Annotated in this window: 49 protein-coding genes; 31 read left to right on the top strand and 18 right to left on the bottom strand. The window is 40.2% G+C overall.

What is annotated here, in order from left to right:
- Positions 1-417 precede the first annotated feature (417 nt).
- Positions 418-1416 (bottom strand): YecA family protein, encoded by a 999-nt coding sequence (locus tag H5203_RS14655; protein ID WP_182819908.1) that lies wholly within the window; start codon positions 1414-1416, stop codon positions 418-420.
- Positions 1417-1732: 316 nt separating this feature from the next.
- Here H5203_RS14655 and H5203_RS14650 point away from each other — a divergent pair, with 316 nt between their 5' ends.
- Positions 1733-2443, top strand: a complete 711-nt coding sequence (locus H5203_RS14650) for a hypothetical protein (RefSeq protein WP_182819907.1) — start codon at positions 1733-1735, stop codon at positions 2441-2443.
- A 240-nt stretch (positions 2444-2683) separates the two neighbouring features.
- On the opposite strand, the gene H5203_RS14645 is transcribed toward H5203_RS14650, so the two are convergent.
- Together H5203_RS14645 and H5203_RS14640 are read right to left on the bottom strand one after the other, a co-directional pair.
- Entirely contained in the window at positions 2684-3517 is an 834-nt protein-coding gene (locus H5203_RS14645; RefSeq protein WP_182819906.1) for an ABC transporter substrate-binding protein, read from the bottom strand.
- 202 nt (positions 3518-3719) lie between these two features.
- On the bottom strand, positions 3720-4586 hold the full coding sequence (locus H5203_RS14640; RefSeq protein ID WP_182819905.1) for a LysR family transcriptional regulator: 867 nt from the start codon (positions 4584-4586) through the stop codon (positions 3720-3722).
- A gap of 240 nt (positions 4587-4826) precedes the next feature.
- On the opposite strand from H5203_RS14640, the gene H5203_RS14635 reads away from it, so the two are divergent.
- On the top strand, positions 4827-5108 hold the full coding sequence (locus H5203_RS14635) for a putative quinol monooxygenase (protein WP_145239884.1): 282 nt from the start codon (positions 4827-4829) through the stop codon (positions 5106-5108).
- A 50-nt stretch (positions 5109-5158) separates the two neighbouring features.
- Here the strand turns inward: H5203_RS14635 and H5203_RS14630 are convergent, their stop codons facing one another.
- Positions 5159-5464 (bottom strand): hypothetical protein, encoded by a 306-nt coding sequence (locus H5203_RS14630; protein ID WP_182758583.1) that lies wholly within the window; start codon positions 5462-5464, stop codon positions 5159-5161.
- A 113-nt stretch (positions 5465-5577) separates the two neighbouring features.
- On the opposite strand from H5203_RS14630, the gene H5203_RS14625 reads away from it, so the two are divergent.
- The gene (locus tag H5203_RS14625) at positions 5578-6489 is read left to right on the top strand and encodes a LysR substrate-binding domain-containing protein (RefSeq protein WP_149981972.1); all 912 of its coding nucleotides are present in this window, start codon (positions 5578-5580) and stop codon (positions 6487-6489) included.
- A 17-nt stretch (positions 6490-6506) separates the two neighbouring features.
- On the opposite strand, the gene H5203_RS14620 is transcribed toward H5203_RS14625, so the two are convergent.
- Genes H5203_RS14620 through H5203_RS14610 form a run of 3 tightly spaced genes read right to left on the bottom strand, consistent with a single transcriptional unit; the run spans position 6507 to position 7920 of the window.
- Entirely contained in the window at positions 6507-6878 is a 372-nt protein-coding gene (locus H5203_RS14620) for a response regulator (protein ID WP_145239878.1), read from the bottom strand.
- A gap of 53 nt (positions 6879-6931) precedes the next feature.
- Positions 6932-7474, bottom strand: a complete 543-nt coding sequence (locus H5203_RS14615) for a DUF6942 family protein (RefSeq protein WP_182819904.1) — start codon at positions 7472-7474, stop codon at positions 6932-6934.
- The gene (locus tag H5203_RS14610) at positions 7471-7920 is read right to left on the bottom strand and encodes a YaiI/YqxD family protein (protein ID WP_145239874.1); all 450 of its coding nucleotides are present in this window, start codon (positions 7918-7920) and stop codon (positions 7471-7473) included. The genes H5203_RS14615 and H5203_RS14610 overlap by 4 nt, the downstream gene beginning before the upstream one ends.
- 123 nt (positions 7921-8043) lie before the next feature.
- Here H5203_RS14610 and H5203_RS14605 point away from each other — a divergent pair, with 123 nt between their 5' ends.
- The 3 genes from H5203_RS14605 (at position 8044) to H5203_RS14595 (ending at position 12485) form a co-directional block, all read left to right on the top strand.
- On the top strand, positions 8044-8580 hold the full coding sequence (locus H5203_RS14605) for a lipocalin family protein (RefSeq protein ID WP_149981969.1): 537 nt from the start codon (positions 8044-8046) through the stop codon (positions 8578-8580).
- Positions 8581-8827: 247 nt separating this feature from the next.
- Entirely contained in the window at positions 8828-10729 is a 1902-nt protein-coding gene (locus tag H5203_RS14600) for an alkaline phosphatase PhoX (protein WP_145239870.1), read from the top strand.
- A gap of 79 nt (positions 10730-10808) precedes the next feature.
- The gene (locus H5203_RS14595) at positions 10809-12485 is read left to right on the top strand and encodes a hypothetical protein (RefSeq protein ID WP_182732134.1); all 1677 of its coding nucleotides are present in this window, start codon (positions 10809-10811) and stop codon (positions 12483-12485) included.
- Between the two features lie 219 nt (positions 12486-12704).
- Here H5203_RS14595 and H5203_RS14590 read toward each other — a convergent pair whose 3' ends face one another.
- The 3 genes from H5203_RS14590 to H5203_RS14580 are packed head-to-tail and all read right to left on the bottom strand — an operon-like array spanning position 12705 to position 14988.
- Entirely contained in the window at positions 12705-13040 is a 336-nt protein-coding gene (locus H5203_RS14590; protein ID WP_145239865.1) for a DUF3325 domain-containing protein, read from the bottom strand.
- Positions 13040-14647: a PepSY domain-containing protein gene (locus H5203_RS14585; protein WP_145239863.1), complete on the bottom strand. Its 1608-nt coding sequence runs from the start codon at positions 14645-14647 to the stop codon at positions 13040-13042. Before H5203_RS14585 ends, H5203_RS14590 begins: the two co-directional genes overlap by 1 nt.
- Entirely contained in the window at positions 14644-14988 is a 345-nt protein-coding gene (locus H5203_RS14580) for a hypothetical protein (protein ID WP_145239861.1), read from the bottom strand. Before H5203_RS14580 ends, H5203_RS14585 begins: the two co-directional genes overlap by 4 nt.
- Positions 14989-15247: 259 nt before the next feature.
- Between H5203_RS14580 and H5203_RS14575 the strand changes: the two genes are divergently transcribed.
- The 4 genes from H5203_RS14575 to H5203_RS14560 are packed head-to-tail and all read left to right on the top strand — an operon-like array spanning position 15248 to position 17371.
- Positions 15248-15610: a VOC family protein gene (locus H5203_RS14575; protein ID WP_182819903.1), complete on the top strand. Its 363-nt coding sequence runs from the start codon at positions 15248-15250 to the stop codon at positions 15608-15610.
- Positions 15611-15656: 46 nt separating this feature from the next.
- The gene (locus H5203_RS14570) at positions 15657-16031 is read left to right on the top strand and encodes a VOC family protein (RefSeq protein ID WP_182735315.1); all 375 of its coding nucleotides are present in this window, start codon (positions 15657-15659) and stop codon (positions 16029-16031) included.
- Complete coding sequence (locus tag H5203_RS14565; protein WP_182735314.1) at positions 16021-16611, top strand: uracil-DNA glycosylase family protein; 591 nt, start codon at positions 16021-16023, stop codon at positions 16609-16611. The genes H5203_RS14570 and H5203_RS14565 overlap by 11 nt, the downstream gene beginning before the upstream one ends.
- 4 nt (positions 16612-16615) lie before the next feature.
- Positions 16616-17371, top strand: coding sequence for a phytanoyl-CoA dioxygenase family protein (locus tag H5203_RS14560; RefSeq protein ID WP_182777287.1), 756 nt, complete (start codon positions 16616-16618; stop codon positions 17369-17371).
- A gap of 71 nt (positions 17372-17442) precedes the next feature.
- On the opposite strand, the gene H5203_RS14555 is transcribed toward H5203_RS14560, so the two are convergent.
- Both H5203_RS14555 and H5203_RS14550 read right to left on the bottom strand, forming a co-directional pair.
- Positions 17443-21504, bottom strand: coding sequence for a DEAD/DEAH box helicase (locus H5203_RS14555; protein WP_182819902.1), 4062 nt, complete (start codon positions 21502-21504; stop codon positions 17443-17445).
- 105 nt (positions 21505-21609) lie between these two features.
- Complete coding sequence (locus H5203_RS14550; RefSeq protein ID WP_182735312.1) at positions 21610-22170, bottom strand: short-chain dehydrogenase; 561 nt, start codon at positions 22168-22170, stop codon at positions 21610-21612.
- Positions 22171-22301: 131 nt separating this feature from the next.
- Here H5203_RS14550 and arfB point away from each other — a divergent pair, with 131 nt between their 5' ends.
- Positions 22302-22715 (top strand): alternative ribosome rescue aminoacyl-tRNA hydrolase ArfB, encoded by a 414-nt coding sequence (gene arfB / locus H5203_RS14545; RefSeq protein WP_145239847.1) that lies wholly within the window; start codon positions 22302-22304, stop codon positions 22713-22715.
- A 1-nt stretch (position 22716) separates the two neighbouring features.
- Here arfB and hemH read toward each other — a convergent pair whose 3' ends face one another.
- Both hemH and H5203_RS14535 read right to left on the bottom strand, forming a co-directional pair.
- A complete protein-coding gene (gene hemH, locus H5203_RS14540) occupies positions 22717-23736 on the bottom strand; it encodes a ferrochelatase (RefSeq protein ID WP_182819901.1) in 1020 nt (339 codons plus the stop codon).
- Between the two features lie 96 nt (positions 23737-23832).
- Positions 23833-25161, bottom strand: a complete 1329-nt coding sequence (locus H5203_RS14535) for an HD domain-containing phosphohydrolase (RefSeq protein ID WP_145239843.1) — start codon at positions 25159-25161, stop codon at positions 23833-23835.
- Between the two features lie 248 nt (positions 25162-25409).
- Between H5203_RS14535 and H5203_RS14530 the strand changes: the two genes are divergently transcribed.
- From H5203_RS14530 to H5203_RS14510, 5 genes are all read left to right on the top strand, one after another.
- Positions 25410-25775 (top strand): response regulator, encoded by a 366-nt coding sequence (locus H5203_RS14530; protein ID WP_145239841.1) that lies wholly within the window; start codon positions 25410-25412, stop codon positions 25773-25775.
- A complete protein-coding gene (locus H5203_RS14525; RefSeq protein ID WP_145239839.1) occupies positions 25772-26347 on the top strand; it encodes a chemotaxis protein CheC in 576 nt (191 codons plus the stop codon). The genes H5203_RS14530 and H5203_RS14525 overlap by 4 nt, the downstream gene beginning before the upstream one ends.
- Complete coding sequence (locus H5203_RS14520) at positions 26347-27621, top strand: sensor histidine kinase (RefSeq protein ID WP_145239837.1); 1275 nt, start codon at positions 26347-26349, stop codon at positions 27619-27621. Before H5203_RS14525 ends, H5203_RS14520 begins: the two co-directional genes overlap by 1 nt.
- 85 nt (positions 27622-27706) lie before the next feature.
- Positions 27707-28252, top strand: a complete 546-nt coding sequence (locus H5203_RS14515; protein ID WP_145239835.1) for a heme NO-binding domain-containing protein — start codon at positions 27707-27709, stop codon at positions 28250-28252.
- Positions 28245-29150, top strand: a complete 906-nt coding sequence (locus tag H5203_RS14510) for a sensor histidine kinase (protein ID WP_182732127.1) — start codon at positions 28245-28247, stop codon at positions 29148-29150. Before H5203_RS14515 ends, H5203_RS14510 begins: the two co-directional genes overlap by 8 nt.
- A gap of 79 nt (positions 29151-29229) precedes the next feature.
- Here the strand turns inward: H5203_RS14510 and H5203_RS14505 are convergent, their stop codons facing one another.
- Both H5203_RS14505 and H5203_RS14500 read right to left on the bottom strand, forming a co-directional pair.
- A complete protein-coding gene (locus H5203_RS14505) occupies positions 29230-30621 on the bottom strand; it encodes an ATP-binding protein (RefSeq protein ID WP_182819900.1) in 1392 nt (463 codons plus the stop codon).
- Between the two features lie 23 nt (positions 30622-30644).
- On the bottom strand, positions 30645-30908 hold the full coding sequence (locus H5203_RS14500) for a hypothetical protein (RefSeq protein ID WP_182819899.1): 264 nt from the start codon (positions 30906-30908) through the stop codon (positions 30645-30647).
- Positions 30909-31201: 293 nt separating this feature from the next.
- Between H5203_RS14500 and H5203_RS14495 the strand changes: the two genes are divergently transcribed.
- The 10 genes from H5203_RS14495 (at position 31202) to H5203_RS14450 (ending at position 48510) form a co-directional block, all read left to right on the top strand.
- Positions 31202-31759 carry a response regulator gene (locus H5203_RS14495; protein WP_182758594.1) on the top strand — a complete coding sequence of 186 codons (558 nt, stop codon included), beginning with the start codon at positions 31202-31204 and terminating at the stop codon, positions 31757-31759.
- A 24-nt stretch (positions 31760-31783) separates the two neighbouring features.
- Positions 31784-33787 carry an EAL domain-containing protein gene (locus H5203_RS14490; protein ID WP_182732538.1) on the top strand — a complete coding sequence of 668 codons (2004 nt, stop codon included), beginning with the start codon at positions 31784-31786 and terminating at the stop codon, positions 33785-33787.
- Positions 33784-34947, top strand: coding sequence for an HDOD domain-containing protein (locus tag H5203_RS14485; protein ID WP_182758595.1), 1164 nt, complete (start codon positions 33784-33786; stop codon positions 34945-34947). Before H5203_RS14490 ends, H5203_RS14485 begins: the two co-directional genes overlap by 4 nt.
- Positions 34948-35870: 923 nt before the next feature.
- Positions 35871-36521: a UPF0149 family protein gene (locus H5203_RS14480; RefSeq protein ID WP_182732540.1), complete on the top strand. Its 651-nt coding sequence runs from the start codon at positions 35871-35873 to the stop codon at positions 36519-36521.
- A gap of 286 nt (positions 36522-36807) precedes the next feature.
- Positions 36808-39345 (top strand): TonB-dependent siderophore receptor, encoded by a 2538-nt coding sequence (locus H5203_RS14475; RefSeq protein ID WP_182735306.1) that lies wholly within the window; start codon positions 36808-36810, stop codon positions 39343-39345.
- A gap of 108 nt (positions 39346-39453) precedes the next feature.
- A complete protein-coding gene (gene arfA / locus H5203_RS14470; RefSeq protein WP_182819898.1) occupies positions 39454-39654 on the top strand; it encodes an alternative ribosome rescue factor ArfA in 201 nt (66 codons plus the stop codon).
- A 458-nt stretch (positions 39655-40112) separates the two neighbouring features.
- Positions 40113-43283, top strand: a complete 3171-nt coding sequence (locus H5203_RS14465) for a glycosyl hydrolase family 18 protein (protein WP_182819897.1) — start codon at positions 40113-40115, stop codon at positions 43281-43283.
- Between the two features lie 58 nt (positions 43284-43341).
- Positions 43342-44931 (top strand): lytic polysaccharide monooxygenase, encoded by a 1590-nt coding sequence (locus tag H5203_RS14460; protein ID WP_182819896.1) that lies wholly within the window; start codon positions 43342-43344, stop codon positions 44929-44931.
- Positions 44932-44998: 67 nt separating this feature from the next.
- Positions 44999-47626 carry a glycosyl hydrolase family 18 protein gene (locus H5203_RS14455; protein WP_182819895.1) on the top strand — a complete coding sequence of 876 codons (2628 nt, stop codon included), beginning with the start codon at positions 44999-45001 and terminating at the stop codon, positions 47624-47626.
- Positions 47627-47799: 173 nt separating this feature from the next.
- A complete protein-coding gene (locus H5203_RS14450) occupies positions 47800-48510 on the top strand; it encodes an ABC transporter substrate-binding protein (protein WP_182732545.1) in 711 nt (236 codons plus the stop codon).
- A gap of 23 nt (positions 48511-48533) precedes the next feature.
- On the opposite strand, the gene H5203_RS14445 is transcribed toward H5203_RS14450, so the two are convergent.
- A complete protein-coding gene (locus H5203_RS14445; protein WP_145239807.1) occupies positions 48534-49484 on the bottom strand; it encodes a helix-turn-helix domain-containing protein in 951 nt (316 codons plus the stop codon).
- Positions 49485-49729: 245 nt separating this feature from the next.
- Between H5203_RS14445 and H5203_RS14440 the strand changes: the two genes are divergently transcribed.
- From H5203_RS14440 to eat, 3 genes are read left to right on the top strand one after another with little or no spacing between them, the layout of a single operon-like run.
- Entirely contained in the window at positions 49730-51136 is a 1407-nt protein-coding gene (locus H5203_RS14440; RefSeq protein WP_145239805.1) for an ethanolamine ammonia-lyase subunit EutB, read from the top strand.
- The gene (eutC, locus tag H5203_RS14435) at positions 51133-52002 is read left to right on the top strand and encodes an ethanolamine ammonia-lyase subunit EutC (protein ID WP_182819894.1); all 870 of its coding nucleotides are present in this window, start codon (positions 51133-51135) and stop codon (positions 52000-52002) included. Before H5203_RS14440 ends, eutC begins: the two co-directional genes overlap by 4 nt.
- Positions 52003-52053: 51 nt before the next feature.
- Positions 52054-53451, top strand: coding sequence for an ethanolamine permease (gene eat, locus H5203_RS14430; protein WP_220493127.1), 1398 nt, complete (start codon positions 52054-52056; stop codon positions 53449-53451).
- A gap of 52 nt (positions 53452-53503) precedes the next feature.
- On the opposite strand, the gene H5203_RS14425 is transcribed toward eat, so the two are convergent.
- Entirely contained in the window at positions 53504-55009 is a 1506-nt protein-coding gene (locus H5203_RS14425) for a DUF2235 domain-containing protein (protein WP_182819893.1), read from the bottom strand.
- Positions 55010-55256: 247 nt separating this feature from the next.
- On the opposite strand from H5203_RS14425, the gene H5203_RS14420 reads away from it, so the two are divergent.
- Together H5203_RS14420 and H5203_RS14415 are read left to right on the top strand one after the other, a co-directional pair.
- Positions 55257-56057, top strand: a complete 801-nt coding sequence (locus H5203_RS14420; protein ID WP_145239797.1) for an ABC transporter substrate-binding protein — start codon at positions 55257-55259, stop codon at positions 56055-56057.
- Between the two features lie 165 nt (positions 56058-56222).
- Complete coding sequence (locus H5203_RS14415) at positions 56223-57197, top strand: transposase (RefSeq protein WP_145239794.1); 975 nt, start codon at positions 56223-56225, stop codon at positions 57195-57197.
- Positions 57198-57671 lie beyond the last annotated feature (474 nt).

Below are 57671 nucleotides of genomic sequence, written 5' to 3'. Positions count from 1 at the left end.
GATTAAGAGGCGCTGCGCTTTAGAGAAAAAATATAAAGACCGCGTCAGCAAGCTTAACGCCTACGGTAGTAAAAGGCGCTAGGTACTAGGATTTGCTCGTAGCTCGTTGCCCGCATTATTTTTACCTTCTCTGTGTAGCGCAGCGTCTCGGTGGTAAAATTGGTTTTAAAATAATCACGGCTAAAGCGCGTTCCTACGACAGTAAAAGGAGCTAGGTGCTAGGATTTGCTCGTAGCTCGAAGCACTTTTTATCTTCTCTGTGCAGCGCCGCGCATCGGTGAGCTCGGTGGTAAAATTGTTTTTAAGATAATCACGGCTAAAGCCAGTTCCTACGATTTCAATTCGCAAATTCACACAGTGAGGCAATTAAGTTTGTTATTTGCCTCACTGTGTGAGGCGAATAAAGTGTGCACTTTTTTATATATCAAACGCAAAGGTTTGTTTTAATAAAGGTTGTATATTTGTTTTTATCGCAATGGGTTTGCCATCTGCAAAGCGCTTAGGGTTTACCGTAATAAATCCCCAAAACTCTAAAAACCGCTCTATAAAACGGGATCTGATTAAAACACCTAACAGATCTTGTGGCTCTTTGTATTGCGTAGCTGGCACTTCATTTAGTAGGGCAGGAAATGCGGTAATGACTTCTTCAGTCAATTGCTCAACTGAACCGTGTATTTGGATCCGCCATAGCATAAATACCCAAAAAGTACGTAGATCGCAATCACTGACAAAGCTATCAAAATAGGCCCAATTATAGCGTGTGGTGGCAGCTTCAAGCATGGGTAAGAAGAAAGCTTTAATACCCTGTGTTTGATACTGTTTTTGGGCGGTTTTTTTAACATGGAAACGGCCGCTCTTAAGGTAAATAATACCTGCAATATCAGCCAAAATTCGGGTGTAATGTAAGGCGTTAATTTTGTCTTCGTTACTACCTGCAAACTCACTGATACTGACAGGCTTTTCATACTCAGATACGGCAAACTCTGGGAGTAATTCACTTGCTTGCTTGGCTATTTTGGCTGGTAAATTACCTTTGGTTGTTGCTTTAAATGATCCTCCTTGTTGCATCGCTTCATCTAGTATTATCGCTAAGTAGCACATCACAGGACTTGTTGTTAGCTCATTCGGTATACTTATTGTTACCCCTGCCAACTCATTAAATGGTGCTCTTAGCCAATTATCCATTTGATTGGCTGACAGGCCGCAAAAATCATCTAATGAACTATTGTTGATGCCTGAAATTTTATGTTGAGCTATCAGATTCATTTCATCTAGGCTTAAATCAGGGTTAGCCGCAATAGTGTGTGCTATTTCGTCAAATACTTCGCTGTGCTGCTTTGATGCGCTATCCATACAACAACGCTTATATTTTTTACCGCTATTACACGAACATGGATCGTTTCTGCCTAACTTCATATGAAATAACTCTTAGTTTCGAAACTTTGCGTAATTCTAATCAATTTACTGATGTTGGGTCAAAGTAAGGTTTGCAATGATTTGATATTAGCAAGCTTAAATAGCCGTTTCTACAATTGTAAAAGCGCTAGGATGTTTGCATAAACTCGCTAACTCACACAATGAGGCAATTAAGCAAGCTATTTGCCTCTGCTAAATATTAGAAGCATCCTGACACAGGGGGAGGAGAATAGTTGTCGGAAACTTCTAATTGAAAGTCTTGCTGCTAGCGTAAAAAATGCTACGCTATCCCTAATTTAACGACAGTGATGTATATATGATTAAAAGGATTTTATTGGCTATCTGCGTGATTTCATGCAATAGCACATTGGCCGCAGAGCAGTATTCGCAATCACGGTGTGATGCTATTAAAGCCGAGCGAGAAAAAGTTCAGGATAGAATGAGGGCAGGATATAAGGCAGCTGAAGGTGAGCGTTTACGCAGGCGCTCAACTGAGTTGTTTGAAATATTGGGTCGTCACTGTATAAGCCCAACTAATGGGAGGAGCTACAGTTCAGGTTCACGAACTTATAATCGCTCATCTGCGAATGATTTATTAAATAAAAAAGTTCATGATTCAACGGTCTATAGTAAAACATACGACAGTGATAGCAAACGACTGGCGTGGAGTAGCTTTTACCAATATCCTGAGCGCTGCCGTGCTAAAGAAATGCAACAAACTGACTTTGTTTGGTGCAGTGAAAATCGAGCTGAGCAGCGTGCAAAATTTGAAGCCCAGTGGCAAGCACTAAGCAAAGCAAGCGCGAATGTTAAACAGCCAACGGTTGTTTTATCTCAACAAAGCACTACTGCAATACCCACAATTACACATTCGATGACGCTAACCCCAGTGTCAAAAGCTGATACCCGTTTGAATACAGTTGCTTTGGAAAAAGAAGGCTATAACTACAAAGTTTGGCAATTAGTGGCTGTTGGTTGTCTTGCCTTTATGGGAATTTTTGGTGCTTACCGCTGGTTTAAAGATTAAGTGCAAACAAGTCGCGATATAAAATCGCTGCTACGAAGGTCGATTATTTAAATTTCAGCGGTAGTGTATTTTACAGCTTCTCTGTGTTAGCCCGCCAACTTAATTCTTTCTAACTCTTCTAATGAGGCGAATAATAGTTGCAACGCCAGCATCTAATTAAAGTGCAACAGGTCGCTCTAAGTAAACGCCGAGTTAGGTTAGGCTTATTGTCACGTAAAGCATGATCTAAGGGTTAACTCGTTACTGTAACTTGACTTGGGGAAGATAATCGCCTTGCTCTAAACCTTTAAAGTAAGCTTGGTAACGGCCATTTTGCTTAAACTGTAATAAGTACTGATTAAAGGTGTTGAGTAGTTTTTCACTTTCGCTGCTATTTTTTGGAAATAGTAAGAAGCTTTTATTAATTAACAGGGGTTTGGGGTGGTGGCTAATAACATTAACAAGATCGGGTAGTTGGTGTTTGAGGGTAAAGTAGCCAACACTTTGCTCTTCAGCAAAGGCGTCGATACGCCCTAGTGCTAAACGGCGGAAGTTTTGCTCGGTATTACCTACCCGCGACATTTCAAAAGAGCCTTCGGCAAGGGCTTTATCAAACTCTGGACCATAACTATAGCCAAGCCCACCACCGAGTAATAGGCCTTTTAAATCTGCAATATTTTGCCAATCAAAATGGCGCTGCTTTTGATAAAAAAACACAAATCGTTCACTGAGCACTGGTTCGCTATATAAGTAAGCCGTTGCTCTTTCGTCACTGAACATCCATACCGCAGTAGCGGCATATTTGTTATTTTCGGTATCGTGATATGCACGTGACCAAGGTAAAAATGTAAAGTTAACGGTAATGCCTGCTTCAGCAAATATATCGCGAATTAAATGCGCTACTACGCCTTGGTATGGCAGCGATTCACTGAGAAAAGGCGGCCATTCACCTGCGCTAAGTTGAATTGTCGTTGAGTCAATACTTTGCGCTGTCGGTACTGCTTTAGTGGCTTTACTTACACACAACAGTAGTAACAGACTAGCGTTGCATATATTACGTAATCGTTTAGCTGTTCGCATTGTGTAATTTAGCATTTATGATCATGGTAAAAATATCTGCATTGGTTATAAATTCCTCATTTATGATACTACAGTAGCGATCACGCAAAAGCGAATTAGTTAATAAACTTGTGTGCGGCTTATATGAGTTGTCTGATGAGTGAAACCTGGTTGTGGTGTGAAGCAAAGTAAACAACGCTGACAACGGCGCTTTAATCGCAGAGTTTGGCTGCGCAAATTAATTACCGAGCGGTACAATTTCACCTTGTAAGCAGGGCTGCTCTGCGATTGCTTGCTGAATATTGGTGATCAGCTTATTGGCGGTGGCTGATGGCGTGCGAGTATGCGCCCACATGGCGTAAATTGGGCGAGCGGGTAGCGGTATGTTTTGCGCTACATAAGCAAACTGTTGCTTGGCGTTTAAGCTGGCAATTTCGCTCATCGGCAATAAGCCAGCTCCCACACCCGATTGCACTAGCTGGCGTGCAATGGTTATGTCGTAGCAATAGGTGATATGGTCAAAACAGCTCTTTAATTCGCTGAGCAGCGCTGCTGAAAGTTGTTTATCGGTGTAGGGCAAAATTAGGCGATTTTGCGGTGCCGTTTGTTTTTTAGTAATTACCGCTGTGGCAATTGAGCCGAGCCGCTTTTGATAAAAGCTTGAATCTTGTTGTTCGCCAATTCGTATCGCTAAATTAAAGCGCTGTTGGCTAAGCTGACTGTTTAAGTTATTTGGATAAATATGCAAATTGAGCTGAGCGTGTGATGTTTGAAACGCACTAATTGCGCTCATTAGTGGCCCGGCAATCAGGTTTTGTGGGCACAGAAGATAAAATTCTTCGTTGATATTTTGTTTACTTATTACCTGCTCAACCTGACTCGAAAGTGTTAAAACAGTGTTCGCGAGCGAGTCATAAATATGCTGCCCCGCGCTGGTGAGTAAAATTCCTCTTGCACTGCGCTGTAATAGTGGCGTGCCTAACTTTTGTTCAAATGCTTGGATGCGTCGCGATAAGGTCGATAAATTTAAATTAAGCTCTGTTGCTGTTTGGCTCATGCTTTTGCGCCGCGCAACTTCGGTAAATAAATACAGGTCGTCTAGCATGTTATTTTCTCAATCTTAGTTTGCATTTTGGTCACTATTTTAACGGCTGCTATCAAAATATAGTAGTAGGGCATAGACGCAACTATGAAAATTCATTTTACATTTATCAAGTTGATATGGCTTTTTATGTTGTTTTTGTTCGGAGTATGGGCAACTTATTTAAATTTAGCTTTAACCCTAACGTTTTATGATTGCCGGTTCAATGCATTGAATGCATTTCTTTGAAAGTAGTGAGATTTTATGATTAATATAGTAGCTAAAATTACCCCAAAGACAGCGTTGTTCGCTGAGTGTAAACGTAAATTACAAGCGATTGTGGCACCCACTTTAGCTGAAGCGGGCTGTATTCGCTTTGAGTTATACACGGGTGATAATCAAACATGCTTATTTTTGGTTGAGCGGTTTGTATCGCAACAAGCACTTGATGAGCATTATCAACAAGCTTATACAAAACAAGTTTTTACATTTTATGAGAGTGCATTAGCGAAAGCCGTGGAAATAAATAACTTAGCTGAAATCTGAAAAATAGGCGCTTTATGTTGCTGGGAATAACGGCATAAAGCTCCCATAGCTTATAACATATTTAGTATCTGCTTAGCTTTTATACGAGTTAAGCATGCCGCCATTGGTTGCTTTTTAAATTGCTTAGCTGAAACGGTTTGCTCTTTCCCCATATATTGATTATGCAGGGTTTGCACACTGACTTTACAGGTCACTTTATGATCATTTTCAACATAACGTAATTCGACTCTTTGCGCTTTGTTGATTAAGTTTTTGTATGGGTAGCCTTCATCGGTATCAAGTTTTATTGTGGTGTTAGCTTGCGCTTGGTTGCTAAAGCTAATTAATGTAATAACTAATATAATTAAATATTTCATTGTGTTAACTCTTCATTTTGCTTGGTTGGTAATATAAGTATTGCCTGATGTAGAAAAGCTGACAAACGATTAAAAATTGCTTATGCTTTAGTTTTTCTTAATTGTGAATGGCTATGACTCTACCCCCATTAAAAAGTCTCTGGTATTTCAAGCATGCGGCTGAATTGGGTAGCTTTAAGTTGGCTGCGGAACAATTATTTGTTAGCCAAGCCGCGGTGAGCCAACAGATCAGGTTGTTAGAAGCTCATTTAGGATGTCGGTTATTTAAGCGGCAAACTCGATTTGTAGAACTAACACGCCAAGGCGAACAATTGCTCCCGGCTATCTTGCAAGGGTTTAGTCATTTTCAATCTGGGATTAATTCGTTAAGCCAAGATACAAATCCACATAGTTTAAATTTATCGGTTTTACCTTCGTTTGCCAGTGGTTGGTTATTGCAACATATTAATGATTTTCAACGTCACCATCCTGGCATTCATTTACGTATTGATCCTAGCGATCAACATGCAAATTTTGCCTCTGGTCAGGTTGATTTAGGCATTCGTTTTGGGTTAGGGCAATATCCCGAGTTACACAGTGAGTTGGTCGCTGATGACAGTTTGTTACTGGCTTATAAACCAGGGTTGCTTACCCCACAATTACCTTTAAGAGCGCAATTATTACAACAGCAGTTAATTATGGATGTTTGCCCTGATGCAGAGCGTGGTTGGCAAACATTAGCGGCTGAATTAAACATTAGTACTACAGCAATGCCGGTATTTTTAGAAATCGATAACGCAGCCTTGGTGATCCAAGCGACGTTGGCGGGTCAAGGAATTGCGTTAGTGAGGCGACGTTTAATTGAGTCCCATATCAAATTCGGGCAGTTAGAAGTTTACCCAAATTTTGAATATAACTGCCACTATAAATATTATTTAGTGGGCCCTAAGGAGCATTTTAATTGGCCAAAGGTAATCGCTTTTCAAGCTTGGTTATTATCTAGATTTCAGCAAGATGATGACGCACTTAAACAATGTTTAAAGTAACATAGCGTTGAGATTGACTAACTTTCTAACTTCATAACTTTCTTTAACTGGCTATCTAACACATTTAAATTAAAAGGTTTTACAATAAAGCCTGACACTTTCGCGGCGATAATTTCTTTGATTGCTGTGGAGCTGTCTTCGCAGGTGATCATTAACACCGGGATTTCGGCTAACTCTTGGTCATCACGAATACGATTGAGTAAAGTTTTGCCATCCATTTTTGGCATATGCAAGTCGGTGATAACTAAATCATAGCCTTGGTTTTGTAATAAACTTAATGCTTGTATTCCATCAGTCGCTTCAACAATATCGTGATAATTTAGTTTTCTTAACATATTTATTAATACATGGCGCATCAAAGGCATATCGTCAACGACGAGGATTTTCATAAAGTTAAATTGTCCATAATATTCAAATTACCTTAAGGTTAGTTAACAAAGTCTTACTCTGCCACAAAACACTGGGCAACTAGCTGACTAAGTCGCGCTATTTTTATATTGCTAAGTTGGCGGTAATCAAAGTATGGACACACAATCAACTTGTTTACTTTATCGATAGCAAATTCTTCATCTAACCACTGTAATTGGCACTGTAGGTGTCCTTGCTGCAGCAGCGCTTTAGCATAGGTGCGTCCGGCAATAATATGCAAGGTATTATTGTTATTTAAAACCGGAGGGCTAAAAAGTAAGGCAGTTTGACTATTAAGCTGCAGCAGTTGTTCATCACGATAGTGTTGCCAAGTCGGGGCGAGTTTGGCGAAGTGGTAATACTCGCTAGGCAGTGCAAATAACACTTTAGCATATACATTAAATACTTTACGCCAGCCATTACCACAGGCTTGGTTGATGCTGGCAATTTGTCCATCCACACATGAAGTCACTGTACTTAGGTTGGTGTACTGTGGCATCGGTGGTACATTCGCTACATACACAGCGACTGTAAAAGCTGGGTCACCAAAGCCTATATTACTTGCAGCCTTACTCATTTATTTTTAGCTAGAATGCGGTCTAGATTATTAGCAAAGTTTTGACGATCACTTTGGCTAAGCGGTGGCGGTCCACCGTTCATTTCAACGCCACTTGAACGCATAGTATCCATAAAATCGCGCACATTTAGTAACGAGCGAATATTTTCACTGGTATACAGTTCGCCGCGAGGATTTAGCGCTTGGCCGCCATTATCGATTACTTCTGATGCTAGCGGAATATCACCGGTGATCACTAAATCATTGGCTGCAATACGTTTGACTATTTCGTCATCAGCCACATCAAATCCTGATGAGACCTGCAACCGGCTAATGTATTTTGAAGGCGGAATACGCATTGCATGATTAGCGACTAAAATTGTTTCAGTTTGCGTACGCTCTGCGGCACGAAACAAAATTTCTTTGATCACCACTGGACAGGCGTCAGCATCAACCCATATCTTCATTGTTAACTTCTAATAGTTAGTAAAAAAATGATCCTAACCTAAGGCTTTTAGAACAACTAGTATTAAGTGAACTTTTTATGCTTTACTGCGTTGGTGGCCTAATTAACTATCAAGGAATCAACGATGAAAAATCAATTATTTATCACTCTTACTCTGTTCGTCAGTAGTTTACTGCTTGGCTGTACTGGCATGCCCGATAAGGTTGCACCAGTGAGTCCTTTTTCCATCGAACAGTACCAAGGTAAGTGGTATGAAATAGCCCGATTAGATCACTCTTTTGAGCGGGGTTTAGATAATATAACAGCGGATTATACAATTAACGATGATGGCTCTGTAACTGTGCTAAACCGTGGTTTTAATAGCGAGGAAAACAAATGGAGTGAGGCTCAAGGTACTGCGAAATTTGTTGATAGCAATGATGTTGGTCATTTAAAAGTATCGTTTTTTGGTCCTTTTTACAGCTCTTATATTGTATTTAAGTTAGACCAACAAAATTACCAATATGCGTACGTATCTGGCTACAATAACGATTATTTGTGGCTATTATCGCGTACCCCCACAGTGAGTGAGCAACGCTTAGCTGACTTTAAAGTGCTTGCGCAGCAAAAAGGCTTTGATACTGACAACCTGATTATGGTTAAACAGAACAGTACCCCATGACTGTAAATCCCCTTTACAGTGTATCGATGGCACTAAAGAGTGCCATTTTTTAGCTTTTAACAATTCATACGCTTTTTAGTCAATACAACTAGGAATATGTAATTCATTAGTCAAAGTTACGTCCCTAAAACATCATTTATATGTAAGAGAACTGAAACAACTTCTGGTCACACTTATTCTTGAAATTTTTCTAACAATAATCAGGCTCGGTTGAAACTTTTAACAGGCCAATTTCAAGGAGTAAGTAATGAAGCGTGTAGCATTATCTTTAATTGCTGGAGCCGTCACTTTAGCATTAACAGCGTGTAACGGAGACGACGGAAAACAGGGCGAGACCGGTTCACAAGGTCCTGTCGGTGAAGCTGGTGTAGATGGCAGCAACGGTGTGAATGGTTCGGATGGAGCTAACGGCACGAATGGCAGCGATGGCACAAATGGTGTTGATGGTGCTAATGGTGTTGATGGAAAAAATGGTGGCAGTGGCTTAACACGGTTAGCGACTGTGCCAGCGGGGGCTGAAGTCACAGGCATTTTTTTAAGTGATGGCGGTGACTTGTTTTTCAACGTTCAGCATCCGTCAGACACGAATACGGCAAAAGATTCAGTTAATGGTAAAGTTATTGATCGAGGCACTGTTGGCGTATTACGTGGGGTAAACTTTAATAATTTACCGCGTAATATTATCAATTCGCCAGTACCAGAAAGTGAGTTTGAACGCCAAACTGTGATTGCAGCGCTTGGTGAATATCAAATTCTTGGTCAAACCGGTGATACTTATGCTGAGTTAGGTGACAGTGGTCTGGCTGGTGGTTTAGGTGTGCACTACGGTATTAATAATAATCAAAAAATCATCGAAAATAATAATCCAGATTTTAATGGTTTTATTGCTGCAGGCGAAAACGAAGGCTACCTCTTTACTAACTGGGAATCTTACCCTGGTGGCGTAAGCCGATTAAAAATGTCAAAAAGTGCAGAAGGTGCTTGGTCTGTGACCGATGCTATGATGATCAACTTTGACGCAGTGAAGGGGACGGCTGCTAACTGTTTTGGGTCAGTTTCTCCGTGGGGCACCCCGCTAACTTCAGAAGAGTGGATCGTTAATTCAACGGTTAACTCAACCACAGATGCATCATGGAATGATCCGAGTGATACAGGTACAGATGGTATCGAAGCACTTGTTGCTCCTGATTTCCCAAATCCTTACCGTTATGGTTATATCGCGGAAATTCAAAAACCAATGACCGATGCGCCAGAAGTGGTAAAGCATTACACCATTGGTCGTTATGAGCATGAAAACTCGGTAGTTATGCCAGATCGTCGTACCGTATATTCATCACAAGATGATACCGGTGGGGTATTATTTAAATTTATTGCCGACCAACCAGAAGATTTATCCGCAGGTACTTTATATGGTGCAAAACTAACCCAAGATGCCGGCTTAAACGAGCCAACTGTCACTGGTTTTGATGTGCAGTGGGTTGAGCTTGCCAGTGGCAGCAATGTTGATATTGAAACCTGGATTGCACAATACGATGGTATTAATACCAGCGATTATGTTGCCGGTAAAACAAGTTATATGTCACTAGCTGATGTACAAGCATGGGCAGATGGTAAAGCGACATACCCTAGCGAGGCCGAAGGTGGTAGCCCTGTTACAGCAGGCAAACCGATGGATAACCGTGCCGCATTTTTAGAGTCTCGCCAAGCGGCTAAAATGAAAGGTGCTACCGCCGAATGGCGTAAGCTTGAAGGTATTAGCATCAATCATGATCGTGTACTCGAAGCGATCACTGGGCAAGATGTTATTGCAAATGAAGTTGTTACAAAAGCGTACATGTATATCGGTATTTCAGATCTCGATAACACCATGGTTGATGACGAAGGCGATATTCAACTATCAAGACGAGTAAAAGACTGCGGTGGTGTATACCGTGCGCACATTGATACAAGTTACAGCTTAACTCGCATTGAACCGGTGATTATGGGCGGTACATATCGTTCAAGCCTGACTGGCGCTGAGCGTTGTGATGTTGAACAACTTTCACAACCAGACAATGTGATTGTTATGCGTGATGGTCGTATCATTATTGGTGAAGATGGCTTCCAAGAAAACAATACGTTGTGGATGTACGATCCACAGTCTAAGTAATTTAAGCGTTAGATAAAGCGTTTTTAGGTGGGTAAACCCTGTGTTTACCCATTTTTTAGAAAAAAATAGAGTCATAAAAATGAAGTATTTAACCCCCTTTATATTACTGAACGTTGTTTTACTCACTGGGTGTTTTGATAATGAGATGCCAATGAGCGACGTTACGTATGTTCAACAAACCTCATCATCTACCTCACTATATTCAGCGCCTTATAAAGAGGGCGATGATATTCCCGCGCTTGCGTATATGCAATATGATGAAGAATATAATCCGGAATCGGTTATTCCACCGCAGTGTTATACCAAAACCCAGGGCAAAAATAATCCTTGTTATGCCTGCCATCAAACAGACAAGCAAGATAAAAATCGCCCAAATACAATGAATGATGGGCATTTACAAGGTGTGTACGAGTTTTCAGATCTTGGACTTAAAAACCACTGGAAGAATCTTTTCATTGATAGAACCCATTTAATTGCGGGTATTTCAGACGATCAAATCAATAGTTGGGTAAACCAAGATAATTACGGCAGCTTTATTAAAAAACTCAAAGCTAATCCTGATTGGCAAGGAGAAATAGCTGAAGTTAAAAATTTAGCTTATCCAGCTCAGGCATTTGATGAAAAAGGTTTTGCTAAAGATGGCAGCCATTGGGTTGCCTTTAACTATAAACCTTTTCCAAGTACTTTTTGGCCAACCAACGGTTCAACCGGTGATGTAATGATCCGCCTTGGAAAAGAATTTCGTGAGCGTGACGGCATCTACAATCAGGATGTTTATATCGCTAACTTAAGTCTGGTTGAAATGGCGATAAAAGATTTAGCGCAGATAAGTACACCAGATATTTCAGAGCGGCGTATTGGTCAGGATCTAAATAACGATGGCAGGTTATCGGCATTGGTAAGTAATATAACTAAGCAGCCCAATTATGTAGGGGATGCAAAAGACATAGAGTTAAGTTATCAGTTATACCCACAAGATACTGAGTTTTTACATACGGTACGTTACATTGGTGTCGATGAGGATGGTCAAGTCTACAATGCACCACGCATGAAAGAAGTCCGCTACATGAAAAAGCATCGCTTTAAATCTAAGCAATTACTGGCCTCCTCGTATTATAAAGAAGCGAAAGAAAAGCACTTTGAAAATCTGCCACAAACTCGTTATCTAGGCGATAAAGGCATAAACAATATGTTTGGTTGGACTATAAACGGTTATATCGAAGATGCTCAAGGTGATCTGAGGCCTCAACATAAACAAGAGCTGGCATTTTGTAATGGCTGTCATAAAACGGTGGGATCAACTTATGATCAAAGCTTTTCATTTCCGCGAAAAGTACAAGGGCGTGATGGCTGGGGTTATATTGATTTAAAAGCCATGACCGATGTACCAAATAAAGGTGAGCAGCAAGGGGAGTTTTTAACTTATTTTGAACGTGTTGGTGGCGGGGATGAATTTCGTCAAAATCAAGAAATGCTCATGCGTTGGTTTAATCAAGATGGCACTGTGAATAAGCAAAGAGTGAAGCAGGCAAAAAATTTATATGAGTTAATTACGCCCTCTAAAGAACGCGCAACTAAGCTTAATAAAGCCTACTTTACGATCATGAAAGAGCAGAGCTACTTATTTGGCCGCGATGCAACACTATTAAAAGCTAAAAATGTACTGCAAACAGTTGACGACTCACAAGCACCACTTGAAGAACAAAACCGTTATGTGTGGGACATGCAATTAGATTGGTCTACTGCTACACAGTAATAGGTTTGATATGTTTTATATTAAAAAGTAATTACTAGGTAATAAATATGACATATTAGAGGGATATCATATTCCACATAGATTGATTGGCAATAGCTTCAATCAAGCTATTTGTGACATGAGTATCCCCCTACTATTTATAACCAAATCATTTGGATATAGGCAAACTAAGTTAGTTTGCCTTTTTTTTTGCTCAGATCATATTTTTACTAACTAAGCTTAAAAAACAGTTAAAAACAGCCCACTGAGCATTACAACGGTGATATTTAAAGCAGTCATTATTTTTACCCAAGATGCTTTGAAGCTATAAAAAATCATTAATATTAAGACACTTAGCGCCATGTAACCACAAAATAGTAAAGCGCCGTAGCCGTTATGTTGTACAACACTCAGTACTAAGCTTAGTAAAATACTGATCCAAGCAGCGATCAAAAACTGTTTACTGAGTTTGTCGCTAGGGCGGGTTTTAAATACATCACGGTAATGATTAAATTTAGCCAAAGCAAAACAATTAAATGCCAGTAAACATAGGCTCAATTGCAGTAATTCATGCATTATGGTTGCTCCTGTAACTTAGTTTTTGCTGAACGGCGCGCCCGTTGTTGCGGTGTTTTAGCCGGAGTGTGAGTTGGTATTTTTTTGGCCTGAATTACAAATAAGGCTGCAAATATTAAGCACATTAAATCAAAACTAAACAACGCCCATTGGCCGTTTAGCAAGTAGCTTATTAGATTGCCATTGGTGGTAAGGGCATTAATAACAGGCACGCTGAGACAGGCGATACCGTTTATCCACGCGAGTAAAATCCACTGCGGCCTTGCGCGTTTAAATAGCGCAAACAAAGCAACGGCTAGCCAAGTCACAAAGAATGCAAGTATTTCTTTATCAGCGCGCTCAGGGGTTGTCATAGGCAGTAACCGGTTGGCAATAAAAAATGCGCAGGTTGCAAGTGGTAAGCCCATTAATGTGGCAAGGTTTAACCCTTCTACCAACTTTAAGCCAATTGTAGCAGGTTGGTCTTTTTTCATGCGTTCGCGAATACGCTTAGCCCACATAATACAGCCAGTTGCTATCATTACACAGCCAGCTACGCCGCATAAAAAGTATAACCAGCGTAATAATGGGTTAGCTAAACGGCCTGTGTGTAGGGCTGTTAGCGAGTCATAGAACACTTCAGTATTGGTTAATTGGGCAGCAGTTTTAGCTATTAAGCTGCCATCTACACCGTTAAATAATAAGGTGGGTGTTTGGTCGCGAACTAGGCTTGCGGTATCTGCACGGACTGTAATTGTGGCTGAGGCTTTATTTGGATCACGAATTGATATTTGTGTTAAGTCAGCATCAGGCCAGTTAGTATAAACTTGATCTAAAATAGTATCGATGGCTATTAATGGGGCGCTATCTGGGCTAGTTTTGGTGCGCACATTAGTGGGTGACACATCGTTAAATAAACCACGAATACCATCTTCGTATGCGGTCATTGCTGGATAGGGGAATAACATAAATATTAGCGTGATTAGGCCTGTATAGGTGATCATAATATGAAAAGGTAACGCCAATACTGACGATACATTATGACCATCTAACCAACTGCGGCTGCCTTTATTGGCACGAAAGCTAAACATATCTTTAAAAATACGTTTGTGGATCACCACCCCAGATATCAGCGCTACCAACATAAATAAGCTCGCAAAGCAGACAATCCAACGGGCTGTGCGTACATCAATGTAATGTAGGTCAAAATGCAGTCGATAAAAAAAGTTACCACCTCTGGTGTCTCTTGTTTGTGCTATTTCGTCGCCTGTTTGTGGGTTGATATTGTGCTCTTGCCAACCACCAAAACGCTTCCCTTCAGGACGAGGCTTTTCATAAGCATAGTTAAGCTGCGGTTTTCGCTCTGTGGGCAAGTAAATTCCCCAACGCGTAGACTCCGGGCCTGCATTTTGTAGGTAATTAATACCACTGATAATTTGGCTACGCTGTTGCGCTACACGCTGTTCAGGCGCTTGTACATTGTGCAGTGCTGGTTGATTCCATAGCGTTATTTCGTCCCGAAAAAAACTCACCGTGCCGGCAAAAAATATTAAATAGAGTAGCCAGCATACTAATAATCCAACCCAAGTATGCATCCAGGTCATGGAGCGGAAAAAACTCTCTTTCATAGCCAACCCTTTAGTAATGATAAGATCAGAGCACACCCTGAAGTAGTTAGTAAAATAGTGATCCATATTTTAGGTAATGACTTAACTGCAAACACCCAAATAAACACGCAGCTGTACACTAAAATAGTCAGGCTGATACTAAGCAGTACAGCATCTGATTTTTTCAGCGGTAAAATAATACTCAGTAACGCGGTAAACACGGCAGTAAAGGTATAACCACCAACAATGGCGGCAAAAAAGCGTGAGATAACAGCAAAACGGTAAGCATGGGCTTGATAAGCTTGGCTTAATTTAGATCTTATAGAGAGTGTTTGGCTGTTTTTGATAGATTGAGCGTGCATGATGATCCCTCAAAGTCCCAAATGGGGGCGAATAAAGGGGGTATTATATATTCTAGATACAGAAAAGATAGTGATTCGTATTTTCTTTGTTGTTTGTCGCGACGACAGCGCAATAATACTCAGTATATTTACTTAGTAAAATGATGATCTGCTTTTATCATTTGCTGTTTTAATTGAAAAGTTCGCAAATTTTTCAACTGCTTGTATGCTTAGTGATTGGAAGGCTATAAGCCGTTACATTAATTTTTTAGGGAGTACTATGTCAGCACACAAAAAACTTAATTATGTTGAATTTGCCGCAGCAGATTTAATCGTCACTAAGGCATTTTTTAGTGCGGTTTTTGATTGGCAGTTTATTGATTATGGCCCCGAATATACGTCATTTAGTGCTGATACAGCTGGGCTTGATGGCGGTTTTTATCAAGCTCCACTTAGCTCATTAACGCAACATGGCGCAGCTTTGTTAGTATTTTATAGCGAGAATATTGCGCAAACACAGGCTAAAGTAGAGCAATATGGCGGGAGTATTATAAAACCAATTTTTGATTTTCCAGGGGGCTGCCGATTCCATTTTACCGAGCCCAGTGGCAATGAATTTGCAGTGTGGTCAGAACATAATTGAACGCAAAAATAGATCATAATTTTACTAACTCAAGGAAATGAATTGAATGACAGATTTGAGTTGCGAAGAAATTAAAGCATTTGTACCAGCAAAAGATTTTGCGCTTAGTTGTGCGTTTTATCAGCATATGGGCTTTCAAATCGCGTGGGAAACCCCAGATATGGCGTACTTTTACCACGGAGACTGTAGTTTTTTACTGCAAAATTTTTATAATCCAGAGCACGCTAAAAATTTTATGATGCACTTATTAGTTGCAGATGTGACAGCATGGCATGATAAATTAACAGATGTGGGGTTGGCGCAAAAATATAATATAAAAATTACTGAGCCAAGCTTGCAAGCGTGGCAAATGATTGATTTTGTTATTTATGATCCAAGTGGTGTGCTGTGGCGAATAGGGCAAAGCAGTGATGATGGCTAGCACCTTGTTAAAGCAAGTTAGTCAATGCGTGATCTGTGAATCTGAGCTGGCGCTTGGGGCACGTCCGGTGCTGCAATTTAATCCCAGTGCGCGTATTTTAATTGCAGGGCAAGCGCCGGGGCTTAAAGTACACCAAAGTGGCATTCCATTTGATGATGCCAGTGGTAAGCGGCTGCGCGAGTGGTTAGGGCTTAAGCCATGCGATTTTTATGATGTAACTAAGGTTGCTATTTTGCCGATGGGCTTTTGTTATCCAGGTAAAGGTAAGTCAGGCGATTTAGCGCCGCGTAAAGAATGCGCACCTGCATGGCGTTCCCAGCTTTTAGCGGCACTGCCCAATATTAAGTTAACCATAGTGCTGGGTAAATATGCCCAAGCGTACCATTTACCACACACAAAACATTTACCCCTCACTGAGTTAGTAAAATCATGGCGTGAGTATTGGCCAGATGTTTTGCCATTGCCGCACCCGAGTCCGCGTAATAATATTTGGCTAACTAAAAACCCTTGGTTTGAGCGTGATGTGGTGCCACAGTTGGCGCAAACTATTCAAGCAATTTTGCAATGTGAGGATGATTAGTTTGATGATCAATACCCAATTTGAGCAGCATGGTTTTTTTCATGTAAAAGGTTTTTACACTGAACGTGAACTTGTGCATGAGCGCGAAGTGATCAATTGTTTTCATCAGCAATGGATCGCAGATAATCAACAGTTTTATCAAACCAAGGCGGTTAATAGTGCCTATTTAACTGCAAATACCTATTTAGATGAGGCCCAGCGCTTAGTATTATTTAAGTTTATTGCCAGCCATAAGTTAATGGCTCAAGTTGATTCGATACTTGAATCAGCGGCCTTTATGAATACCCAGTTGTTTTTTAATCCGGTTAATCCTGAGCAAGAAAATTATTGGCATCGTGATATGCAATACCATTTAAGCTTGGCGGAGCAGCAAGCTGCGCTATCGGGTCCTGAAGTGATACATTGTCGGGTTGCGCTTGAGGATGAGCCAGGTATTGAGTTAGTACCAGGTACCCATCGACGTTGGGATACCCCTGATGAGCTGGCAACTCGGTTGGCTATTGATCACAACAACACCAGCGATGATTTAGCCACCGGCCATGTGATAGAAATGCAAGCAGGGGATTTATTAATTTTCTCGGCAAATATGATCCACCGTGGTTTATACGGTAAAGACCGCTTAGCGCTGGATATTCTTTTTGGTGAGCCACAGCCCCATGTACTGCATTTTGTTCAGGATATCTGTCTGCCTACTCCAGCGATGATTTCGACATTAGAAGATGCCAGTGCCTTTGCGGTTACTTTGGCACACCAAGAATAACCGCGCTACATAGACCTGCCTAAAAACCACATGGGCTACTGTAATAATCTCGAAAGATAAACAGGTCTGAGCTACATTTCGCTGTTACTTAACAGCGCCAGTAGTTGATCTTTAGACATTTGCCCAGCATCACCACTGCCGGCGAGTACTTTATCTGCGAGTGCTTGTTTATGTTCGTGCAATTGCAGGATTTTTTCTTCAATGGTATTTTGTGCTATAAGTCGGTACACAGTAACGGGGCGTGTTTGCCCTAGGCGATGCGCGCGATCTGATGCTTGTTGTTCAACCGCGGGATTCCACCACGGATCGAGATGCAGTACATAATCAGCTGCCGTTAAATTAAGCCCCGTGCCGCCTGCTTTTAAGCTGATCAAAAACAGTGGTGCATGACCTGCTTGAAATTTATCAACTTGTTGTTTGCGTTTGTTAGTACTCATGCTGCCGTCAAGATAACAATAATCGATGCCGCGTTTTTGTAAGCGCTTTTCAACCAGTTTTAACACATCGACAAATTGGCTGAAGATCAGCGCTTGGTGGTTGTTTTCTAGTAATTCTTCAATAATCGCTTCTGCAGTGTCGAGTTTACTCGATGGCAACTTACTATTTTCCAGTAACAACTGCGGGGCAATACAAGCGCGGCGTAATTTAGTTAATGACGCCAAGATAGTAATGTATTGGCTGTCTTCCTGATTTGCTTGTTCAAGTGCGTTTAAACGAGTTGCTTCGTACAGTGCTTGCTCTTTTTCACTTAATGCGAAGGTTAAGTTTATTTCGGTTTTTTCTGGTAACTCGGTCAATACCGTTTGTTTGGTTCGACGCAGGATAAATGGAGCAATGAGGGTTTTCAGGGTATCGGCTTGTTGTTGGTTTTTATCGGCGTTACCAAAGCGCTTTTTAAATACTGGCAGGGTATGTAAAAAGCCTGGCATTAAAAAGTTAAACAAGCTCCACAGTTCACCTAAATGGTTTTCGATTGGCGTGCCTGACAGGGCAATTTTAAATTGACCATTGAGTGCAAATGCGGCTTTAGCTCTTAAACTCAAGGGGTTTTTAATTGCTTGTGCTTCGTCAAAGACAATATTAGCAAAAGAAAATTGCGCCAGTTGTTCACCAATTAGTGGCAGTAAACCATAACTGACGATCACTAAATCGTGTTTACCAGCCGTTGCCAGAATATCAGCGCATGCAGTGGCGTTTTCAATGATTTTTACATGCAAAGCCGGCGCGAATCGCTCGGTTTCAACTTGCCAGTTATGACACACAGATTTTGGCGCAACCACTACACTGGCACCTAAACTACTGCGCATTTGTAACACGGTTAAGGTTTGTAAGGTTTTACCCAGCCCCATGTCATCGGCTAAACAAGCATTGAGTCCCCAGTTGGCCAGTTGCATTAGCCATTTAACCCCGACTACTTGATAGTCTCGTAAAATATGGACTAAATGTGCAGGTAAGGTAGGGTCGATAGTTTGCTCAAATTTAGCTAAACGCGTTTTCCAGCTGTCACCAAATGTGACATCACCTAAGTCGGCAATGCTTTGGTGTAAAGGCAATGCACGCGCGTTGGCAATCCGTAGTTCATCACTTGGGTTGTGCTTATCAATATTTTGCATCCCTTCTAAGCGATTTAATAAGTTAGTTAAACGCTGATCCAATAATAATGAATTGCCTTCCGAAAACTCTAAAATGCTGCCACGGCGCGGGGCTTTAAGCAGGGTTTGTAATTCGTATATTTGGCCGCTAGGGAGTGAGATTTTACCACTGACGCTTAACCAATCGTTATCATCATTTAAGTTAAGAGAAAGGTGCTGGCTTTTGGCAACTTTCATGCCTTGGCTCGTTTCGTCCCAACTTAATACCAGAGACTGTGCTTTTTGCGCAGCTTCAAGTAACTCAATTGCTTGGCTAATATCTTCAGGTAAATAAAACTGCTGTTGAATTTGATTATGTTGCGGTGATTGCCGATCAGCAAATAATCCGGCCATATTTTTCAGTAAATTTCTAAACGCTTTTTGCTCTGCTTTTAAATCACGTTTAATAACAATGCTGTCGGTTTGATCATCATCAGTATGTGCGAGTGTCAAAGCACCAATGCCGGGCTCAACCCAAGGGCCATCTACGCCATTTGGCATGGCATAAAAGTTAATGTTGATACCTAATTGGGTAAGAGCGATCACTGCGGCAAATTCACACAAGCCTTGGCGTACGTTGTTGATATGAGCAAACTCGGTACGCTGGCTGCTAATATGATGCTCGTTAGCCAGTACTTGTAATGCGGCATTTAGTTGTGGCAGTTTTTCTTCGGTTAAATTATTGGGTTGTTGCTCAAATAATTGCAGTAATTTGAGCTGTTTGTCATTAATGGCGAATACTTGGTAACAATTTGCGTGACTGTGGATAAGTAAAAAGTCACAGTCCGGATCGCTGATACTCGGTTGCATTACCAGGCGATAGCAATCATTGCTGTCTTGTGCAATTTCAATGACAAACTCGCCTTTGATCAGCGTAAGTGGCTGTCCATTGTGATCTTCAAGCCCTTTAAACCCTATTAATGCTAGTAATACCGCGGCCGTTGCGTGTATCTCGTGATAACCAAAACCGGCATGGTTGTTGAGCACTTGTACTAAGTTATGATCGGCGCTGGTTAATGCATCTTGATACTGGTTATAAGCAAGTTCTTGGGCGTTTACTTTACGACCTTTGGTCCATTCGCCTTTGGCATTAAGTTGCTGTACTTTGGCTTGTATGAGCGGTAAATCTAAATGGGTTAAATCCAGTTGCCATATAATTCGTTGCTGCGCAGTGGGCGTATCAATTTGGCTAATATTATTAAGCCAACGCTGCCATTGTGGGACGCGGGTAAAGTGCTGTAATAAACCAGTATTGGGTAATGGTGTGTCATCGCTAAGCCAATTAACTAAGTGCTGGCATTGCTCAGCTAACCAGTGTTGATGCGCATTAATTGCGCTATTGAGCTGTTCTAACAGTTCAGTATCACCCCTTAGATGATTTACCTGTTCGTCTGTGGCGTTTTTAATAATTGCCAGTAATAAGCAAAATAATGGCGCTAATGCATTCGGGTTACCAAGTAGATGACTTAAGCTGTTGCTTAAACGATGGTTTTGATAGTTAGCTAAATCCTCTTCCAGCAAATAATCAATCGCTTGGCTTGGGTGGCTTAATTCCCCAAGATTTTTTTGATACCATTTTCGACAGGTATTTAGTTGTTTAATATCTGCTGCGGTTGCACTGATAAATAGGCATATAGTGTAAAGTAATCCGGTGATCTCGGTCGGATAGATGCCTTTGCCAAAGTTTTTTCTAAACGCTGTTAAAGCGCTTTTATACTGTATCAAAGCAATATCAATAAACTCACCCTTGATGGCATTGGTATTTGCTTCATAAAAAGTGGCTAAAACACGGTCTCTTTTATCATCTAGCAATTCAGCAAAATTATCTTCTTGTAATAATATGGCTAAATTCTCATTCAGATAAATACGTTTTCTCAGCTCTGTTGTTGGGAGCGCTTTGGCAATCAGAGTCGGCCATGCACGCTCACTGGTGAGATTGAAAAATTGACCGCGGATAAAGTTATCTAAGCAAAGCTGTTGCCATTGCTCAGGTAGGCATTGCCACAGTTGCTCGCTGTATGGTGATTGCGCGAGCAAATTAACAAAGCCGCTATCAAGCTCAAGTGATAAATCACCAGGGAGCGGTTTTTTTCCGCTTTTTGCGCGGTCAAGATCATTAAATAGCAGGTGCAGAAAGTGCACTGCTTTATCGTGGTAATAATAGCTTTTTGTAGCTTCGGTTAAGAAAGCATGCAATAAAACTGGCTGATGTTTTATCGCATTAATAGCTACATAAGCAACTGCGCTAACTGATATACGAAAGTTTGGTCCGTAGGGGAGCTTCCAAATTAAATCTTTAGATTCGAGTTGTTTAGTGTATTTAGCGACTTCAGCTTGAGAAAATGAATAGCCATTTTTAATGTGACTATAAAGACGTTTAGTGAGCTGCTGAACAGAGTTCTCATAGCCATGCGATGAGCCACTTATTATCAGTGCAAGTAATACACACAGTTGTTTTTGGTCGTTATCAGTTGTGGCGGGCGGCAAAGTACTTAATGGCATAAAATCAATAATTAAAGTCGCTAATGATTGCAGCCAGTATAAGTTTCAGCTGGGGGAGTTACAACCAATAAAAAAGCGACCCAAAGGTCGCTTTTTTATAAAAACCTATTGCACTTTGGCAAACAGTTTTTGTAGTTGCGGCATATATTCTTTAATTAGTTTTAAATTACTTTCGCTAACAACCGGCGCACCTGTATTAGCAGCATTAGCTGAGTTACCAAGTGTGCCCATCATTGAACTAGCGCTGTTATTTTTCGAGCCGCCCATACTTTGCAAACCGCCCATTAACTGATTTACTTTATCTTTGTTTTCTGGCGATAAATTACCTTTGATGTTTTCAAGGTAAGCCATTGAGACTTCAGAACCCACAGTAATTAGTTGTTCAGGGGTGAAACCATATTTATTGGTAAGGGCTGCAAACTCTTTGTATAAATCATTATCTTTGATTGTACCAAGGGCGCCTAATGCCATTGCAGTCGAGCCCCCTTCAGAGCCACCTAACATACTACCCAAATCCATGCTTTTTAATGAATCTTGACTTTGTGACCAATCAACAACCGCGGGTAATGCTTTCATATAGCCTTGTAAATCTTTTTCTGTGATATCTGCCGCAAGGCTTGAAAAACTCATTGCTAACAAACTAAGAGATAAAATTATTTTTTTCATGTTGAGCACCTTTATTCAATTGTTAGTTGCATTAAAGACTATTAATTAGATAACCGCTATAAATTAAAGAGGGTTTTAGTCTGTTAACATCAGATGATATACTACATTTTTGCCTGATGTAGCTGAACCTCATGTTAATTATTTCAAATACCGTAACAATCGATGAATGGGAAGTCGAGCTGTCAGCTATTCGTTCACAAGGAGCGGGTGGTCAAAATGTTAATAAAGTGGCCAGTGCGATCCACCTTCGCTTTGATATTAATCGCTCAAAGTTACCAGAGTTTTATAAAGAGCGGTTGTTGGCGTTCAATGATAGTCGAATCACTAAAGAAGGTGTGATTGTTCTCAAAGCACAAAGTCATCGAACTCAAGAGCTAAACAGGGAAGATGCGTTAAAGCGACTAAAACAGCTTATTTTATCAGCCACTAAGGTTGAACGTGCTCGTCGTGCTACTAAGCCAACACGTAATTCACAGCGCAGACGCATGGATAAGAAAACCAAACATGGTAATACCAAAGCGCTGCGCGGCAGTGTTAAAGTTTAATTTATAAGCTTGGTTTAAGCACCTCAAATAACGCGTTAATATGATCGTCTCTATCATTAAGCGCAGCTATATAACGGTATTTTTCACCGCCAGCTTGTTCAAAAATCTCTCGGTTTTCACCTTCTAATTCTTCAAGTGTCTCAAGGCAATCAGCGCTAAATGCAGGGCTGATAATAGCCACGTCTTTAATCCCTTCGCTTGGTAAGCTCTCAAGGGTTGCATCTGTGTAAGGTTTTAACCACTCAGCTTTACCAAAACGGCTTTGGAAAGTGGTGATCACTTTGTCTTTGTCTAGGCCTAGCTTTTCTACCACTAAACGGGTGGTTTGTTGGCACAGGCAGTGATAGGGATCGCCATTATCTAAAAACTGTTTAGGCATACCGTGGTACGAAAACACCATTTTTTGTGGCATACCGTGTTTTTCTAAATCTTCGCTAATGCTGTTAGCGAGTGACTCTAGGTAGGTTGGGTTTTTGTGATACCCATTTATAAAGTGAAGCTCTGGCACCCAGCGCCATTTTTTTAATACATTCGCCACGGCATCAAATGTTGAGCCTGTCGTTGGGCTTGAATATTGTGGGTAAAGTGGCAACACAATAATGCGGGTTAAGCCTTTATCTCTGAGCTCTTCAAGGCCCGCTTCGATTGATGGATTACCGTAGCGCATCGCCATAACCACTTCGGTATTGGTATAGCCATGCTGTTTTAATAAGGCATTTAATTTAAGGCTTTGCTGGCGTGTAATATGGGTCAGTGGCGAGCCATTTTCAGTCCAGATACTTTTATATAGTTTAGCTGAGCGTTTTGGGCGAATACGCAAAATGATGCCATGCAGGATGATCATCCACACAATACGCGGTATTTCTACGATACGAGGGTCTGACAAAAACTCACGTAAGTAAATACGCAATGCACTTGCTGTTGGGGCATCGGGGCTGCCTAAGTTGGTCAGTAAAACCCCTGTTTTTTGATTAAAACGCTGATCATGAGGGTTATCGGTAACGGCTGAAAATCGCGACACGCAATGCTCCTAAAGCAAAATAGACGGTTATGGAATATATGCTATTAATATTAATAGCTTATTGTAACGAATGAAAGGGTAAATAGGATCACTGATTTACAATGATTTGATCATGATTCTAAATGGAGTCGGTTTTTTAGCTTCTAGTTGCTGTAACTTTTCAATGGATTTAGCACTAAATATATGCCCCTTTGGTAGCAACATAATACCCGTGTGACTATGCAGTGCATGGCTAAGTACCATATTGATGGCTAGCTCTTTGGCCGTTATTATTTTCATCGAGCCTACTTTTGCTTGCTGCTTAATGCATTTAACTCGGCAAGCCTCCAAAGCTTGCACTAATTTAGGATGGTAAAAGTTACCGCTGTACATTTTTACTGTTTCGAGTGCATGTTGGTGCTTTTCTTCATCTTTTAAATTACTTTGTTCAAATGCATCCCAATAGTCACGTGCAAGCGCGAGTATCATTGCACTAAGAGGAATATCATTACCTTTTAATCCTTTAGGTAGGCCATTACCGTTATAGCGTTCGTACTGGTGATAAATGGCGTCAGACACTTCATGCAGATGAGTCGCAGGCATTAACATCAATTGTGCTGTACTTGGATGCGTATAATAACTTTTGCGTTGCTGTTCATTAAGCGCATGCACGGGTTTTTCATAAAGTGCGGGATCCATTGCTAACAGCCCTATCTGAGCTAAGTAACCAGCCATTGCCGCCATTTCTATATTTTTTGGCGGTAGCTGCAACTGTTTTGCTATTTGCGTACAGGTATTGGCAATGTTCTGCGCTTTGGTGCCATCTAAATATGGATTGGCATTAATGAAATTATAGAGCAGCTCGAAGGTTGCGCGGTGTTCATTTTTTTCATTTGTATTGGCAACTTTTAGCTGTTGTAAGACCTGTTTAATCTGTTTAGTTCGTTTCTCAACTAACTCTTCAAGTGAGTCATTTAAATCTTTTAATTGCGAGTTTTGTTTTTCTACATGGGCTTGAAGAATTATATTTTGTTTCTTTAAACGGTATTTCTCTACTGCTGACTTTATTATGCTTATTAGTTGATCATTCTGCCATGGTTTGTTGATATATGCATGAATACCGCCTTCATTTACTGCTTTCACAGTAGATTCCAAGTCAGAAAAACCAGTAAGTAGTATGCGTTGCGTGTCTGGGGCTGTCTCTCTTGCTTTTGCTAAAAACTGAGCACCATTCATTTTTGGCATGCGCATGTCGCTTATGATGACATCAAACTCTGTCTCTGCCATTTTCTTTAATGCTTCTTCACCCTCGCTACAAACTGTTGAGGTGAAATTATATTGCCTTAACAGTCTAGTAAGTGATTTTAGTACTCCTGGTTCGTCGTCTAAGCATAAGATATTTGCAGGCTTATTTGTCAACTCCGCGATTTCTTGTATTTCATGCATATTTATTGTCTATTCAAATACTTTGTCATTTTTAATCTAGTATATGTTTAAAGTATAAACAATTTTTAATTATTAAATGTTTTCAGCGTTGTGAGTGATTTTATAGAAAGTAAACATATCTTTTCAAATTTTAGTATCGTAAAACTTTCGCGAGCGCAGACAAAAGTGAGTTGTTTTTTTGCAGAAAGTATAAAACCCATCTAGTATGAGACAGATAAGACATTAATGTTAATACAAGAGAGATTGTAATGGCGATACCGATAACAATTGCAGATGATTCAGCGCTGTCACGCAAAACTATTAGAAGGGTCTTGCCAGAAGATTGGGATGTAGAGATACATGAAGCTAAAAATGGAATCGAGGCTTTAGAGGCTGTGAATAATGGTCTGGCTGAGGTGTTATTTCTAGATTTACAAATGCCGCAAATGAATGGGTATGAGGTTTTAAAGGAACTGCATGATGAGCATAAAAAAACAATCGTAATTGTAATTAGTGCTGATATTCAACCAGAGGCGCAGGCATTAGTTAATTCTTTGGGAGCGTTTAGGTTTTTGAAAAAGCCAATATCTGCCGAGGAGCTTAGTAATACATTACAAGAGGTTGGGTTGTTATGATTACTATTAGCGAAGAGGAGCGAGATGCCTTACAAGAAATAATGAATATATCTATGGGGCAAGCTGCAGATGCACTTGCTCGGCTGATCCAAACAAAGGTTGCGTTGTCGGTGCCAGCCATTGAGGCGTTGTCGCCTGCGGCATTTCAAGAAGTTCTCGATAATTTTAAAAGTAGCTGGTTTGCAAGGCAATCTTTTGTCGGAACAATTCGAGGTGAAGTGATTACTGGCATACAAAAAGATGGATGTTCAGCACTGGCTGATATAATGGATTTTGACTTACCATTAGATCAAGCGGCTACTGAGGAACTTGTATTGGAGGTTACAAATATAATCTCGGCTGCCTGTTTGCAGGGTTTTACTAGTCAACTTGAGTTATCTACTCAGTTAAATATGCCTGCCTTTTATTATCCAGATAAAGCAACACAAAATATTGAATGGTCCTCTGTGTTAATTATTGAAGTGGATTTTAAGATTGAGCATATGAAATTTGATGCTCGCGTGTTAATTGGACTCAGTGAAGGGTCTATAGAACAAGCACTCATTCCTATCCGTGCTCTCTTGGAGGAGTAATGGAAAAAGCGGAGTTTGAGCGAGTAATAAGGCAAATCCCCATAGGAGCTTGCATTATTGATGTAAACTGTGTGATTACCTTTGCTAATCCTGCATTTTCTGGCGGTTTAACTGCAAGAAATGACCACCTTATAGGTGAGAACCTGCTCACTGTGTTCTCTGAGCAAGCGCGTTTTTTAAGGCGAAAAATAGACAGTGTATTTGTACTCAAAAACTCTAGCTTCAGTTACTGGCAACAACGGCCACATGTATTTCCGATGAGAAGCACTCGACCTATTACCGGTGATGAGTCTCAAATGTATCAAAATGTTCAATTTATGCCGATTACTGCTTGTGATGGAGAAGTGAGCCATGTGTGTATTGTTGTAACAGATGTAACAGCAGAGGCTAGTTATTTTATGCAGCAAACTGATTTGAAAAATGAGTTGGAGTCTGAGCATCAGCAGCTAAAAAAACTACATCAAGAGCTTAAAATTGCACAAAGGCAAATGTTGCAATCCGAAAAAATGGCTTCTATTGGTCAGCTTGCTGCGGGGGTTGCACATGAAATTAATAATCCTATTGGTTTTGTGCGCTCAAATTTAGAAACGCTAAAAGATTACTCGCAAAAATTAATGAAGACCAATGAAACGCAAAAAAAAATCATTTTAAAGCAAGCTGAGCCTAGGTTTATTGCGTTACTTGAAGATGTTTATGAAAAAAACGGTATTGCGTTCATTAATGAAGATCTCCCAGAACTGCTTAACGAGTCTTTAGATGGCACAGAGCGAGTTCGAAAAATAGTAAGTGGATTACGTGACTTTGCAATACAAGATGATGAAAATTGGGCTGAGGTTAATTTATGTGCAGAAATTGATTCTGCCTTGGTGGTACTTGAAAACGAAATAAAATATAAAGCCAAAACATCCGTCTCACTACCTGATGAAGCTATAACTTTTTGGGCAAAACCCAGTGCAATTAGACAGTTGTTGTTTAATATTATTGTAAATGCGTTGTATGCAATGCAGCCAATGGGTTTATTAAGTATTAGTTGTGCCTATAATGAAAGTAAAGATGTGCTACTTACAATAACCGATACAGGATCTGGTATTAGCCCTGAAGATTTAGTGCGTATTTTTGATCCCTTTTTTACTACGAAAGATATAGGCCAAGGTACTGGGCTTGGACTCTCTGAAGTATACGCAACGGTTCAGGAACATCACGGTCAGGTTAATGTGAGTAGTGAATTAGGCAAAGGCAGTTGCTTTGAATTTACGTTTAAAAAGCAAAAATAAACTTTAGAGTGAAACACAAGTACTTCCTTTCAAAGGTAATACTGAGCTGGCTAAAGCTAATGTTTTTAAATGATGGAGGCGGGTAATGAAAGGCATAATTTTTAATGTGTTAGAAGACATGGTTGTAGAGCAACTAGGTATGGAGGTATGGAATGAGCTATTACAATCACATACACCTGAGGGGCGCGTTTACGTGTCGGCAAAAAATTATGACGCTGGTGAGTTATTTGCAATGGCTAATGGTGTTGCGCTGAGACTCAATATGCCATTGCAAGATGTAGTGAAGGCATTTGGTCAATTTTTATTTAAAGGACTCGCTGATAGACACCTTGATGTAGTCGAGCGCTTTACTGATTTTACGTCATTGGTTATGGGGATCCATGATGTTATTCATCTTGAAGTAAATAAGTTATATCAAGACCCATCACTGCCGACTATATCATGTCGTATTAGCCGCCCTGGTCACATCGAAATGAATTACAATTCGCCGCGTAAACTTTGCTTATGTGCAGAAGGTTTATTATTCGGTGCTGCTGAATACTTCGATCAAGCTATTAATATTACGCACGCTGTGTGTATGCACAAAGGCGCCCAGCAGTGTATTTTGCATATTGAGGTTGCTGATGAGTGAATCTAGCGATGCTTATTATGTTGCTTATCTACGCGAAAAAAAAGCAAGAAGGGAGGTCGAGCAGTTGCTTGAAGATAGCTCGCGGCAGCTATACGAAAAGAATAAGTTACTTGAGCAGCAAATAACGCAAATAAAATCACAACAGCAGTCAATGTTACAACAAGAAAAGTTGGCCACATTAGGATCGTTAGCGGCAGGCGTCGCTCATGAAGTTAATAATCCACTGGCATTTGTAATGAGTAATGTTGATACACTTTATTTGTATAGTAGAAATATGATTGATGCATTAAATCGCTCCAGTATTTCGTTATCCGAAGATAAGGAGCAACTACTTGTCATTCAAGATGATTTACCTGAATTAGTTTCAGATATTAATGAGGGGTTAATTAGAATTAGAGACATAACAAAAAACCTGTTATTTTTTGCCCGTAATGATAGCCAGCATCAGGTTGAGGTTAAATTGCAAGATGCTATAGAATTAAACTTAAAATTGCTAAAGCCATTACTTAAAGATATTAATGTAGAACTTGATTTTACGTATAACTCGTCCGTTTTATTTACACCGAACGAATTAAATCAGTTATTAGTCAATATTCTTCTTAATGCTATTCAATCGTTTATTCCCGATAGTGAACGAACAGCTCAGATCAATGTGTCAGTGAGTGAGTTAAACAATAAGACTGTTTTAAAAGTAACTGATACTGGCTGCGGAATGAGTGATGATATAAAAAACAAAGTTTATGACCCATTTTATACAACTAAGCCTGTCGGTACTGGAACCGGAATGGGTATGTCAATGGTTTTACAAGTTGTACAAAAGCATAATTGTAAAATATATATTGAGTCAGCTATTGATGTGGGGTCTACTATATTAATTGAATTTCCACCATTAGATTAACTATCTATTATCTGGCAAAGGTTGAGTCATTATTTATGTCGATTATTATACAGTTGAAAAATCCGCTAAAGAATAAAGTTTAGTCATCATTTTTTTCCTTTAATGCTATTATGGTTAATTCTTCATCATTTAAATCTGAGTTTTTAGGAAGTGTAATACTAAAAACAGTGCCTTCTCCTGGTTTGCTTTGTACCGAAATTTTTCCATTATGCTGTTCTATAATAGCTCTTGAAATAGCCAGACCTAATCCAGTCCCTTTACCTATTGGTTTAGTTGTGAAAAAAGGATCAAAAATACTACTTAGCTTATCAGCTGGGATCCCACAACCATTATCACTAATTGTTATATAAGCATTGTAAGAGTCTTGTGTTGTGGTTACAGCTATCATTCCTACAGAATTACTTAGCGACTGCGCAGCATTGATAAAAATATTTAGAAATACTTGGTAAAGCTGGGTTGTACGACCTATGAGCTTTATTTCATCTGCGCAATAGTATCTTTCAATTGTTGCATTGTATTTTATTTGATTCCAAGCAACTCGTAGAGTGTTTTCTAACAAACTAGTGAGGTTGATATCATCTATTTTTGTTTGATTTGGATGAGCAAACAGTTTTAGGCTCTGAACTATTTCTTTGACTCTATTCGCACCTTCTTTCATTTCACTTAAAATATCACTGGTATCTTGTGTTAATTCATCAAATTGATAGTGTTCTAGCCGTTCGTTGATAGCGCGTGTACTTTGAAATTGCGGTTTTACTAAATCTTTAATCAAATTAGTGTGCTGCTGTATATTATGGGCTAAGTTCTGAATGTTACTGATAACGTAGCTTAATGGGTTGTTTATTTCATGAGCAACGCCTGCGGCCATTTGTCCTAATGAAGCCATTTTTTCTGAGTTGATTAACGTTTGCTCTATGTTTTGCTGCCTTTGCTGTAGACTTTTTTGTTCAAATTGTGAAATTGTATTACCAGTGAAGCTAATAAATTGCTGAAGTAAACTCACGTCTTTTTGATTAAAAGCACCTTGTTTCTCAGAAAAAACAAATAATTGATATTGTTTTTTATTTGTTGTTACTGGCGCAGTTAATAGTGAGTGTTGTTGTTGCCAAAAAAGGTCATCTATTTGCCACTTAGTGAGTTTACGTAACTCAAATATATTTTTTATGTTGGGCTGTATCGACAAAATAGCGATTAATTCAGGTAATACTTTCTCTGCATTTTCCTTTGATGCTTTTAGCATAGAGTAGGATTCAGTATTAGGATTATATTTTACTAATACTGCTGCTGAAAAAGATATTGTTCGTTGTAATATAGAGAAAAAATCTTTAAATAACTCATCAGTATTTGAGCTTGCTAATATTGCTTCTAGGCCATTTAATATTAGCGTATTAAAAGCCCCTGCTTGCTCTAGAGCTTTATTTTTCATTTCCAGTTGATGAATCCTTTCTAATAGCTGTTCATTATTTTTCATAGTATTTACCAAATATAATTAAGTTACTTTCTATTTTTATAAATATCGAAGTAGCTTACGTCGCGAAAATGAAATTCTGTTGTTAAAGGAATGTGTGCAAGTTGTAATTCTTGCATTATGTACTTATTTAATCGTCTATAAGCACCAAAAAAAATAAGAACAGCTCCTATTATTATGTCAGCGCTAGATACCACTAAACGAATAATCGCAGATACTTTTTGTGTTAATTGATGTTCGCACTCTTTATTTTTTTTATTCTGGATGCACTTAGTTTCAATCGAAAACATTTTCAACCTTTTTTAATATTCATAAATACTGTTGGTGTCCTTGTTGAGCTTAATATCTCGTCATGTTTCTGTCCAATACGTTGCCGATGAAATATTCAGCCAGCGGCATTTAGTTAGATGTTTAAGTTACCTTAATATTCAAGTTGCAAAGTGCGCCTGTTGTTGTCTTTGGGTGTACCAATTTTAATGTCAGGCTCTACTTGTATAGCATTAATAGCCCTTCTGTCTCATTTGTCGCAATAGTAATAAAGCTGTGCTACGATTTAAATAGATTGATACTAAGTTGTTGTGTGATGTTAAAAACGTTAAAGCCAAGTGAGATAGCCCGCTACTGCGATGTACACCAAAGAACCGTTAGTCGCTGGATTGCATCCGGTGAATTAGTTGGTCATAAATTACCTGGACGGGGCAATTATCGTGTTCAAGTTTCTGATTTTATAAACTTCCTTAAGAAGCAGAACATGCCAATATCGGATAGCTTATCTTTGCAGAAACAAGTACTAATTATTGATGACGAGGTCAATGTTCGTTCAAGTATCAAGCGAACCTTAAAAAAACAAAATTTTAGTACTATTGAAGCTGCCAGTGGCTTTGAAGCAGGGCTTTTATTGCAACAAAAGAACCCTGATCTGATAACGGTTGATTTACGTATGCCTGGTATAAGTGGGTTAGAAGTTATTCGTATGATTCGTGCGCAGGAAAGATTTTCAGATGTTAAAATTCTTGTTATATCAGGGGTACACGAAGAAGAGTTAAAGAATACGATTGTAGTTGGTGCGCATGGTTATCTTTGCAAGCCGTTTACTAGCGATGAATTAATAAATATTGTTAATAAATTAGTTAATAAGTAGCCGTTGATGCAGAGGTAGCAAATAATGATAAACACTATTCTTCTGGTTGATGATGAATTGAATGTTTTACGATCGCTTAAGCGACTGTTTGTTCGATCGGGTTTTGATGTTGCAACAGCATCAAGTGCAGCAGATGCTCTTGAATATTTGAGTACTAATCGTGTAGCAGTCATAGTTACCGACTTCAGAATGCCGGTTATGGATGGCGCTGAGTTTTTACTTGAAGTGAAACAAAAATGGCCTACTACCGTTAACTTGGTACTTAGTGGCTATGCAGACTTTAAATCAGTCGTTGAATTACTCAATCAAGGTGTAGCCTTCCGTTTTTTGGAAAAGCCGTGGAGTGATGATGATTTATTAACAAATATTCATCAAGCACTGGTTGAATTTTCAAAATATCATTTTCAAAAAACACGAGACCAGATACTTTTGGGTAGTGTTTCTCCCTTGATTGAAGTTACTGATAAAGGAGTAATCGGTCGCTATAATGGTTATGCAAAAAAAGTTATCCATAACATCGAACAACTTCAAGGCAGAAATGTCTCTGAGTTATCTGCGACGTTAAAAACAGATGTTATCGATGCTTTTTTTGCAGAGGAAAGTCCAACACTGTTTCTTAATTATTTCGATGTGTCTGCAACGGGTGAAGAAAAGGAAATAATAATAGAGCGATACCTATCGGATCAATTTGCTCATCTTCTCAAGCTTTCTTTTGGGGGAGCTTGTCCGAAAAATGAACTCAGGTTTAAAAAGTCAAGCCTGATGGCTGAACATGAATTTTGTGAGTTAGTCACTTCTTTTGAGCTAAATTCTCGACCTTGTACTGTCGTTTATTTAGGGGTCTTACAATTCTCATTATTGAATAATTTACTTAATCACCATGAAATTTACAGTCTGATACACGATATAGTTAATGCGATCGAAGGTGCGCTCACTGATGAAATAAAACTATGCCACTTTAATATGGACAGGTTTGTTTTATTGATCCCAAGAATTATGAATGACACGCAGCTATTAATCTATATGGAAAAAATAATAAAAAAATTCAATGAGTTACTTTGTTTAACTCGTGCTACAACAGATTTGAATTTATACGGTGTTTATGGTTTTGTGCCAGAAGATGGTATTTCCGGGAAAGAACTTATCAATCAAATGCGTCTCAATATGGGGCATCAGATAGTTAAACAACACCGCACTATAACTAGGTTTGACCCAGATTTAGTAGCTGATTATAAAAAAGAGTTTGAGCTGAGCAGAATGCTGCTTACTGCTATTTCTGAAGAACAATTAACACTACGTTTTCAGCCTAAAATTGATTTATCGTCTCAAAAAGTTGCCGGTGCTGAGGTCTTAGTCCGATGGTATGAGCCAAAAAAATATGGCTGGGTGTCACCTGCTCAGTTTATTCCAATAGCAGAATGTGATGGCCAGATCATTGAATTGGGGCGATGGGTGATTGAAAAAAGTTGCGAAGCACTTAGCCGTTGGATGAAAGAGGGGATTGAGTCTTGCCCTCTGGCAATTAATGTATCTGGTAGGCAGCTAAAAGAAGACAAAGGTTTTGTTGATTTTGTTCTTGAATGTGTAAAAAAACATCACTTACTCTCATCACAACTTCATTTTGAATTGACTGAAACATACCTAGTTGAGGATATTGCTGGATGTCAACAGCAACTCTCAGAATTAAGATCTCATGGTTTTGAGATTTTAATTGATGATTTTGGTGTTGGCTATTCGTCACTTGCTTACTTATCTAAACTGGCGGTTGATGCACTTAAGTTAGACAAAGTACTAATTACAGATCTCGATTCATCAATTGGTATGCAGAGCCTAGTGCGTAATATTATTCGTATGGCCCATGAGCTAAAACTTAAAGTGATCGCTGAAGGTGTAGAAACGCCCTTTCAGTGTTCTAAATTAAAGACATTAGGTTGTGATTATGTGCAAGGTTTCTACTTTTCAGTACCACTTGAAGAAGATGATTTCTGCGCATTTATACAATCAACTAACAAGATAATTACTATATGACATCAGTGACCGTGGTATTGTTAGATGATGATGCGCTGTTACTGAAAGCTTTACAGCGGACAATTATTCGCACATTTCCTAACACAATAGTACTTGTTGCCAATGAATTAGATGAGTTTTGGCAATTATTACAAGACAACCCCGATGTGGATTTAGTAATTAGTGATTACTTGATGCCTCATATGAATGGTTTGGATGTGCTTGAATTATGTGTTGCTAGGTATCCGTATCCGGTAAGAGCATTACTAACTGGGGATATGACAAACACAACAATAATGCGTCAACCTAATTTAGTGCATGCGTATTTAAGTAAGCCTTTTAGCGGTGCAGACATTAGTAATTTATTAAATAATGTTGCCGAGCTAAAGAGTTTACCATTTGAAAAACATGTTCGTCGTCAGTTAGGGGCGATGATGAGTTTTCCTGTTTGTCCTATATTTCTCCAAAAGTTACAAATAGTATTGAGTAGCGATGATTATAACTTACATCAAATAACCACCATAGTCTCTCAAGAGCCTGTTATTACAGCTAAATTACTTCAAATTGCTAATTCAGCTTATCTTGGTTTTCAGCGACAAACATCTTCTATAGATGAAGCCGTATCTAGGATTGGCTCCACTATGTTATTAGCGATTGTTACTTCTTTAGCAATGTCGCAAGCAGTAGGTAATGTATTACCTACTCGTGTGCACGAAAGACAGCTTGAAATAGCGTCTAATTACGCAGGCTGTGTAAAAACATTTGCTGAGCATGCTGGGTTTAATCGAAAAAACCAAGAATTACTTTTTTCTGTCGCAATACTTAGCTTTGTCGGTAAGGTTATTTTGCTTTGCGGGGATCAAAGTCTAGCGCAAAGCTATGATGAAGGTATCAACACGGATGATTTAGCTCATTATCAAAGTGTCTCTGCTTATGTAATGAAATTGTGGGGTTATGATAGTCGAATATGTACTTTATTGATGAGCTGTAATGACTTAAATGGCATAAAAGAAGCCAAGCTTAACGAAATAAATCAGCTACTTTACATAGTCAGGAAAATTTTATTTAGTGCATGCTCAGTAGATAATTTACAAGTTTTATTAACTGATAAAAATGTTGATATTAATTTGACGCAAGCATTAGCTAGTTTTGATTGGAAAACATACCTGATTTCTTACTAGGGAGTGTTGATCTTTCATGATTCAAATTAGCTCTATCTAGGGGCGCTTCAATCGCGGCATTAGCATGATAACTTAGTAGACTAAATAAAAACTAAGTAAAGCTAGCGCATTCTGTTATCGGCTTTTCTCTAAATCCATGTAAGTAATGAAAAACCAATTTGTTCTAGGCAGAAATTTTGAGCTGCGCGTTTTTTAATTTTTTATCAATTATTTAGTGATACAACCACATTGCACAGGCACTGTATCAGCAAAAAATATACTGCTGTAAACTTAACCTCGAAAGATTTATACCAATAGTGTTAAGTTACTGACCATTTAGCTCGCTAGAATGGTTAAATATTTAAGTCGATTGGTATTACACGCTACAGATATTTTAACCTTTCGATTTTATTACTTAGCATCATTTATTGTGGTTATTAATAAGGCTTAATAAGTGATGGGATTTTTATAGTGATCTCAGGTTATTTGAAAAGGAAGTGCTCGATAATTTTTTGTAAAAAGCCAGTTAATAATTTAGCTGTGGGGTATAAGGTAAATAAAATGCTTGTATTTTGCTGCAACTCGACGCTTGTTGTGTTTGAAATTGTTTCGCCATAATTTATGTTAAGAAAAGGGTTGCTATGATCGCGACGAACTATGACTAGATTACATCTCTCCTATATTAGCAAACCAGTCTGCAATTAACAGCTACGGGCATACTATTAGTCTACACTATGGTTAATGATTATCAGGGGAAAATTGAAATTGAGACTATCGTAAGTTTAGGTACATGTGTGCGATGTATTTTTCCAGTGTTGAGTGAGCGACCTTAACTCAGGGCAAAAACCATTTAACCAGAGTTAGGTTAAGTAATAATTTGCTTTTAAATTAGCCAATTGTTGGTTAGTGTAGGTATGAATTTTATAATAACTTGAGGGTGAATAATGCTTAATGAAAAAAGTGAATTGGTTCTTAGGGATTATCTAAGTCAGCACCCTGAACTAAAAGTGGTGAGTACTGACAGCGTGATTGGTTTTATCAGTGGGTTATTGGCGTGCTCGGAATTTTATGGCGAGTCAGAAATTGCCAATTATATTGCTGATAAAAATGACCCTATTTATACCCGATTAATGACAAGCTCAGCGGAGCATGACGCAATGATCACGCTGCTGGATAATGTGACCGAGGCTCAGGTCGCGCAGCAGCATATACTGGCAAGTATTTACCCTCATGGTAAAGATGCTAAAGAGCCGAGTGAGCAACTACAACAATGGTGTGTCGGCTATTTAGCTGCTTATATGGTGAATCAAGAAGTATGGCAGCATGACTTTAACTTTTTACTCAGTGCCGATAAACAGGTCGTTGAGAATCAGGCAGATGGACAGTTATTTATTGATAACTTTGAAGCGACGCTTAATTTACTAGCCACTTTTGCGATGTGGCCAGATTCGCTCAAAGAGCATCCAGAACCAGCGGTACTTAGTGAAGGCTTTGCACTACTGTATACTGGATTAGATGAAAGTCTTACTGGCATTGCATCCATGGCATTGATGCTAGAAGATGAAAAACTGGCTTTGTGGGAAGAAGAAGGCTAGAAAACATAGTTTTAACAACCAGCATGATTTGAATAATCATGCTTTTTTTTGTTTAAAATTCAATCAAAAACATGAAAAAGAAGAAAATTTAGCTAATTTTTGCATATATCGACCATTGTCGCAGTTAAATATGTTTCTTTTTATATGTGTATGTTGCTAGGATGTTCGTCAAGGCGTCATTATGTAAATGACGCTGCATTACACTAATTATAACTTTTATGAATTTACTTGTTTATTACTGCAATCGAGTAAACAGGTGAAGAGTCAACAGGGTCGAACAACACACATGACAATACTTCGTTTAAATACATTGGCTATCGCCGTAGGACTTGCATTTACCAGCTCAGCTGTCATGGCTGAAGACGCACAAGTTCAAGCAGAAAAAAACATAGAACAAATTTCCGTTTTAGGTTCACGGGTATCTAACCGCACAGCAACTGAATCTTCGTCACCCATTGATTTAATTGACGCTGATGATTTAAACAAAGGTGGCTTTACCGAGCTTGGTCAAAGCTTACAAGCTACAGCGCCATCGTTTAATTTTTCGCGTACACAAGTTTCTGACGGTTCCGATTTATTTCGCCCAGCAACATTACGCGGCTTACAGCCAGACCAAACCCTGGTTTTAGTAAATGGTAAGCGCCGTCATAATCAATCTATTTTTGGCCTTAATGGTACAGTTGGTGCAGGTGCTGCGGGTACCGATATGAATGCTATTCCACTTACGGCACTTAAAGGCGTTGAAGTATTACGCGATGGTGCTGCAGCGCAGTATGGCTCTGATGCTATTGCTGGGGTCATTAACTTATCACTGAATGATTCAACTGGTATAACAACTGGTTATGTACAATATAGTGAAACAGCTGAAGGTGATGGCGATACCATTTCAGCGGGTTTAAATCGCGGTTTTGATTTGGGCACAGAAGGCGGTTTTATTAATTTATCTCTTGAGTATCGTGATGCCGATGGTACTAACCGCGCAGAGCGCGATACAGGTGGATCGCTTGATGTAGAGCCAGGTACATTATCTGACAACGTTCGTTGGGGCCAAGGTAATTCGGAAAGTGAATTTACCTCGTTATTTTATAATATGGCATTGCCAATGGGCGACGGTGAGCTTTACTCGTTTGGTGGTTACTCTGAGCGCACTGCACTGGGTAACGGTTTTTACCGTAACTTTAACGAAGCATCTAAAAATGTTACTCAAGTATACAGTGATGGTTTTTTACCGCGCATTTATAACGAAGCACAGGATATTTCTATTGCGCTAGGTTTTAAAGGTGATATTAATCCAGATTGGAATTACGATGTATCGGCAGTTTATGGTGAAAACCAATATGACTTTACATCACGCAATACATTAAACGCTTCTTACGCGGCGGAGTATTTATTTAATAACCCAACGGCAAGTGATGCTGATATAGCAGCAAATGCAGGCCCAAGTGGTGGTTACTCAGGTGGTTTTAGGTTCGATCAAACAACAATTAACCTTGACGTAAATGGTATTGTGGACATTGGTCGCGGCGAACCACTCTATGTAACAATTGGTGCAGAGTATCGTAAAGAAAATTACCAGATAGTACCTGGTGATGAAGCATCGTACGCATGTGGTTTAGCAAACATGGATACATCGTATCCATCAGTGAACGACCCTGAGCAATTTGCACAATGTGGCTTTCAAGCTTATAACGGTTTGCGTCCAGAAGCTGCAAATCAGAGCGACCGTAACAGCTACGCATTTTACGTAGATGTTGAAACTATGCTTACTGATGCATGGAACGTCAGTGGTGCACTTCGCTATGAAGATTTCTCTGATGCTGGAGATGACTTAATTGGTAAGTTAGCAACGCGTTATGAATTTAACGATGACTTTGCAGTACGTGGTGCGGTATCTACTGGCTTTAGGGCCCCTTCGCTGCAGCAAAGTGGCTATACAGCATTTACTACTAACTTAGGATCCGACGGCACGTTAACGCAATCATTTACTGCAAATACGGGCACTGCTTTCCCAAGTGCACTAGGTGTAGATAGCTTAAAGCTTGAGACATCGACAAACTACAGTGCTGGTTTTGTTTACGATGTCACAAGCGAACTTTCGTTAACGGTTGATTTTTACCGCGTAGAAATTGAAGACCGTATTACACTTGGCAGTTTATTAACGGCTGACGATGTATCGTTTAGCTCTGAGGCTGTTGCTGCTTTACAAGCAACCGGCGCTGTACAAGCTAACTACTTCTCGAACTCAGTTGATTCAACCACTCAAGGCGTTGATATAATTGCATCATATCGTACCGATGTAGAAGGCGGTAACTTTGGTGTTACTTTTGCGGGTAACTTAAACGATACTAAAATTGATGGTGTAAACGCAGCGGACGGCATTCCAGAATCGGTTGCATTTGATGATTTACAACGCAGCTTTTTTACCGACGGACAGCCTAGTGAACGAGCAACACTTACCTTTGACTACGAACGTGATGCATACACTTCAACAATTCGTTTTAATTACTTTGGCGAAACTGATGTAAAATATTTTGGTAACGACCATATATCATTACCGGGTGAGCTTTCGCCAACAGGTTCATTCAAACCAACTAGTACGGTTGAATCAGCAGTGTTAGTTGATTTAAATGTTAGCTACCAAATTAATGATATGTTTGTGCTTTCGGTTGGTGCCGATAACGTATTTGACGAAACGCCAGATGAACTAGGTGATGACGAAGTACTAAACTTTATCACCAATGGCGCATTTAAATACCCTGTACGTGCATTGCCTTATGGCTTTGATGGCAGAAGTTATTACGCAAAAGTAAGTTTTAGTTTCTAAATTTATAGTTGTTATTAAGCCCGCAAATAAGCGGGCTTTTTGATTTAAAATGCTTGTGTTTTTTTATATCAAGCATACAATCGCAAAACTTTTAAAGAGGAAAAATAAATGAGTAAACGTCGTTCTAAAGTGACTAAATCTACAACATCAGTAGATACAGGTCGGGGTGTTATTCGCGATAATGCATTAGCCGCATTAGTGACATCGAAAATTTTTAAACCACAAATTATAGCTGCTAAAAAAGGTAAAGGTGCTTACAAGCGCAACAAAAAGCATGCAGGACAAGAGTTCTATTTAATCGCCGCTTAATGACGTTGTGATCAAATAGGGCTTTTGTTCTAAACGCTATTTTTTATAAAAAATAGTAAGCTCAGAAATTTTTATAAGACCTCGCTTAGATAATTTTTTTCTAATCGAGGTTTTTTGGTTATATAGTCTACCACCTTATTGTTTATACCTATTCACACTCACGTTTACGTTTTCGTAAAACTTGCTAGAGCCCGCGAAGATACTCACAAATAAAATGTAACCATAAATTAACCTTGCGTTCATATTTTGTATGCGAAATTACCCATTCTTTAAACTGTATGGTTTTTATTTGATGTTAAATGATGATAAAAAATATCATTTATAGTCCTTTTTGGTTAATAAAATGGCTGTTTTATATACATCACATATCCAAATTAAGTTGACGTATGAGTTAACTGTGGTAGTTTTTAAACTGAGTTGTAAATTTAATGTTATATTTAACCCTGGGCGGAGGAGCTATGAGCTCACAAATGACAATAAAAAATGCTTTCAAACTAAGTGCAGTGTCACTCAGTTTTGTAGGCTTAAGTGTGCACGCAGCAGTCGACTGTAGTGCATTAACGCAATGGCAAACGGGTCAAACTCACAGCGGTGGCAGCCAAGTACACACACAAAATAGTGCATATGAGGCAAAGTGGTGGACACAATCAAACCCTTTAGAGAATTCAGGCCCGTGGCAAGAATGGAAACTTTTGGGTTTGTGTGACAGCGCTGTCACTGAGAATCAGGCACCCAATATTACAGTATTAACTCCTGCAAATAATTCTCAATTTGCCGATAAAGACAGCGTTGTCATAACTGCGCAAGCAACCGATGAAGATGGTTCTGTGACAAAAGTTGAGTTTTTTGTTGATGGTGCATTAATCGCAACTGATAGTAGCGCACCGTTTAGTACTAATTGGCCCGCGGTTGTCGGCACTCATCAATTGAGTGCAGTAGCAACCGATGACGACGGCGCGCAATCTTCGCAAGTGATCAATACGATCAGCGTTACTGAAATCGTGGATCCGGTTAATCAAGCACCGGTGGCAACAATTAGTTTCAGTAGTTTACCAACAGAATTAACGGTTGGCTCACAAGTGGTGTTTGCTCTTGCAGGTACTGACAGTGATGGTCAAGTAACGGCACTTAACTTTGCGGTTAATGGTGCTGATGTGCACCAAGCAAGTACGGCATCAAGCAGTTATGCTTGGCAAGCAACAGCGCTTGGTCAGGCAACCTTTACGTTAACGGTAACTGATAACGAAGGCGCAACAGCCCAAGTAACAAAGGTGCTTACTGTTGTTGAAGAAAATACCGGACCAGTGACTGGAACTGATTGTCATCCGCAGGGGTTATATCAAACACCAGGTGTAAATACGCCGTATTGTACTGTGTATGATGCAGATGGTCGTGAGATAATGGGTGTTGATCATCCGCGTCGTGTAATTGGTTATTTCACCAGTTGGCGCAATGGCGCAAATGGCCAACCGAGCTATTTAGTAAATGATATTCCATGGGATAAAATAACTCATATCAACTATGCGTTTGCCCATGTTGATGCCAATAATAAAGTATCGATTGGCGATCCAAATGCAGCCGGTAATCCAGCTACAAATATGGAATGGCCAGGAGTGGTAGGTGCCGAAATGGACCCAAGCTTCTCGTATAAAGGTCACTTCAATCTTTTAAACAAATTCAAAAAACAACACCCACACGTTAAAACATTAGTATCTGTAGGTGGTTGGGCTGAAACGGGTGGTTTCTTTGATGAAACGGGCCGCGTTGAAAGTGGTGGTTTTTATACCATGACGACCAATGCAGATGGTTCAGTTAATCAAGCGGGCATTGATGCCTTTGCAAAAAGCTCAGTCGAGTTCATTGAGAAATATGGTTTTGATGGTGTTGATATTGATTATGAATACCCATCATCAATGAAAGATTCAGGTCACCCTGATGATTTCCCAATTTCAAATGCACGTCGTGCAGGTTTAAATGCATCTTACCAAGTACTAATGAAAAAGCTGCGCGAAGAGTTAGACCGTGCTGGTGAAAAAGCGGGTAAACATTATTTACTAACAATTGCATCGCCTTCTTCAGGTTATTTACTTCGTGGTATGGAAACATTCCAAACGGTTAAATACCTCGATTACGTTAACATCATGTCTTACGACTTACATGGAGCATGGAACTCGCATGTTGGCCACAACGCTGCCTTATTTGATACCGGTGTTGATTCTGAACTAGCGCAATGGGGGGTTTACACAACAGCTGAGTTTGAAGGGATTGGTTATTTAAATACTGATTGGGCGGTACGTTATTTTCGTGGCGCAGTATCGGCAGGGCGTATCAATATTGGTATTCCTTACTACACCCGAGGTTTTAAAGATGTCAGCGGGGGTACTAATGGGCTGTGGGGGCAATCTGCACTACCTAATCAAGCAGATTGCGCAACAGGTACCGGCGTTGGCGAAAAGAACAAGTGTGGCAATGGCGCATTAGGCATTGATAATCTTTGGCATGATAAGAACGATGCAGGACAAGAAATGCCAGCAGGTTCTAACCCGTTGTGGCATGTTAAAAATCTTGAGAACGGCATTGTTGGTTCGTACTTAGGTGTGTATGGCTTAACACCAGAGACTGATGTTGATGATCAATTAACGGGTACTTATACACGTCACTATGACAGCGTTGCTGTTGCACCTTGGTTATGGAACTCAGAGAAAAAAGTATTCCTATCTATTGAAGATGAGCAGTCTATGGCAGCTAAAGTTGATTACGTAATTAACAATGGCCTTGGCGGTATCATGTTTTGGGAACTTGCTGGTGATTATGATTTTGACTCAGCAAAAGGTGAGTACTTCATGGGTTCTACCTTAACAACTTTGGCTTATGACAAGTTTAACCAAAGTGGTGTGGCGTACGACACTCATCCAGGTAATCCAAACTTTGTTGTACCAACTGAAGCGGTAGATGTAACGTTTGCAGCAAAAGACTTCCCAATTGGTGATGATAACTACCCAATTAGCCCAACATTTGCGTTTACTAATAACTCCAATATTGATCTAAGCGGTGCGAAAATTTCGTTTGATGTATCTGTATCAACCTCGGCTATTTTTAAATCTAACTGGAACGCACAAGAAAAATTGGGCATGGCAGTTGAAGTAAATGGCTCAAATGCAGCAGGTAACAACATTGGTGGGTATGAAAATGAATTCCACCGTTTTTCAATCACTCTGAACAATGAATGGGGCGGTCAACCGAAAGACTTCAGTGGTGGCAAAACAGTCAATGCGCAAGTTATGTATTACATGCCAATTACCGGTCCTAGTAACTTTACTATAGAAAAAGATGGCAAAGTTTACGCGTTCAAATTTGAATACCCACAATTGCCTGATGGAACTACCGGTGGCGGCGACACCACGGATCCTGGTAATGGTGGTGGCGATACATCTGGTATGTGTGAAGCTGTGGCTGTGAGCTCAATCCCTGTATATCCAAACTTCCCTCAAAAAGACTGGGCAGGCAATCCAAGCCATGCCGCAGGCGGTGACTTAATGGTTCATAACAGTGCCGTTTATAAAGCGAAGTGGTGGACAAGTTCTGAACCTGGAGCAACAGCTGACTGGACTAAAAGTTGTAGTCTGTAAGTAAATAATAGGGGCAAGTTTGCTTGTCCCAAAATTTCAGCTTTTCAAGGACAAAACAATGATAGCTATTAAATTTAAAACTTTATCACTCTCGGCAGTGGCAAGCAGCGTATTACTAACAATTATGCCAGCGCAAGTGAATGCTCATGGTTATATGGATAGCCCAAAAGCGCGGCAAGCTTTTTGCCAAGCCGATGGTGGGTATTGGTGGCCCGAAGATGGCACTAATATTCCAAACCTTGCTTGTCGTGCCGCATTTTTAGAGTCGGGTACAGTGCAATTTGTACAAGATATTGAGTTTTCAGTTAATACACCGGACTACTTAAATCAAGCCGCGGTAGAGGCTAAGGTACCAAATGGGTCGTTATGTGCCGGTGGTGACAACGCAAAGCGTGGTATGGATTTACCTTCGCCGCATTGGCAACGCAGTGATGTGGTACCTAATGCCAATGGTGAAATTCAAATTCGTTACTTAGCAGCAACGCCGCATAATCCCAGTTTTTGGCAGTTTTATTTAACTAAACCAAGCTTTAATGCAGCAACAGATGTATTGACGTGGGCTGACTTAGAGCTAGTTCAACAACATGAAAATATTGACGTTATCAAAGATACCGATGGAAAGCGTTATTACGAAATGAATGTTGCTATTCCACAAGGGCGCAGCGGCGATGCTATTTTATATAGCCGTTGGCAACGTATTGATGTGGTGGGGGAAGGTTTCTATAACTGTAGCGATATCAATATTGTGACAGACGCAGGGCCGACGGATCCGAGTGTTTGGTCAAGTGTTGGTTACTTTGTTCGTCAAGGACAAAGTGCCATTGCGGGTGACACTGTTTGGGCACGTTTATTTGATGAAAATGGCCAAGAGGTTATCAATCAGCAATTAAAAGTGACCGCTGCGAATCAAGCGAGTTGGCAGCAAGCACTGGCACAACAACTGAACTTAGATTATGCCCATTTAGTACAAATTGGCGTGCAAAATCAAGCCGGTGACGTGGTTTATAACAGTACTGATGTACTGACTAATCAAGTGTATAGCAGTAATGAAAATTACACTTATACCTTAAGCGTGCAAAGCGCTCCCACTAATACTGCGCCAATTGTACACACTTTGGATGATTTAGTTGTCGATGAAAACACCAGCACAGCCGTACACCTTCATGCTTTTGATGATGAACAAACGCAATTGAACTACAGCTGGTCAGTGCCAGCACCACTGAGCTTTACCGGTGGTGACGCAAACGTGGTGATTAGTGCGCCAGAGGTATCAACAAGCACAGATTATACCGTGTCGGTTTCGGTTTCGGATGGTCAATTAAGTACTCAAACTAGCTTTAAAGTCACTGTAAATGACAGCGTTATCACTGATCCTGCTGCTTGGAGCAGTAGTGCAGTTTATCAAGCCGGTGACAAAGCCAGTTTCCAAGGTGTTGTTTATACCGCGAAATGGTGGAGTCAGGGTCAGCAACCTGATAGTTCTAATGCATGGCAAAGCGATTCACAACCGGGTATGAATAACGATTGGAATGTAAGTAAAGCCTATCAAAGTGGTGCTGAAGTAACCTATCAAGGACAGCGCTATAGCGCTAAGTGGTGGACTCAAGGTGATACACCTGGACAAGCCAATGTATGGACCAAACTTTAATCAGAAGCCTAAGTTTTGTAGTTCAAACTTATTAAATAATTAAATAAATAATGGATAAGAGAGAAATATGAATATTAAACAGTTAACAGCAGCCATTGGCGTTGCTCTATTTGCAAGTACAGCCGTTGCAGCACCGTCTACACCAAGTATTAATTGGGAACCGCAACAGTATTCTTTTGTTGAAGTGAACTTAGAAGGTAATGGATCATATAAACAACTTGTTACTCGTGTTGATGAAGTTGCTATCAACATTCAATGGAGTGCATGGAGCGGTGACGGTGGTGACAGCTACAAAGTTTACTTTGATGATATGTTGGTAAATGAAGGTACACTTGCTGCAGGTTCTAAGACCGGGACTATTTCTTTCCCTTATGACAAAGCTGGTCGCCATACATTATATGTAGAACTATGCGAAGGCGGTACTACTTGTGCACGCAGTGCTGGTAAGCCAATCGTGATTGCAGATACCGACGGCGGGCACTTAGCGCCACTGCCGATGGATGTTGATCCTAATAACCGTGATATTGGTACCAAAGCAGGGTTAGTGACCGGTGCTTATTTTGTTGAGTGGGGTATTTACGGACGAGATTATGATGTTACAAATATCCCGGCACAAAACTTAAGTCACATTTTATATGGCTTTATTCCAATTTGTGGTGAAAATGCATCATTAACTGGCAGCCCTAAACAAGCACTTGAAACAGCCTGTGCTGGCTCTGCTGATTATGAAGTGGTTATCCACGATCCATGGGCCGCTGTGCAAAAAGCATTGCCAGGTGTGGATGCAAAAGATCCAATCCGTGGTACTTATTCACAGTTAATGGCACTTAAGCAGCGTTATCCGGATCTTAAAATCTTACCATCAGTAGGTGGCTGGACGCTTTCTGATCCATTTGGTGGTTTTACTAATAAAGCTAACCGCGACACCTTTGTAGCATCAATGGAAGAGTTTTTAAGAACCTGGAAGTTTTACGATGGTGTTGATATTGACTGGGAATTTCCTGGTGGTGACGGCCCTAACCCAGATATTGGCGATCCGATAAATGATGGTCCTGCATACGTTGCGTTAATGCAAGAGCTGCGCGCTATGCTTGATAAGCTTGAAGCTGAAACAGGCCGTACTTATGAGCTTACGTCAGCAATTGGCGCTGGTTACGATAAAATTGAAGACGTTGACTACCAAGCCGCTAGCCAATACATGGATTATATTTTCGCTATGACTTATGACTTTTATGGAGCATGGAGTGGCGTAACTGGCCATCAAACTGCGCTTTATTGTGGTGAGCATATGAGCTTAGGGCAATGTAATGGTACGGGCGTAGATGAAAACGGTGAGCCACGTAAAGGCCCTGCTTATACAACAGATAACGCAGTACAGTTATTATTAGCACAAAATGTAAACTCGAAAAAAATTGTTGTTGGTACTGCTATGTATGGCCGTGGTTGGGAAGGTGTTTATCCAACAGGCACCACTATTGATGGTAACCCTATGACAGCAACAGGCTCCGGTCCATTAAAAGGCTCAACAGCACAAGGCGTGTGGGAAGATGGCGTTATTGATTATAAAGGCATCAAAACTCATATGATTGGTGCTGCAGGCACTGGTGTTAATGGCTTTGAAGTAGGCTACGATGACCAAGCGCAAGCTGCGTATGTGTGGAATCGCGCCACAGGTAAACTAATTACTTACGATAGCCGTGAGTCAGTGATAGCTAAAGGTGCTTATGTTAATCAATATAACTTAGGTGGGTTATTTGCATGGGAAATTGATGCCGATAATGGCGATATTATCAATGCTATGCACGATGGCTTAGGTGGAGTTGTTACACCACCAAGTAATAAAAAACCAGTGTTATCAGTATCAAGCACTGTAACCGTGAACGCTGGCGAAAGTGTTTCTGTCAGTGCTTCAGCAACAGATGCCGATAATGATCCACTAACGTTTAGTTGGACTGCATCATCTGAATTAACGGTATCTGGTAGTGCTACAAATACATTAGCAATTACTGCACCTGACGTAACCCAAGACAGTCAGTTTACGGCAACCGTCAGTGTAACTGATGGCAAAGCAACGGTAAGCCAAAGTGTTGTGGTTAATGTCATCGCGCCAACAACTGTTGACAACACTGCACCGACAGTTGATGCGATTGCTGATATCACTGTTGAAGAAGGCGCTTCTGCAGCAGTAACGGTTGTTGCCTCTGATGCGCAAAACGACGCACTGACTTATACATGGAATGTCCCTGCAGGTCTTACATTAGTTGGCAGTGGTGCCAGTGTTAATCTTACGGCGGGCGCAGTCGATGCTGATATTAATTTGACAGTATCTGTGGCAGTAAGTGACGGCCAAGTTGCTACCACTCAAAGCTTTACTGTAACGGTAACTAACACCGATACAACGCCTCCTACAGGTGATACGTGGGATGTCAGTAAGGTATATGTTGGCGGCGATATTGTTGTTTATAACGGTATTACATACAAAGCTAAATGGTGGACTCAAGGTAATCGTCCTGATTTAGGTGGCGTTTGGGAAGCAACAACTCCACCAGTAGATGATACTGGTTCAGTAGTTTGGCAATCTGCGGCTGTTTATAATAGCGGTGATGAAGTAATGCACCAAGGCAATAAATACCAAGCTAAGTGGTGGACTCAAGGAAATGAGCCAGGCGTAGCAGGCGTATGGAAATTACTTTAATTAGCCTATTACCCAAGCCTACTTTGAGGTAATAAGGTTAATATGTAATTTACTTAAAGCAGCTTTCGGGCTGCTTTTTTTGGTTTTTCGAGTCAGATGCACCATACTGTAAAAAGCGTCTGTAATTTAACTAGGCTGTAGTTATCAAATACATTTATTTATTTCTGATATTATTGAGTCCAATTAGTAACAGCTGCGAAAAAACTCTGCAAGTAGGGGTGATATTACCTTGGCCACCATTTGTCTTTGATGGTGAGCAGGCTCTTACAGGAATAGATGTAGAGATCAGCCGTTTGGTGTTAAAGCATGCTGGATTCTGTAGTAAGTTTGTGCCTTTGCCGTCATCAAAGCGCGGTTTGGTCGAGCTTGAAAATGGTCGCGTGGATATATTAACTGCTGCGAGTTTCAATCAACAACGTGCCCAATATAGTCACTTTTCAACCCCATATAGACGTGAGAAAATGCGGCTGTTCTGGTATGAAGATACTAAGTACCTAACACACGATTTAGCCAGCCTGTTGGCGCAACAAAAAACCATAGCCGTAAATAATGGTGGTTATTATGGTAAAGAATTTGAGCAGCTAAGCAAAGTCACAAACAATAAAGATTTACTTGTACGAGTACCTTTGCTCAAGCATCGGCTATATATGTTAAAAGCTAAACGCGTCGATTTTATGATTGATGATGAAATATCTGGGTTATACCTCATAAGCCAAGAAAAAATCCCCGGTATTACACTGCATCCTTATGTTATTCATGATAATCCAATCCATTTTATGCTCAGTAAAAAAACGGTCACGATGGACAATGTGCGCTCCATTAATGCAGCGATCATTGATATGCAATCGAATATCAAGCAAATAATTGCCAGCTATACCTATTAATTAACTAGCTATAATTGATACCACTAAAGCTGCGCACGTTTTACCGTGTCTGAAGGGTTTTCGCCAAATAGTTGTTTATAGTCTTTAGCAAACTGGCCCGGATGCCAAAAGCCCCAATTGGCGGCAATCATTGAAATGGGTTTATTTTGTTGCGGATCACTGAGTTCACGGCGTATTTGGTTAAGCCGGGTCATGCGTAAAAAACGCAGCGGATTGATGCCTAAAATACTTTCAAAGCTGTATTGTAAAGTCCGTCGACAAACGTAGGTAAACTCACATAATTGGGTGATAGTCACTATGTTGTCTGGGTGATCGTGAATAAATTCTTTCGCTTTATCAACAACGTTTTTACGATGTTTATAACTTGGGGTTACTTTTTGCTGGGGGAGTTGTGATTGCAGTAAATGCAGCACTAAACTTAATAAAATATCGTGTTGTAAAGCCGCACTTGCTCCACCGCCATTAGCATAAATGATTTGTTCAATGCATTCACGAGCACGTTGCAGTGTTTGTGGTGATGTTGTAATACGCGGTGATCCATGTTCACAAATGCCCTGAAGCGACAACCCTTGTCGCTGAGCAATTTGATGAAGCGTATCTTGATTGATCACCATGCCATAAATATTAAATTGCTCAGGGGTGATCAGCTCAAAGTTGCAATCACTTGGGCGGCACATTAATTGATTATCAGCGATGGTGAGACCGTTAATTTTACTGTTTTGTGCGTTTACCGGAATACCAAGCCATAACGCATTTGGCCATACTTTACACTGTTGTCGTAATGCGCACTGGGTATATTCTTTAAACACTTGCAAACCATCATAAGCCACCTCATCAATACAGCCATAAAAGCGGCCATCACTGACTTGATCATATTTTTGTTGCCAGTTTGTTAGGTTTCCCGCCTGCTGGTCCACATCGGTCGTAGCTAAAGTGCACTTACTTGGTGCATTTGTCGGTAAATTATGTTGCATAGTTGCGTATTACACCCCAGGCTAATTATTACAAGCAAACAGTAGTTGTCCGATTTTTAATTTTAACTATTTGATTTTTATTGTTTAAATAACATTTGCCAAAACTTGATAGTTGCTTGGTACGCTATAAGCTACCTTAAAAGAATCGTTGCACTGTTTATTGTTTTTTTATTGCTTTTTATTGTAGTGGAAGCAATAGCTGTGCCTATCCTTTTTAACACACATTTTGTCAGCAAGGTAAGTTTATGAGTCAATCGTATCGATACACGTTAGGAAGTAAAACCTACCGATTTAACAATCTCGCACAGTTAATGGCTAAAGCGACCCCGCAGCGCTCTGGTGATAGCTTAGCAGGTGTTATTGCCAGTTCTGCCGAAGAGCGAGCCGTGGCACAAATGACGCTGGCAGAAGTCCCTTTAAAAACATTCTTGAACGATGCCTTGATCCCTTATGAAGACGATGAAATTACTCGGCTAATAATAGATGAACATGACACTAACGCATTTGCAGCAATCGCACATTTAACGGTAGGTGATTTTCGTAATTGGCTGCTGAGTGATCACGCAACAAGCCATGTTTTAGCGACCATCAGAGCGGGTATTACCCCCGAAATGGCTGCTGCGGTTAGTAAAATAATGCGTAATCAAGATCTGATCTTAGTTGCCAAAAAGTGCCATGTCACGACTGCATTTAGAAATACCATTGGCTTACCTGGCCACTTATCAACACGCTTACAGCCTAATCATCCAACAGATAATGTAAATGGCATTGCCGCGAGTATTTTAGATGGGCTGCTGTATGGCAGTGGCGATGCCGTAATTGGTATTAACCCCGCCACTGATAATGTTGCACAAGCGATAAAATTAATGCGGTTAATGGATGATGTGATTGAAAAATACCAGATCCCGACTCAAAGCTGCGTTCTTACTCATGTAACTAACACCATTGAATGTATTGAGGCCGGTGCGCCGGTTGACTTAGTGTTTCAGTCTATAGGGGGGACTGAGGCGACTAACTCAAGTTTTGGTTTTAATTTAAATACACTTGCTGAGGCGCAAGATGCAGCACAAAGTTTAAAACGCGGAACAGTAGGCAATAATGTGATGTATTTTGAAACGGGGCAGGGCAGCTCGCTATCAGCAAATGCCCACCATGGGCTTGATCAACAAACGTGTGAAACCCGTGCTTATGCCGTAGCGCGAAAATTCAAACCGTTACTGGTCAATACCGTAGTGGGTTTTATTGGCCCGGAATATCTATTTGATGGCAAAGAAATTACTCGAGCAGGGCTTGAAGACCATTTTTGTGCCAAATTACTGGGTGTGCCTATGGGCTGTGATGTGTGCTACACCAACCATGCTGAGGCAGATCAAAATGATATGGACAACTTACTGACCTTACTCGGTGTAGCAGGGTGTTCGTTTGTAATGGGGATCCCCGGATCTGACGATATTATGCTTAACTATCAAACCACCTCATTTCATGATGCTCTGTATGCAAGGCGGGTATTAGGTTTGCGTCCAGCACCTGAATTCGAACTTTGGCTGGCAAAAATGAACATTATGACAGATACCCAGCAGCATATTTTGTCTGACACGTTACCGTCACAATTTGCGCGTTCTTTGAAAGCTTTAAGTGGTGGACAGCCATGAAAAACTCATCTCCCAAAACGGCACAGCAAATACAGCAAAAACATCAAGGTAATGGCAAAGTGGTGCATAACCCATGGCGGCAACTACGCAGCTTTACCGATGCACGCATTGGTTTAGGGCGCGCTGGGATCAGTCTTCCGACGGCTGAAATGTTGGCGTTTCAACTCTCCCATGCGCAAGCACGAGATGCGGTTAATTTTCCATTGGATTTAGCTGCGTTAAGTGAACAGCTAGAGGATTTTTGCGCGTCACCACTGCATTTACATAGCCAAGCCGTGGATCGCAATCATTATTTACAACGCCCTGATCTAGGTCGAAAACTAGATCAAGCATCGCGCGATCAGCTAAGCAATTATATGAGTAAAGCGGCTACAGCCACTGAGTTACACCACGATATCGCAATCGTTATTGTTGATGGTTTATCGTCTTTAGCAGTACAAAAAAATGCCCATCCTTTTCTTGTTCAGTTACTGACGATACTGCGTGAACAACCAGAGCCATGGCGTTTGGCACCGATCAGCTTAGTGGAGCAAGGTAGAGTGGCGATAGGCGACGACATAGGTGAGCTCCTTAATGCCAAGGTGGTGCTGGTATTAATTGGTGAACGGCCAGGGCTAAGTTCTCCAGATAGTTTAGGGCTGTATTTAACTTGGCAGCCAAAAACAGGGCTGAATGATGCTTGTCGTAATTGTATCTCTAATATTCGTCCTGCGGGGCTGTCATATCAGGATGCAGCACAACGGACTTTATATCTTTTACAAGAAGCGAAACGTTTAAACCTGTCAGGGGTGGGTTTAAAAGATCGCAGTCAAGACGATGTGATAGAGCATCAAACGCAAACAACAAACTTTTTACTATCAGAATAATCAACAACGAAAACATAATGTAATTACAACAATAAATAGCAGGAGAAGATAATGTCAGATAATAAAGAGTACCTTGCAAAAAGACAGTTAAAACGAGGCTCCGCGGGATGGATTTTATTGGCGGGATTAGGAGTGTCGTATGTTATTTCTGGGGATTTTGCTGGTTGGAATTTTGGTATTGCAGAAGCTGGTTGGGGCGGCTTTGCTGTCGCCACAGTATTAATGGCAGTGATGTATTTAACTTTGGTTTTGTCATTAGCAGAAATGTCGGCGGCCATTCCGGCATCGGGTGGTGGCTATAGTTTTGCGCGTCAGGCAATGGGCCCTGCTGGTGGTTATTTGACTGGCTTGGCAGTGTTAATCGAGTATGCATTAGCACCCGCTGCGATTGTTATTTTTATTGGCTCGGCGGTCGAAGCGCTACTGGGTTTTAATGGTCCTTGGGTGTATGCGTTGTTCTATATTGTGTTTATCAGTATTCATTTAGCGGGAGTGGGTGAAGCGTTAAAAGTGATGATGGTGATAAGTGGCTTAGCGGTTTTTGCCATTATAGCCACTGCGATCGCATTATTTACACATTTTGATGTGTCGCGATTGTTTGATATTGCCATCACCGATGCTGCTGGAGCCTCCGAGTTTTTGCCCTTTGGTTGGTATGGCGTGTGGGCTGCATTGCCGTTTGCAATGTGGTTATTTTTAGCCGTTGAAGGCGTACCATTAGCGGCAGAAGAAGCCAAAGATCCAGCTAAAGACGTGCCAAAAGGAATTATAGGTGCAATGTTGTTTTTATTGTTTACTGCTCTGTTAGTCGTAGTATTGATCCCTGGTGCCGGTGGTGCCAGCGCAATGGGCGCTAGTGCCGTGCCGTTAGTTGATGCGCTAAACGTAACAGGGAATGCAAGCTTAGCAACACTCGTTAATATATTAGGTTTAGCGGGTTTAGTGGCATCGTTTTTCTCGATTATCTATGGGTATAGTCGGTTAGTGTTTGCGCTCTCTAGAGCGGGCTACTTTCCGAAAAGTTTGTCGGTTACAACTTCACGAAAAGTGCCGGCACGTGCCTTAATTGTGCCGGGTATTTTTGGCTTCTTAGCATCATTAAGTGGTGAAGGTGATTTAATGCTGGCGATGGCCGTGGTAGGCGCTACGGTTTCGTATGCATTGATGGCATTGAGCCATATTTTACTGCGTATTAAACAGCCTGAACTCGCACGACCTTATAAAACGCCAGGTGGCATGATAACCTCAGCAATTGCGCTGGTCTTATCTTTGGTGGCTTTAACTGGGGTGTACGCGTTTGATCCTCGTGCATTCTTGTTTACTGTGGTGCTATTTGTGATCGGAGCGATTTATTACTTTGCATACAGTAGTAAGCACTTAGTCGCACACAGTGCCGATGAAGAGTTTGCTATGTTGGCTGAAGCTGAAGCCGCTTTAAGTGCAAAATAGTGATAGTTTAATGTTATTAATAGGCCGTTAGCACGGCCTATTAATAATGCAATTAACCAAGGCGGGTCACGTTTATTTTTATACGCCCAGCATTAGCGCCATAAAAACGCACCAAATCATTTGCAAAAGGCGTAAATTCTCCTGAGTGAGTCATTTTAAATTCACCCCCATCGGCAATCTCAAAAGCATCATTATCGCTATGGGCAATAGCACCAATTAAGGCAAACCAGTTTGCATGTGGTAAACGACGAAAGGGTTCGAGCAATGCCATGGGGATCTCTTTTACACCCAACTGTAGGTTATCTCGGTGCCAACCTTGTGGCCCACATTTTACGCCATCGTCATACCAAAGTTGTTCTGGGTAAGGGCTAAAGCGATAAGTAGCCCCTTGTTCAAGCATTAGTCCTGTTGCATTGTATTGCTCTGCGGCATAAACCAACACATCTTGGCTTTGGCCAATTTGTAACACCGACATGTTTTGATTTTTTAAAGCAATATGGGCAGACAAGCCGTTAAAACTGAGCGTAGTTTGATCTGCATACAGCAGTAGATAACTAAGGTTTTTTAAAGACTCGGGACGATAACTGGTTAATTGATTGATACGTGTAGCAACACTGTGGTGGATAATGGGTAACAGCTTACTTTGTTCGTCATCAACCAGCACGGTACATTCACGATCAATCAGTTTAAATAAAGGATTAAACCAAAAATAATTCTGTTGATGGCTTAACGCGAGAGGATCTGGGGTGATGGTCATATCATCTTGGGCGATAAAACTGTTTTGATCAGCAGGAAATAACGATGAATAATCGATTGCTTGACTAGTTAAAAAAGATAAAGCCACAGGCAGTTCAAGTAACCACTCCATTGCAAAGCGTAAGCAAATATCCGCCAGCCCATCTCGATAATAGCCACCACCGATATCGGAATGCGCGCCTGCAAACCATATTTCATGTACATTGTTTTGATGATTTATAAGGGTAGGTTCAAAAGCTCGACGCTTTTCATCCAGTGCCACACAATGCAGAGCCTGATTTATGTTGGTCGCTAAAGTATGGTTTTCAAAAATAACATGCTCAGCGCCTCGGGTGGCCTTGGTGACTTTGGATAAACCAATGGATGCCACAGTATCAAATACGCATAAATAAACGTTATTATCTATGAGCGGCTCTAAGCATTTTGCAAAACGTCGTGCTAACGCAGCGCCGCGACTAAAGCCGGTGAGTAACAATGTATCGCCAGTTTTGTAGTAGCGCTTAAAATCATTTATAGCATGATTTAAAATACTGGCAACATCGTCATCGCGTGGTGCGAAAGATTGATTGAGGAATCGCTTTAAACGACTTCCTTGAGTTCCAATACCTTGGTAATAGAAGCTAAGTTGATTAGTAAAAAGAGTAACGGGCTCGTTATTTAACTGGCCACCCATTAATAAATGAAGTTTGAGAATATTCGAAATGCTTGCATCTTCCTTAAAATGCGCAGAGCTGAACTGCTCAGCATCACGTGGCTCACTACCTGTGCCATCAAAGTTGAAAATCAGCGTTTTCGCGGTCATAGCATCATTCCTTTATGTGGTTTTTTATAACTTACAGGTAAATTATTTAAATTTGAAGACAATCCACTCAAATATGCAATAAGGATTTTTGTTATTTATTTTAGGTAATACTTTTTTATAGATTGAAAATAATATAGTCAAATGTAGTCTAAGCTTAAACAGTTGAAGCTCTGGTTTAGTAACAAAGTTCAAGTTGCCATTAAGCCTTAGGTTAAATAGTTAAGTTACGCAGATTTGCCTAGAGCAAATGTATTATTGTGTATCTTTAGGTAGGCATGATAAAAGGTATCGTGTTGCTATGACTAAATTTTTTATTATTTTGCTGTTATGCATACAAAGTACTGCTGCGCTTTCTAATTCAATAACACAGCCTTTAGTAGGATCTCATAATGAATGGCCTCCCTACATATTTGCTGATGGAACGGGTATGACTACTGAGCTTGTACGTGCTGCATTTTTTAGCCAGAATATTGCATTCGATATTAAAATAGCGCCATTTAGTCGTGCAATGCGAATGTTAGAAAATAATGAAATAGATTTGATCCCTGCATTATGGTGGACAGAAAATCGTGCTAAAACAATTTTATTTAGCCAGCCCTACTTTACTAATGAACTTAGCATAATTAGTAATACTAAGTCGCAGCTTGATTATCAAGGCCCTCACAGCCTAGAAAGCTTAACAATCAGTACAATTAGAGGTTACGGATATCATGAGTATTTACAGTCTATTGATAGGCTTACAATCGTTCCTTTACTTAATGTCCATAGTTGTCTTGAGCATGTAAAAAAGCATCGCGCTGATATTGCTCTGGTTGATAAATACGCAGCATGGTTCGAAATGAAAAAAAATGGTTACTCAACAGAGCTAACAATTTGGCAACCAGCTTTAATTAAGCACCCTCTTCATATTGGAATCAGTAAAGAGCACCCCAATGCTGAATATATAATAACCTCCTTTAACAAAGGGCTAGAGCAAATAAAGCGCTCAGGTGAATATGATGAAATATTAGCCCGTTACGAACATCTAGCCTCAGCACAGCCAGAGTAACTAATAAAAAAAATAAAGACACCCACTTAAATAAATAAAGACACCCACCTAATAAATGGCGATTGTAGTAATTCAAACTTAAATGACACCCATAATAATGACTATATTTGCAGTATTACCATGAGGAACTAGTATTTTATAAGGAACGTGATATCTGAGGTATTTATGGCTACTGCAAGAAATCGACAAATCAGTTTAACGGACACTCGTTACTATCATTGTATATCACGATGTGTAAGACGTGCCTATTTATGTGGTGTGGATGAATATACGGGGCAATGTTATGAACACCGCAGAAAATGGGTTGAAGATAAGCTAATGAGTTTGGCATCTCTCTTTTTTATAGATGTGTGCGCTTATGCAGTAATGAGTAATCATACTCATATTGTAGTGTACGTAGATAGTAAAAAGGCGGAAAGAGTAAATGATAGAGCAGTTGCAATTCGCTGGCATAAAGCCTTTAAAGGTTCTGAATTAACACGACGTTTTGCTAAAGGTGAAAAGCTAGCGTCTTTTGAGATGAAAATAGTTACAGATAGTATTGCGCAATATCGTTTAAGGTTAATGGATATTAGCTGGTTCATGCGCTCTTTAAATGAATATATAGCGCGAAAAGCAAATAAAGAAGATGACTGTAAAGGGCGATTTTGGGAGGGACGGTTCAAATCCCAAGCATTACTTGATGAAGCCGCATTATTAGCATGTATGGCGTATGTTGATTTAAACCCAGTTCGGGCAGGTATTGCTGACAAACCAGAAAATTCAGATTTTACGAGTGTCAAAAAGCGTATTATTTCGATCGCAGCAGGTAAACAGCCCAAATCATTACAACGTTTTTCAGGAATGGCAACACAGCATATGGTGAAAGGTTTACCTTTTGAGCTAACTTCCTACCTTTCTCTTGTTGATGCGACTGGGCGCTGTATTCGTCCTGATAAAATAGGTTATATAGCCGCCGATCTAACCCCTTTGCTTGAAAGGTTGCAAATAACCCCCGAAAACTGGTTGAAAGTTACCAGCAAATTTACCACCGTTTTTCACGGTGCTGTTGGAAGACCTGAGTCGTTAAATATGTTTTGTGAACATCAACACTTTAAGCGACGAACGAATCTAACGAATTGCGAAAAATTACTAGCGTGATAACGTAGCCAATAATACATAACTTGTTAATTCAGGTTTTTTTGACGCCTAAAAATGCAAACGCCTGATATTTATCTGCCATTTGTATAAAAGTCCTTTTTGAAAATAACTACGGTTTTTAATTGTTTCGTTTATTGCCCTAACCTGGATGTTTGTAATTTCATTTTTATTTAGAATGGGTGTCATTGCAATTTTTAGCATTGCAATTTTTTGATGGGTGTCTTTTTTATTTACCTTCAATCCATTGTTTTAAAATGTAAGTTTGCATTTTTTTTAGATATATATGGATGGGTGTCATTATAATTTCTAGATGGGTGTCATTTTTTATTTTATTTCTAGGTGTGTAAGTCAGGGCAAGATCACGAACTTTACCTTGACTTAAAAGTATGATCTTATACTCCTTTTTAAGGAGCCCCCATGCCTGATATTCAACTATTTAAATATTTCGAATCAATTGACGACCCTCGCCAGCAG

It is taken from the genome of Pseudoalteromonas sp. SG41-1, from assembly GCF_014164575.1.
Taxonomy (GTDB): domain Bacteria; phylum Pseudomonadota; class Gammaproteobacteria; order Enterobacterales; family Alteromonadaceae; genus Pseudoalteromonas; species Pseudoalteromonas rhizosphaerae.
Note: the sequence above shows the minus strand (reverse complement) of the source record. Positions and strands in the feature narration are given on the sequence as shown.

Coding starts and splice junctions, on each gene's coding strand:
- H5203_RS14480 (WP_182732540.1), top strand. CDS start 35,871: ATGCTTAATGAAAAAAGTGAATTGGTTCTTAGGGATTATCTAAGTCAG.
- H5203_RS14475 (WP_182735306.1), top strand. CDS start 36,808: ATGACAATACTTCGTTTAAATACATTGGCTATCGCCGTAGGACTTGCA.
- H5203_RS14630 (WP_182758583.1), bottom strand. CDS start 5,464: ATGAAATATTTAATTATATTAGTTATTACATTAATTAGCTTTAGCAAC.
- H5203_RS14495 (WP_182758594.1), top strand. CDS start 31,202: ATGTTAAAAACGTTAAAGCCAAGTGAGATAGCCCGCTACTGCGATGTA.
- H5203_RS14420 (WP_145239797.1), top strand. CDS start 55,257: ATGTATTATTGTGTATCTTTAGGTAGGCATGATAAAAGGTATCGTGTT.
- H5203_RS14555 (WP_182819902.1), bottom strand. CDS start 21,504: ATGCCATTAAGTACTTTGCCGCCCGCCACAACTGATAACGACCAAAAA.
- H5203_RS14585 (WP_145239863.1), bottom strand. CDS start 14,647: ATGAAAGAGAGTTTTTTCCGCTCCATGACCTGGATGCATACTTGGGTT.
- H5203_RS14635 (WP_145239884.1), top strand. CDS start 4,827: ATGATTAATATAGTAGCTAAAATTACCCCAAAGACAGCGTTGTTCGCT.
- H5203_RS14650 (WP_182819907.1), top strand. CDS start 1,733: ATGATTAAAAGGATTTTATTGGCTATCTGCGTGATTTCATGCAATAGC.
- H5203_RS14570 (WP_182735315.1), top strand. CDS start 15,657: ATGACAGATTTGAGTTGCGAAGAAATTAAAGCATTTGTACCAGCAAAA.
- eutC (WP_182819894.1), top strand. CDS start 51,133: ATGAAAAACTCATCTCCCAAAACGGCACAGCAAATACAGCAAAAACAT.
- arfB (WP_145239847.1), top strand. CDS start 22,302: ATGTTAATTATTTCAAATACCGTAACAATCGATGAATGGGAAGTCGAG.
- H5203_RS14625 (WP_149981972.1), top strand. CDS start 5,578: ATGACTCTACCCCCATTAAAAAGTCTCTGGTATTTCAAGCATGCGGCT.
- H5203_RS14530 (WP_145239841.1), top strand. CDS start 25,410: ATGGCGATACCGATAACAATTGCAGATGATTCAGCGCTGTCACGCAAA.
- H5203_RS14605 (WP_149981969.1), top strand. CDS start 8,044: ATGAAAAATCAATTATTTATCACTCTTACTCTGTTCGTCAGTAGTTTA.
- H5203_RS14550 (WP_182735312.1), bottom strand. CDS start 22,170: ATGAAAAAAATAATTTTATCTCTTAGTTTGTTAGCAATGAGTTTTTCA.
- arfA (WP_182819898.1), top strand. CDS start 39,454: ATGAGTAAACGTCGTTCTAAAGTGACTAAATCTACAACATCAGTAGAT.
- H5203_RS14615 (WP_182819904.1), bottom strand. CDS start 7,474: ATGAGTAAGGCTGCAAGTAATATAGGCTTTGGTGACCCAGCTTTTACA.
- H5203_RS14610 (WP_145239874.1), bottom strand. CDS start 7,920: ATGAAGATATGGGTTGATGCTGACGCCTGTCCAGTGGTGATCAAAGAA.
- H5203_RS14645 (WP_182819906.1), bottom strand. CDS start 3,517: ATGCTAAATTACACAATGCGAACAGCTAAACGATTACGTAATATATGC.
- H5203_RS14510 (WP_182732127.1), top strand. CDS start 28,245: ATGAGTGAATCTAGCGATGCTTATTATGTTGCTTATCTACGCGAAAAA.
- H5203_RS14455 (WP_182819895.1), top strand. CDS start 44,999: ATGAATATTAAACAGTTAACAGCAGCCATTGGCGTTGCTCTATTTGCA.
- eat (WP_220493127.1), top strand. CDS start 52,054: ATGTCAGATAATAAAGAGTACCTTGCAAAAAGACAGTTAAAACGAGGC.
- H5203_RS14575 (WP_182819903.1), top strand. CDS start 15,248: ATGTCAGCACACAAAAAACTTAATTATGTTGAATTTGCCGCAGCAGAT.
- H5203_RS14465 (WP_182819897.1), top strand. CDS start 40,113: ATGAGCTCACAAATGACAATAAAAAATGCTTTCAAACTAAGTGCAGTG.
- H5203_RS14515 (WP_145239835.1), top strand. CDS start 27,707: ATGAAAGGCATAATTTTTAATGTGTTAGAAGACATGGTTGTAGAGCAA.
- H5203_RS14620 (WP_145239878.1), bottom strand. CDS start 6,878: ATGAAAATCCTCGTCGTTGACGATATGCCTTTGATGCGCCATGTATTA.
- H5203_RS14580 (WP_145239861.1), bottom strand. CDS start 14,988: ATGCACGCTCAATCTATCAAAAACAGCCAAACACTCTCTATAAGATCT.
- H5203_RS14500 (WP_182819899.1), bottom strand. CDS start 30,908: ATGTTTTCGATTGAAACTAAGTGCATCCAGAATAAAAAAAATAAAGAG.
- H5203_RS14425 (WP_182819893.1), bottom strand. CDS start 55,009: ATGACCGCGAAAACGCTGATTTTCAACTTTGATGGCACAGGTAGTGAG.
- H5203_RS14525 (WP_145239839.1), top strand. CDS start 25,772: ATGATTACTATTAGCGAAGAGGAGCGAGATGCCTTACAAGAAATAATG.
- H5203_RS14640 (WP_182819905.1), bottom strand. CDS start 4,586: ATGCTAGACGACCTGTATTTATTTACCGAAGTTGCGCGGCGCAAAAGC.
- H5203_RS14520 (WP_145239837.1), top strand. CDS start 26,347: ATGGAAAAAGCGGAGTTTGAGCGAGTAATAAGGCAAATCCCCATAGGA.
- H5203_RS14490 (WP_182732538.1), top strand. CDS start 31,784: ATGATAAACACTATTCTTCTGGTTGATGATGAATTGAATGTTTTACGA.
- H5203_RS14560 (WP_182777287.1), top strand. CDS start 16,616: ATGATCAATACCCAATTTGAGCAGCATGGTTTTTTTCATGTAAAAGGT.
- H5203_RS14535 (WP_145239843.1), bottom strand. CDS start 25,161: ATGCATGAAATACAAGAAATCGCGGAGTTGACAAATAAGCCTGCAAAT.
- H5203_RS14460 (WP_182819896.1), top strand. CDS start 43,342: ATGATAGCTATTAAATTTAAAACTTTATCACTCTCGGCAGTGGCAAGC.
- H5203_RS14440 (WP_145239805.1), top strand. CDS start 49,730: ATGAGTCAATCGTATCGATACACGTTAGGAAGTAAAACCTACCGATTT.
- H5203_RS14445 (WP_145239807.1), bottom strand. CDS start 49,484: ATGCAACATAATTTACCGACAAATGCACCAAGTAAGTGCACTTTAGCT.
- H5203_RS14505 (WP_182819900.1), bottom strand. CDS start 30,621: ATGAAAAATAATGAACAGCTATTAGAAAGGATTCATCAACTGGAAATG.
- H5203_RS14415 (WP_145239794.1), top strand. CDS start 56,223: ATGGCTACTGCAAGAAATCGACAAATCAGTTTAACGGACACTCGTTAC.
- H5203_RS14565 (WP_182735314.1), top strand. CDS start 16,021: ATGATGGCTAGCACCTTGTTAAAGCAAGTTAGTCAATGCGTGATCTGT.
- H5203_RS14600 (WP_145239870.1), top strand. CDS start 8,828: ATGAAGCGTGTAGCATTATCTTTAATTGCTGGAGCCGTCACTTTAGCA.
- H5203_RS14595 (WP_182732134.1), top strand. CDS start 10,809: ATGAAGTATTTAACCCCCTTTATATTACTGAACGTTGTTTTACTCACT.
- H5203_RS14655 (WP_182819908.1), bottom strand. CDS start 1,416: ATGAAGTTAGGCAGAAACGATCCATGTTCGTGTAATAGCGGTAAAAAA.
- H5203_RS14590 (WP_145239865.1), bottom strand. CDS start 13,040: ATGCATGAATTACTGCAATTGAGCCTATGTTTACTGGCATTTAATTGT.
- H5203_RS14485 (WP_182758595.1), top strand. CDS start 33,784: ATGACATCAGTGACCGTGGTATTGTTAGATGATGATGCGCTGTTACTG.